Annotated in this window: 23 protein-coding genes and 8 pseudogenes; 16 read left to right on the forward strand and 15 right to left on the reverse strand. The window is 65.2% G+C overall.

Annotated features, from left to right (window positions below; translation table 11 throughout):
- Positions 1 to 397: pseudogene (locus BLQ75_RS22315) on the reverse strand (MAB_1171c family putative transporter); the annotation flags it as partial.
- A 42-nt stretch (positions 398 to 439) separates the two neighbouring features.
- Positions 440 to 1,304, reverse strand: a pseudogene (locus tag BLQ75_RS22320) (IS5 family transposase).
- Between the two features lie 259 nt (positions 1,305 to 1,563).
- Between BLQ75_RS22320 and BLQ75_RS24560 the strand changes: the two are divergent.
- The 3 genes and pseudogenes from BLQ75_RS24560 to BLQ75_RS24830 all read left to right on the forward strand — a co-directional run bounded on the left by BLQ75_RS24560 (position 1,564) and on the right by BLQ75_RS24830 (position 3,463).
- Positions 1,564 to 2,196 carry a S8 family serine peptidase gene (locus BLQ75_RS24560; protein ID WP_170837634.1) on the forward strand — a complete coding sequence of 211 codons (633 nt, stop codon included), beginning with the start codon at positions 1,564 to 1,566 and terminating at the stop codon, positions 2,194 to 2,196.
- Positions 2,197 to 2,213: 17 nt separating this feature from the next.
- A pseudogene (locus tag BLQ75_RS24825) lies at positions 2,214 to 3,074 on the forward strand (S8 family serine peptidase); the annotation flags it as partial.
- 74 nt (positions 3,075 to 3,148) lie between these two features.
- On the forward strand, positions 3,149 to 3,463 hold the full coding sequence (locus BLQ75_RS24830; RefSeq protein WP_425286483.1) for a hypothetical protein: 315 nt from the start codon (positions 3,149 to 3,151) through the stop codon (positions 3,461 to 3,463).
- 1,181 nt (positions 3,464 to 4,644) lie between these two features.
- On the opposite strand, the gene BLQ75_RS22335 is transcribed toward BLQ75_RS24830, so the two are convergent.
- Both BLQ75_RS22335 and BLQ75_RS22340 read right to left on the reverse strand, forming a co-directional pair.
- Positions 4,645 to 5,502, reverse strand: a complete 858-nt coding sequence (locus BLQ75_RS22335; protein ID WP_092604648.1) for a hypothetical protein — start codon at positions 5,500 to 5,502, stop codon at positions 4,645 to 4,647.
- A gap of 29 nt (positions 5,503 to 5,531) precedes the next feature.
- Positions 5,532 to 6,185 (reverse strand): sigma factor-like helix-turn-helix DNA-binding protein, encoded by a 654-nt coding sequence (locus BLQ75_RS22340; RefSeq protein WP_092604649.1) that lies wholly within the window; start codon positions 6,183 to 6,185, stop codon positions 5,532 to 5,534.
- A 286-nt stretch (positions 6,186 to 6,471) separates the two neighbouring features.
- Between BLQ75_RS22340 and BLQ75_RS22345 the strand changes: the two genes are divergently transcribed.
- The 10 genes and pseudogenes from BLQ75_RS22345 (at position 6,472) to BLQ75_RS22395 (ending at position 24,537) form a co-directional block, all read left to right on the forward strand.
- Positions 6,472 to 10,878 carry a DUF6603 domain-containing protein gene (locus BLQ75_RS22345; RefSeq protein WP_092604650.1) on the forward strand — a complete coding sequence of 1,469 codons (4,407 nt, stop codon included), beginning with the start codon at positions 6,472 to 6,474 and terminating at the stop codon, positions 10,876 to 10,878.
- Positions 10,879 to 10,885: 7 nt separating this feature from the next.
- On the forward strand, positions 10,886 to 13,162 hold the full coding sequence (locus BLQ75_RS22350) for a hypothetical protein (protein WP_092604651.1): 2,277 nt from the start codon (positions 10,886 to 10,888) through the stop codon (positions 13,160 to 13,162).
- A 22-nt stretch (positions 13,163 to 13,184) separates the two neighbouring features.
- Positions 13,185 to 16,928 carry a hypothetical protein gene (locus BLQ75_RS22355; RefSeq protein ID WP_092604652.1) on the forward strand — a complete coding sequence of 1,248 codons (3,744 nt, stop codon included), beginning with the start codon at positions 13,185 to 13,187 and terminating at the stop codon, positions 16,926 to 16,928.
- On the forward strand, positions 16,925 to 18,022 hold the full coding sequence (locus BLQ75_RS22360) for a hypothetical protein (RefSeq protein WP_092604653.1): 1,098 nt from the start codon (positions 16,925 to 16,927) through the stop codon (positions 18,020 to 18,022). The genes BLQ75_RS22355 and BLQ75_RS22360 overlap by 4 nt, the downstream gene beginning before the upstream one ends.
- Entirely contained in the window at positions 18,022 to 19,164 is a 1,143-nt protein-coding gene (locus BLQ75_RS22365) for a hypothetical protein (RefSeq protein WP_092604654.1), read from the forward strand. Before BLQ75_RS22360 ends, BLQ75_RS22365 begins: the two co-directional genes overlap by 1 nt.
- A 14-nt stretch (positions 19,165 to 19,178) precedes the next feature.
- Positions 19,179 to 19,859 carry a hypothetical protein gene (locus tag BLQ75_RS22370; protein ID WP_092604655.1) on the forward strand — a complete coding sequence of 227 codons (681 nt, stop codon included), beginning with the start codon at positions 19,179 to 19,181 and terminating at the stop codon, positions 19,857 to 19,859.
- Between the two features lie 40 nt (positions 19,860 to 19,899).
- Positions 19,900 to 20,571, forward strand: a complete 672-nt coding sequence (locus BLQ75_RS22375) for a hypothetical protein (RefSeq protein ID WP_092604656.1) — start codon at positions 19,900 to 19,902, stop codon at positions 20,569 to 20,571.
- A gap of 37 nt (positions 20,572 to 20,608) precedes the next feature.
- Positions 20,609 to 21,148 (forward strand): RICIN domain-containing protein, encoded by a 540-nt coding sequence (locus BLQ75_RS22380; RefSeq protein WP_170837635.1) that lies wholly within the window; start codon positions 20,609 to 20,611, stop codon positions 21,146 to 21,148.
- A 1,070-nt stretch (positions 21,149 to 22,218) separates the two neighbouring features.
- A pseudogene (locus tag BLQ75_RS22390) lies at positions 22,219 to 23,510 on the forward strand (IS256 family transposase).
- Positions 23,511 to 23,653: 143 nt separating this feature from the next.
- A pseudogene (locus BLQ75_RS22395) lies at positions 23,654 to 24,537 on the forward strand (IS5 family transposase).
- 242 nt (positions 24,538 to 24,779) lie between these two features.
- Here the strand turns inward: BLQ75_RS22395 and BLQ75_RS22400 are convergent.
- From BLQ75_RS22400 to BLQ75_RS22445, 10 genes are all read right to left on the reverse strand, one after another.
- Positions 24,780 to 25,988 (reverse strand): ATP-grasp domain-containing protein, encoded by a 1,209-nt coding sequence (locus BLQ75_RS22400; RefSeq protein WP_092604658.1) that lies wholly within the window; start codon positions 25,986 to 25,988, stop codon positions 24,780 to 24,782.
- Between the two features lie 257 nt (positions 25,989 to 26,245).
- Positions 26,246 to 27,604, reverse strand: coding sequence for an MATE family efflux transporter (locus BLQ75_RS22405; RefSeq protein ID WP_170837636.1), 1,359 nt, complete (start codon positions 27,602 to 27,604; stop codon positions 26,246 to 26,248).
- Positions 27,605 to 27,691: 87 nt separating this feature from the next.
- Positions 27,692 to 28,966, reverse strand: a complete 1,275-nt coding sequence (locus BLQ75_RS22410; protein WP_092604660.1) for a hypothetical protein — start codon at positions 28,964 to 28,966, stop codon at positions 27,692 to 27,694.
- 3 nt (positions 28,967 to 28,969) lie between these two features.
- On the reverse strand, positions 28,970 to 30,223 hold the full coding sequence (locus BLQ75_RS22415; protein WP_170837637.1) for an FAD-binding oxidoreductase: 1,254 nt from the start codon (positions 30,221 to 30,223) through the stop codon (positions 28,970 to 28,972).
- Between the two features lie 98 nt (positions 30,224 to 30,321).
- Positions 30,322 to 31,281, reverse strand: coding sequence for a D-isomer specific 2-hydroxyacid dehydrogenase family protein (locus BLQ75_RS22420; RefSeq protein ID WP_092604662.1), 960 nt, complete (start codon positions 31,279 to 31,281; stop codon positions 30,322 to 30,324).
- Positions 31,278 to 32,435, reverse strand: a complete 1,158-nt coding sequence (locus tag BLQ75_RS22425; RefSeq protein ID WP_170837638.1) for a pyridoxal phosphate-dependent aminotransferase — start codon at positions 32,433 to 32,435, stop codon at positions 31,278 to 31,280. Before BLQ75_RS22425 ends, BLQ75_RS22420 begins: the two co-directional genes overlap by 4 nt.
- An 11-nt stretch (positions 32,436 to 32,446) precedes the next feature.
- Complete coding sequence (locus tag BLQ75_RS22430; protein ID WP_092604669.1) at positions 32,447 to 33,787, reverse strand: serine hydroxymethyltransferase; 1,341 nt, start codon at positions 33,785 to 33,787, stop codon at positions 32,447 to 32,449.
- 2 nt (positions 33,788 to 33,789) lie between these two features.
- On the reverse strand, positions 33,790 to 34,752 hold the full coding sequence (locus tag BLQ75_RS22435; RefSeq protein WP_092604664.1) for a dipeptide epimerase: 963 nt from the start codon (positions 34,750 to 34,752) through the stop codon (positions 33,790 to 33,792).
- Complete coding sequence (locus BLQ75_RS22440) at positions 34,749 to 36,191, reverse strand: phenylacetate--CoA ligase family protein (RefSeq protein WP_092604665.1); 1,443 nt, start codon at positions 36,189 to 36,191, stop codon at positions 34,749 to 34,751. Before BLQ75_RS22440 ends, BLQ75_RS22435 begins: the two co-directional genes overlap by 4 nt.
- Before the next feature lie 86 nt (positions 36,192 to 36,277).
- A complete protein-coding gene (locus tag BLQ75_RS22445) occupies positions 36,278 to 37,552 on the reverse strand; it encodes an ATP-grasp domain-containing protein (protein ID WP_092604666.1) in 1,275 nt (424 codons plus the stop codon).
- Between the two features lie 385 nt (positions 37,553 to 37,937).
- On the opposite strand from BLQ75_RS22445, the pseudogene BLQ75_RS24350 reads away from it, so the two are divergent.
- Positions 37,938 to 38,890, forward strand: a pseudogene (locus BLQ75_RS24350) (IS3 family transposase); the annotation flags it as partial.
- Here the strand turns inward: BLQ75_RS24350 and BLQ75_RS24000 are convergent.
- Positions 38,826 to 39,110: pseudogene (locus BLQ75_RS24000) on the reverse strand (IS30 family transposase); the annotation flags it as partial. The pseudogenes BLQ75_RS24350 and BLQ75_RS24000 sit on opposite strands and share 65 nt — an antisense overlap.
- A gap of 205 nt (positions 39,111 to 39,315) precedes the next feature.
- Between BLQ75_RS24000 and BLQ75_RS22465 the strand changes: the two are divergent.
- Both BLQ75_RS22465 and BLQ75_RS24835 read left to right on the forward strand, forming a co-directional pair.
- Positions 39,316 to 40,425: an ABC transporter substrate-binding protein gene (locus BLQ75_RS22465; RefSeq protein ID WP_092604668.1), complete on the forward strand. Its 1,110-nt coding sequence runs from the start codon at positions 39,316 to 39,318 to the stop codon at positions 40,423 to 40,425.
- Positions 40,426 to 40,925: 500 nt separating this feature from the next.
- Positions 40,926 to 41,634, forward strand: a pseudogene (locus BLQ75_RS24835) (IS5 family transposase); the annotation flags it as partial.
- Between the last annotated feature and the right edge of the window lie 54 nt (positions 41,635 to 41,688).

Raw genomic sequence — 41,688 nt, forward strand, 5'->3', positions numbered from 1 at the left:
ACAGGCGGGCTTTGATGATGCCGGTGCGCAGTCCGGGGTAGCCGATGCCGAGGAAGAAGAGACCGCTTCCGATGGCCAGCAGGGGTGGTGTCCAGTGTGCTGTTCCGGGAACGGGATCGGTGCCCAACAGTAGTCGGCCGGTGGTCGACAGCACGCGCGGCAGGTGCGTTCCCAGCAAACACACGATGAGCCCGAGAGCGGCCACGGTCAGGCTCTGACGGGCACCGGAGTAGGTCTGCCTCGCCGAGGCTCGGCACAGCCAGGCACCGTGAGCGGTGGCGTAGCTCATGTAGAGATTGCCGATGAGATAGAAAGCCAGCACACCGGGATGCTGACCCGCTTCGGGATAACTAGCCCCGCGCCACTCCACGCTGGTGGCGGCGAAGGATAGCGTCAAACCGAAGCTGGTCAGGGACGCTAGGGTCTGTGTCGAAGTCGGTCAGAGCCATTCGTTGATGGCGGCGAGGTGGACGGTGGCCTCGTAGTGGATGGTGAGTTTGTCGAACCGCGTGGCCACCGCGCGATTGCGCTTGAGCCGGTTGATCCCGCATTCCACAGCGTGTCGTTGCTGGTAGATCACGGGGTCGCAGGCTGGCGGCCGACCACCGTGGGTGCCTTTGGCTCGGCGGTGGGCGTCCTGATCGGCCTTGGTGGGGATGGTGGCCTTGATGTCCCGGCGGTGCAGGTAGGCACGATTGGCCTTCGAGGTGTAGGCCTTGTCGGCCAGCACTCTGTCCGGCTGGGTTCGAGGGTGACCCTGGCTGAGGCGGGAAACCCGGATAGTGGCCACGATCGGGATGAGCTGCGGGCTGTCTCCGCGTTGTCCGGCGGTGGCCACGGTTTCTGTCCCTGCTCGCAGCCCAGATGCAGTGTCGTGGTCAGTCCACCGCGGGAACGGCCCAGTGCGTGATCGTCCGGCTCGTCGTGCATGCCGCCGGGCGGTTCGGTCGGCCGATCCCCGTTCGTGCGCGCACCGGCAGCGTGCTGGTGCGCCCGGGCACTGGTGGAGTCGACACTGACGTCCCAGGTGATCCTGCCGGCTGCATCGGCCAGGGCCTGCAACGCGCTCAGGATCCGCTGCCAGGTGCCATCACGCTGCCAGCGCGAAACAGCGCGTAAACCGCTGACCAGGAACCGTAGTGCGCAGGAACATCGCGCCACGGCGCGCCACCCCGAACACGCCACCGCATCCCGTTGATCAACCGACGCCTAGTCCACACCGGTGGTCGCCCTGCCCGCTTGCCCGCTGGCAACAATGGTTTCACCCGCGCCCACTGCGCGTCGGTGAGGTCAAACCGTCTTATCGCCGCTACCCTGTCCACGAGGTCTCCGTGCTGATGGTTGTCTTGGTCGATAAACCATCTACCGGAGACCTCACCTACTTTCGATCTCCGACACACGACCAGCACGTCACCCCACGTCACACCCCAGCCGACTTCGACACACGCCCTAGCGATCTTGCTACCCCGCCGGGTGAAATTCCCTTCCGAGGACGGCGTACCGCGCGGGTATCGGCCAGGGTGAACAGTGACCTCGCAACGCTGGCCGTCCGTGGAGGACTCCGTGGAATATCGGAAGATTTCACCGTCGCTGGTCCGCGCGTACGACACGTACCTGGAGTCCGGGTGGGAAGGGCTGTCGTCCCGCGCCGACAGACAGGGCCTGGCTGGTTTCATCGCACCGCCCGACGCCGCGCAGTCGGCCCGCGTCGTGGTGAACCTGCTGTGCAGCGAGAACGCTGACCTCACTGACCTCATCGACGTCGATATCGACGAAGGCGGGCAGCGCGTGCGTACGGCGACGCTCCCGCTGGACGCGTTGGAACGGCTCTCCGAACACCCCCACGTGGAGTGGATCAGCCAGGACGAGCACGTCGAGCTGCACCTGGACGTCGCCGCGGGCAAGGTCGGGCTTCCCGACTACCGCACGCGCACGAACATCAGCGGCAAGGGTGTGATCATCGGGATCGTCGACACCGGGATCGACGCCACGCACGCCGACTTCACCGGCCGGGTGCAACGGATCTGGGACCAGACCGTCTCGGGCAACGGTGTCCCGGAAGGCAAGTACGGCCGGGAGTACACCGGTTCGGACGTGACGAAGTCGCAGGACACCGATGGCCACGGCACCCAGGTAGCCGGAGTCGCCGCCGGTGCCGCGCTACCTACCGCGGTGTTGCCCACGAGGCGGACCTGATCGTGGTCAAGTTCAACATGAAGCTCTCGGGGGTCATCGCCGGGATCCGCTACCTCGCCAGGATCGCCCGGGAGGCGAAGAAGCCGCTCGTGATCAACGTCAGCCTCGGCCACCAGCAGCACCCGCACAACGGCACCGCCCTGGTGTCGAAGGCCGTGGACGAGGTGTCCGGTCCGGGTGTGGTGGTGTGCTGCTCCGCGGGCAACGAAGGGTCCACTCTCATCCGTGCGGGAGCCGATGTGAGCAGGGCAGAAACGACGATCCCGTGCAACTACGGCTTCTACCGCAACTACGACGCCTTCAATGTCTACGGGTGGTACTCAGGCGAGGGCGAGATCGAGATCGCGTTCGAGGCTCCGAGCGGGAAGCGCACGCAGTTCCTGGGGCCGGTCAGCAACGACAAGCCCTTCCTCAGCGAGGAGCTGGACGGCTGGGACAGCGACCTTTACCACATGGTCGACCCCAGGAACGGAGACCACTACATTGGAGTCCGCGCCACTCCGCCGCAGAACGTCGAGAAGAAGCGGTGGTTCTGGAAACTCGTCCTGCGCGGCAAGCAGGACAGCGTCCTATCGGTCACCCGTGTCGACGTGTGGTGCATCGGCGACGTCTACCTGGTGGGCCCGGGAGCACGCACGACGATGACGGTCTGCGCTCCTGCCGATGCCGACAGCGCGATCGCCGCCGGTGCCTACATCACGCGGAAGAAGTGGACCGACATCAACCGGCTGGATTGGCAGTACAGCTCCTACACCGAGAACGGGATGGCGCCGTTCAGCAGCCAGGGGCCGCGTCGCGATCACGTCGCCAAGCCCGACGTGGTCGCCCCCGGAGCGGTCATCGTGTCCTGCCTGTCGAGCACGGTCGCGGAGAAACCCGACAGCGAGGACACCCTGACGCCACCCACGTCATCGGCAGCGGCACGAGCTTCTCCGCCCCGTTCGTCTCCGGGATCGCGGCCCTGCTGCTGCAGACGGACCCCATCCTCGACGCGGCCAAGATCCGGGGCAAGCTCGCCTATCGAGAGAGAAGCGCTATCAAGTACCACCAGAATGTCTGGGGATCAGGGCTCGTCGACCTCGGCCAGATGCGACCGTACCGCCGATTTTCGGAAAGGAACGACGATGAAGATCCACTGGCTTTCCGGTTCTGCTCTCACCCCGGGCTATCTGGACGGGAGCGATACGATCAGGATCGCCTCCGCCGATCTGGGGTCCTCCGCGTCACCGACACCCACGACTTACCAGAAGGAGAGCGGTTATCCTAGCTGGGGGCACCCCACAGTCGCCATGAACATCCCGGTGTACGACTCGGAGTACAATCGCGTGTACTGCGGCGACTTCAACAATCCGGGGGTTCGCGAGTTCAACCCGTCCGACGCCAAGTACCTCGGTAACGTGCTGATCCCACATCAGGGCTTTTACTACTCGGTGTCGTGCGTGGCGATGGCTTTCGGCGCGAACCAGCCGTCGGACCTCAAGGGACGGCTGTACGCGGCACGGTCGGACGTGAGTCGCCCGGCATGGGATATGGAGGAGAAGCTCATCCTCATGATCGCGAAACCGGACAACAAGGAGAATCTGCGGTCGAAGAACAAGACGGCGCCGGCGACGTGGCGAATCAGGATCGGCAAGGAGACTTACATCCCCGACATGGCGCTGACCTCCGACGGAAAAATGCTGTACCTGCTGATCTACAATGCACAGTGGACGGGCACGGAGGCCATTGCCCGTTGCGAGGTTCCCTCCAACAAGCGCAGCACCGAGGAGGGCGATCTCGACAGGGGAGTGGAAGCTCCGGAGCTGCTGACCGGGGTGGTGCGTTACAGCTCCGTCGACAACCCGTGCTGGATCACCATCAGCGGTGACGACAAGTACGCCATGGTGACCCGGTCCAAACCGACGAAGGGCACCGAGTCGCAGACGGCGACCCTGCTCAATCTCAGCAAGGGAGAACAGCGGACGGTGACGTTGCCGTCCGGTGCCATGTCGTTCGGCAAACCGGTGTTCGCCGGGAAGATGTGCTACTTTTTCCTGAACGAGAACAACGAGCAGAACAACCTCGGACACTTCCGGAAAATCGCGGCTGTCGACGTCACGAAACCTACGGCGACCCCTGTGGTGCTCAGTAACACGGCCAAGGAAGAGTCGGTGCTCGGATACGGGGTGAATGCCAAGGGCGACAAGCTCTACGTGCTGCGGATGACGTACGTCGACGAGAACAACTGGCCCCGGCTGCAGATCTACACCGACGAGTACGACGCGCTGAATCCGTCGACCACGCCGACGAAGACGTGGACGCACTCGCCGGGCCCGAAGGCGTCGAAATTCGGCGAAGGCTTCTTGTGCGATTGGTTCGGTAAGTTCTACATGCCGTACTTCCAGTGATCCGCCGACAGGGTGGCTCGGCGGGCGCCGTCGAGCCACCCCGTCAGACGCCGTCGAGGAGTCAGATGTCGTCGAGCGGCGACTGCGGCCGCCCGAACGGGTAGCGGGGCTGCTTCTCGGCGCCGTGGGCGTCCCAGTACTCCGATTCGCCGCTCCATTCCGACGACGGCGGTTCCTGGTATCCCGGCTCGCCCGGGCTGGGCAGAGCGCCGTAGCCGATGAGTCCATCGTAACCGTCCACGCCGAACGGGTTGTGGACGTTGGTGGGTTTGAACCTGGCGTTCTTCCTGGTCTCCTGGTGCTCCACGCGCACGTGCGCCCCTGCGTCGACGCCGCCTTTGCTGTTCAGCTGGAACGACAGGACGATCTTCTCCGCGGACTCGATCGCGGCCGTGGGAATCCTGCGGGGAGCCATCCATTCGCCCTGGGTCCGGGCGTAGTAGCGGACCTCGCTGGTAGCGTAGTGCGCGCGGTCTGCGGCCAGGATGTTGTCGGCCGAGTTGAGGTAGTATCGTGTCGGCGCGATCCGGTAGATCCACATCTGTTTGCCGCAGCGTTTCCCGTTCTCCATTTTCTGGTACCCCAGATCCTTGATCGCTTGGTCGACGCGTTTCTTGTCGGCTCCCGTCAACAGGTTGATGACGCGTCGAATGGTGCGCAGGTAGATTGACATCGCCCGCACGACCGAGTCGCCGGTGCTGACGAAACCGCTGGACGTGGCGAGGAAGTCCTTGCCGTCGACGTGGCGGACGATGTCGTAGGCAGTGCCGCGGGAGGCGAACCCCGCCTCGAAGATGTTCTCGGGGGCGCGGCCGTCGAAGCGGATCACCCGGTGCGGCAGGGGAGTGCGGCGCAGGAACGGGAAGACGTTCTTGGTCTGGTCCGGGGCGGCGACGTGCTCGAGCGCCGGTGCGGACATGGGGCCTCCTGTGGTGGTGCGGAAGTGTTCTACGACCAGCTTCGGTTTTGCCGCGCGCTGCGGCGGAGCCGGTAGAGCAGCATCTCCACCGCCTTGGGACTGGTCCCCAGCTCGACGGCGATGGCAGCGTGCGAATGCCCGTTGGCGTGCAGGAGCAGCGCTCTGCGGTCCCGTGCGCCCGCGGTGCCGGGCAGTGCGGACGCCAGGTCCGAGCGGGAGAGCACGACCTGCTCCGGGTCGTGCAGCGGGCGCGGGTCGGGGACGTCGACCGCCTCGTCGAGGGCCTCGGTGGCCGGGGCGGACCCGGCCCGGTGCTCGCGCAGCCAGCGCCGGTACTCGTTGGGGAACCGCAGCAGACACTGCCCGAGGAAGTACGTGTGGAAGCTGCCGCCGCCCTGCGGGCTCCAGGAGTTCGTCGAGGATTCCAGGTGGCGCAGCGCCACGGCGACGGTGATCCCGGCCAGTTCCTCGGCCGCGTCCGGCGCGGCCAGTTCCGGCGTCCACGGCAGCCGCGCGGCGGTCATCTGTCGGACGCGGGCGAACACCACGCCGGTGACGATCCACGAGGTCATGATCCGCAGCGTGTAGTCGACCACGGCCAGGGAGTCGTCGCGCCCCTCGACTGCCGTCCGACGCCGGGACAGCTTTCGGACGTGCGGGGAAACCGTCCCTGACTGGTGCACCGAGGAACCCTCCTTGACGGCGAAAACTCTTCGTGCGGAATCGGATTGCGCGCCTCCGCGCTTCTCAGTGTCTCGGTGCGGCCGTGCGCAGGGCGACAGCAGCGGGCGGTGTTTCGCCCGATGGTGCCTCGATCTCACCCCGATCCCTCTCCTCCTTGCCCCCGATCAGGTGAAGACGCCGTTGTCGCGGAGGGCGCGGCCACCGTCGCGCACTAGAACGAGGGTGAGGAGCGCGGCGTCCGCCGCACGACTCCCGGAACCAACCCCGCGCCCGAGGGGAAGGCCCATGCTGACCGTCAGCCAGCTGAAGACCCGCGCCGAAACCGCACAGCAGAACAGCAAGCCGTTGGAGGTGCTTGCCGCGGAGTGGGACGGCACTCCGCTCACGACTCTGTTCAACCAGCACTTCGCGAATGGAAAGCTGGTGTTGGGAAACGTGCGGGTCACCACCACCAACGCGGCGATCACCGTCACCGGCGCGGTCTCGCTGCCGAAGATGACCGCCTCGCTGACCGCGGAGGCGGTGTTTACCCGCAACGGCGAGCAGATTAAGGGCATAAACCTGGCGGTGACCCTGAACGCGGGGAACTGGTCGATCGACAGCGGCGGGTTCGTGGCGTCCCTCGACTTCCTGCGCAAGGCTGGTGGCACCGGAGCCGCTGCCTTCTGTGACAAGGCGTTCCTGCTGTTGTGGGCGGGCACCGGGAAGGCCGAGTCCGACGCCGCGATCGCGTGGGCGCAGGTCGAACTCAGCGTGTTCGGGAAGTCGGTACGGCTGGACCTGGTGCGTGTGGGTGCGCTCTATGCGCTGACCGCGACGTCCTCGCAGCTTGGCGTTCCGCTCAACGACGGCCTGAAGTCGTTGCGGAGACTGCCTTTCGTCGGCACTCCCGAGAACGGTGAGACCGCGTGGCAGCTTCCCTCGGGCCTGACCCCGTCGGGGCCGAAGATCCAGGACATCCGCATCGTCGTGGACAGCACGAAGAAGACCGTGCGCAGTGCCGTCGTGACCGTGTCGCTCGGAGTGGGGTGGAAGGTCGTCGACGGGCACCTGGAGATCAGCCAGGCGAACGCGTCGGTGTCGGTCCTCCCCAAGGCCCTCGGCAAGTCCGTCATCTCCCTGTCGCTTACCGGAACCGCCGTCCTCCCGAGCTTGGGCCACCTGGCGGTCGACGTCGCGGTGTCCCTACCGGACCTGAGGCTGTCGGGGAAGTTCCGGGCCAACACGCCGCAGCCCATCAGCGGGGAGGCGGCCGCCCGGCTGACCGAACTCGGCATCGCTCAACCGAAGTCCGCATCCGGCGCGCTGTGGGCCGACCTCAAGCGCGATCGCACCTCGTTTGGCCTCTGGCTGGCCCTGGCAGGAACCTGGCAGCTCGATCTGGGCGGCGGCAAGAAGATCACGATCTCCGACTCCGGGGTCGAGTTCCACCGCCGAGGCGGCACATGGGCGTTGGCCGTACGCGGGGTGGCGGCGATCGACGACAAGTCTCTGCACTTCGACGCCTCGGCGCAGGCCGACAAGACCGTGCCCTGGCGGCTGCGGGGCGAGGTCCATGGACTGGCCTTCAGCGGCTTCGCGACGTGGCTGAAGAACCAGCTCGACGTCGACGTCCCCGACGCGATCAGCCGGCTCGCGCTGCGCGAGGTGGCGTTGGTCGTCGAGGTCACCCAGCAGACCCGCAGGGCCGCTTTCGCCTGCGCCGCGGAATTCCCGGTCGGTTCGGCGATGGGCGAGCTCGCCGTCACCATCGGAGTCGGCGCGAGCAAGCGGAGTGGTGCGTTCAATGCCGGGGCCGTGCTCACCGTGGAACGGCCCGACGGCGAACGCTCCATGCGGTTGCGCGGCCGCGTCGTGAAGGAGAACGACGAGGTGCGCTTCCGCGTTGACTGGACGGTCAGCCGCTCGGGTTTCTCGTTGGCCGAACTGGCCAAGCTCCTCGGCGTCGAGCTTCCCGCGGAACTCGCCCAGTTGGTTCCTGTGATCAACTCGGCGTGCCTGGTGCACCGGCGCGACACCAAGCGGAAGAAGTCGTCCCTGGCCTTCGTGCTGAAAACCTCGAAGACCGAGACCGTGTTCGCGTCGGTGACCCACGACACCAAGAGCGCGTCCGCGCTGGTCGCCCAGGCGGCCGTGGACCTGTCGATGTCGGCGCTGCCCGTCGTGGGGCCGCAGATCCCGCCCGGGGCGGCCCGGCTCAGGGGGATCGGTGCGGTGCGGGTCTCGGACCTGCTCAAGCCGAACGATCCGCTGCGCAAGGCGTTGACAGCGGTGCTGGTGAACTCGAGGGTGACGCTGCCCGAGGCGGCGTGGCAGGCGGAGGTGACGGTCGGCCTCGACGTCGAACTCGCCGGGAAGTTGCAGTCCTTCCTGATCCCGTTCAAGAGCCATCCGCGGGAGCTGTCCGGCGGGCAGGTCGAGGAGTACACCAGCGACGGCCTCGAACCTGCCGACGTCGTGCTGGCACCCCGCGACGTCCCGGAGCGGACGGACATGCCTCCGACGACGGTCGTGTGGACGAAGGTCGACCGCACGATCGGGCCGCTGCGCATGGCGCGCGTTGGCCTGGGGTATTCAACCGGGACCGTCTGGTTGCTGATCGACGCCGCGGTCAGCCTCGGGGGTGTGACCTTCCAGGCGCACGGCCTGGGGCTCGGTGTCGGCATCAAGGAGCCGCACCCGGTCACCGGTGCGTTGGACGGACTCGGCCTGGCCTGGTCCCAAGGCCCCGTCCAGGTCTCGGGAGCCGTGCTGCGCCGAGCGGCCCCCAAACCCTACACCCTGATGCTCGCCGGTGGCTTCACCGTGCGCACGCCCCGCATCGCGGTCGCCGCGGCGGGCGCGTACTTCGACGGGCCCCGCGGCGTGTCGTTCTTCCTGTTCGGAGAGGGAACGGGGCTCAAGATCGGCACGCCGCCGGTGTTCGTCGAGGGATTGTGCGGCGGGTTCGGCTACAACAGCGCGGTCGCGGTGCCGGCGGTCGACCAGATCGGTGATCACCCCATGGTCGCTGGGCTCACCGATCCGTCGAAGTTCCCCGTCAAGGACGGGCCGCTGAAGATCCTGGAGTCACTCGGCCGCGTCGTGCGACCCCAGCCCGGGGAGATCTGGTTGGCGGCGGGGATCGACCTCACCGCCTTCGAGTTCGTCAAGGCCCGCATTCTGCTGGCGCTGCAGTTCGGGTCCGACTTCACGCTGATGATGCTCGGACTCGCCACCGCGCGTTTCCCGAAGGACCCGCGTGGCGGGAGCGGCGCCGTGGTCAAACCCATCGCCCAGCTCGGGTTGGCGGTGCGGGCGCTGTACCGATCGTCGACCGGCGAGCTGTCGCTGTCCGGTGGGTTCACCCGCGACTCGTACCTGCTGCACCCCGACTGCCGGGTGGAAGGCGACTTCGCGCTGTGCACGTGGGTCGGTCCGTCCCCGCACACCGGTGACTTCGTCGTTACGTTCGGCGGATACCACCCGAAGTACCGCGCACCGAAACACTACCCCGTCGCACGCCGGATCGGCGTGCGCTGGGCGGTCAACGCGGAGACCCAGATCCGTGCCGCGTGGTACGCCGCGCTCACCCCGGCGGCGTTCATGTTCGGCGGTGAGCTGCACGTTGATTTCAACGCCTCCATCGCGCACGCCTGGCTGGACGCGAAACTGGACGCGCTGATCCAGTGGCAACCGTTCAGCTTCGAGGTCGCCCTCGGCCTGCGGGCGGGAGCGGAGCTGCGCAAGGGATTCAACCCGCGGGTCGAGGTGGGCGTCGACCTCACCGTCTGGGGCCCGCCCACCGGCGGCGTCGCCGTGGTGCACCCTCCGATCGGGCCGGACTTCCACATCCGGTTCGGCGCCTCCGACCGCCCGGCGAGAGCCCGGTGGCTGGGGTGGGCCGACTTCCACGACAAGGCGCTGGCGAAGCAGCAGGTGCGTCTGGTACCGACGCACGGGCTGCTGTCCGAGCAGCGCAGCACGCCCGGCACTCAACCGGAGAAGTGGTCACTTGCCCAAGGCGGTTTCACGCTCGAACTGCGTGCTCCGACACCTATCACCGACGCGAAGGTGTCCACATCGGTCTCACAGACCACTTCTCTCGGGCTGTCGAACGGGGGCAAGGCCCACATCCGGCCCATGGGCAGCACGCAACTCTCGGCTACGCACACCATCACGCTCCACCGCAAGACCAACGGCCAGGACGAGGTCGTCAACCCGGTCCCCGTGGGAGGGTCGAAGTGGACTTTCGAAGCGATCAAGCTGGCGGTACCCGCGAGCCTGTGGGGCGAGCCGCTGGACAAGCCCAGCGCAGTCCCCGATGTCGGTCCCGGCAAGGAACTGCTGTTGAGCCGACTCGTCGGGGTGCGGATGATCGCACCGCCGCCGAAGTTCGGCGGGACGCGGGGGACGGTGTCACCGGAGGACTTCGGCATCAAGGAGATCACCGGCGACAAACCGGCCCTGCCGGTCAAGTCCGGGGCCGCACAGAAGGGACCGAAGCCGACCCGACCCGGCACCGTACGCACGACCCTCTCGACGGGCCTGGCGGGCACCCTGAACGACCGGTCCGCTCTGCACGGCGTGCTGAAGGCGCACGGCCTGCTCCCGACCGGGCTCGCCGACACCGCCGCCGCGCTGCCGGACTGCGCCGCCCGCGCGTGGTCCTACCTCGCCGCCGACCCCATGATCGTGCAGACCGGACAGTGAGGACGCCGTGACCGACGCATCGACGACCGTCGAACACCACACCGCACTCCACGAGAATCTGTCGGACGGCGAGTTCGTCACGACCACGCGGTACCAGATCTCCTTGCACGACAATTACGTCCCGGTCGTGACCGCGGGCGAGTACACCGTCAAGGTCGACCACCGGGTGACGACCGACAAGGCCGGTCCGCAGCAGGGGCAGCTCGACACGACCCTGAACGGGGAGAAGTCGTTCTCGGTAACCGCACCGCGGTTCGGCATCGACCCGGGCGAGGTCTTCGCCGCGTACCCGCCTCCCGCCGCCCGGGGCAACTTCGAGACGGCCGTGCCGCACCTGACCCTCAGCCGGGCGAGTCTGCCGTGGGAGCGGACGTTCACCACCCAGGACCGCACGATCCCGTGGGTCGCGTTGCTGCTGCTCAAGCCGGACGAGGTGGCGACGGTCCCGCCGTCCGGGGATCTGGTGGTGTCGCGTCCGGTCAAGGAGCTCACCGGGGTCAATGACAATGTGGAACTCCCCGAGCTCGGCACGATCCCGCCCCCGATCGTCGACGGCACGTGCCGCACGCTCGACCTGGACAAGGACGCGGTGGGCCGCCTGCTGCCGACGAAGACCGAGCTGCCGTACCTGGTGCACGCGCGCGATGTCGGGGTCGTCGGCCAGCGTTCCCGCGACGAGAGGTGGGCCAAGGGGCGCTACTGCGTGTTGCTGGGTAACCGGCTCGCCCGCCGCAATACCCGCTACACCGCCGCACTCGTCTCGTTGGAAGGACACAGCCGGTGGAAGGTCCTCGGCGGGGACAAGGAACCGTCGAAGCCGGTGCGCTTCGTGGTGCTGTGGTCGTGGTCGTTCGAGACCGACACCAGCGCCGAACCGCACTTCGGCGCCCTGGCCGCTGCGTTGGCGAAGGACGCCAAGGACCACGGCGCGACGCTGCGGCTGCGCACCTCGATCCCGTCGGGCGGACACGGCACCGAAGCCCGCGAGCGCATCGAGTGCGGCTATGTCCCGGTCCTGCACCGGCTGCCGGGCGGGGAGGACGCCCTCGGCTGGTACCGCGGACCGCTGACCCCCGAACCGGCGCGAACGCTTCCGACGTCCGCACCACCCGCGACCGCTTCGGAAGCGCTGATCTATTCCCAGAAGTACGGCACGTTCGACGTCAGCTACGCGAGCGCGTTCACCCTCGGACGGCTCATGGCGGTCGCCGACCAGCAACTTTCCCGCTCACTGGTCCGGTTCCGGGCCGACGCGCTTCGGGCGGTGCAGCGAGCCACCGCGCGGACGCTGGGGCAGGCAGAGGACGGCACCGAACACGCGGTCGACCGCTTCACCGGACTCGTCGAGAACGGTCTCGGCAAGCGTCTCACCGACGAACTGAAGAAGCTGTCCAACAAGCCGACCGAGAATGTCGTGGAAAGCACCTCCGAGCAACCTCCCACGACGACCCCGGTGGGGCAGCTCATCGCCGATGCCCTCACGGGCGCGGGCGGAGCCGCCCTGGTGGACGCCTGCGCCCGGGCGCTGGACGAGGTCGTCGACAGCCACCTGCCGACCCTTGGCGAAGCCGGGCTGGACGCCAAGAAGTTGTTCGACTCGCTGCCGTTTCACCACTTGGTCCCAGATGCCGCACTACTTCCCCCGGAAGCGCTGCGCTTCTGCTATGTCGACAACCAGTGGATGGCGCACGTGGTCGCCGGGGTCGCGAACCTCGGTGTGAGCGGCGACGTCGACGCCGCGGCATCCAGCGCGCTCCTGGACGCCACCACCAGAGGGCTCGGGGCGGCGTGCGGGATGCTGTTGCGTTCCCGCATGGTGCAGCACTGGCCCGCCCTGATCGTCGAAGCCAGCGAATCCGGGAAGACGGTGGGAATGCGTCCACGACGACCCGCGCCGGACGTGCTGCTGGTGCTGTTCGAATCCACACCGGACAAAGTCGTGATCAGGGAACCGGCCCACGCCCTCAACTTCGGACTCGACATCCCCGTCGGCGCCGACAACGGCAAGCTCTACCTGCGCAATATCGCCAACGACGACCCCGTGCCGGGAAAGAAGCTCGCCCAGCCCAACGACAGGACCCTCGCCGACATCCGCGTACTGCTGCGCACCGAGGACTCCGACGTCCTCAACCTCACCAACGGAGGCAAGGACAAGGCGCTCGTTCCGGCCATGGCTGCGGCGCTGAAGAAGACCGAGCAGCACCCCGCACCGAAGATCACCTCGGCCCTGCTGGCGCTGCAACTCGCCAACAGCCCCAAACAGTTGACTCTGACCGCCCAGTGAGCCGCGCACCGGAAGGAAGACGATGACCGCGCACCCGGACCCGCTCCTGGTACCCACCCAGGTGGACGCGCTCGCGCTCACCGAGAAAGTCAAGGACAACGACCCCTTCTACCGCTGGAGTCTGGACTTCAGGCCGGGGAAGCGGCGGAATCCCGAGGGCGAGCCGTTCACCTCCAAGCCTCCGAAGAAGGAAGACGTGGGGGTGTTCCTCCAGTGGCGCATCCCGGAGGCGCTGAGTCGGGGCCGCATCGACCTCAGCGGTTCCGGAGATGGGGACTCGATCACGTACCCGCCGGCGCCGAACCGGTGGCTCGTCGTGCGTTACGCCCGCATGACCCGGACCAGCGCACCCAGTGCGACGGGGTGGATCGTGCAGAGCGACCACGTGGGCAAGACCAGGAAAGAGGGCACCTCGCCGTACCTGCGCGACGGCAAGGTCATCTACATCGGACGCAAGCACAAGCTCGACGCCGGAAGCCCGTGGAAGGAGCCCGGATCCAACGACGACGTGCTCCGGCCGTTGACCGCGGTGGGGCCGGACCTGCCGACCTTCGCGGCGTTCCAGCCGTACAACCAGAACGTCTTCTCCTTCCACGACCCGGCCACCGGGCTTCCCGACACCGGTGTGCTCAGCTACCTGGTCGTCGGCTGGCACTCGCGGACCGGCGACGACGTGCTGCACGCCGACAACCTCGGCAAGCTCCTCGCCTTCTACGCCCGGACCGGGAAGACGGAGGCGCAGAAGTTCGTCGAGGCGCTGGAGGTCCTGAACTGGGAGGTATCCGCCCCGCAGCCGGTCACCCGGCGCATGCTGTGTGTGGGGACCGTGCTCGGGATGGAGTGGGACCGCACGAACGGCCGGCCGAAGTCGAAACGTCCCGGCATGGCCTCGTCCCTGGTCAATATTGGGGTCGGGCACAGCGCCACGGACGCCTTGGACGCGCTCGTCAAGGACTGCACGCTCGCTCCTGGCCGGTCGGAGTCCGAAGCCGATCGCAAGAACCTGTTCACCGCGTTCCACTCCGGCAAGCTCGACGAGCTGGACACCGTGCTGGACGGTTCGGACTCCACGCTGCGTTCCGCGCTGCACGCCGGCTGGTTCCGCAGGTCGTCCGGCGGCCACGTCTGGCAGGTCGTGGAGCGGGACGCACCGAAAGCCGAGCCGGTGACGCTCACCGATGAGGAGGCCACCACCGAACGGGAACTGCTGCGCAAGCTCAACGATGCGCAAGCGCATCGCGACCAGGCGGCCCGCGAGGCCGGTTCGCTCCAGGGACGACTGGCCGACCTGTGGTGGGCGTGGGGACTGGCGGCCGAGAAATCGCAGTTCCGCACCAAGGCGCAGCCCCACTTCAGCACCACTCAGGAGACCTCGCTGCGTAAGCGGGTCGCGAACGCGGCCAACGCGCTCGCCGGATGGGACGACAAGGTCGCCAAACAGGCCGCGGAGCTGCGGCAGAAGCTCAGGCCCGGCCGAGCGCTCACACTCCTGCCCCTGGACCCGTTCCACGAACCTGACGATCCGACGGTGCTGCTGTACGGCGACGGCGTCGACTCGGGTACCGAGGTAAGCTCGGTCGCGCCGCTGCGGGTTCGGCGGCCCGGCGAGCTGGTCACCTCTGGGACGTTCGACGGCAAGCAGTTCTCCCCGCCGTCAACACTGCCGAAACCGGGGTCCTTCGACGCGCTCAAGGACGTCGTGGAGACCACGACTACCGCGTTGCCCTGGACCGTGTTCGGCAAAGTCCTGGGCGAGTTCGCGACCCTGGAGGCAGCCGCCGCGCACGCCCTGGGCCTGCCCGAGGGAGACGAGCGGCGGACGAAGTTCGCCGAGAAATTCGCGCCCGCGACGGGCCAACGGCTCCCGGAAAGCACCCGCCTGTGGGAACAGGCGTGGGAGCCGCTGTTCCTCCTCTGGAAGGCCGATGTCCACGCACTGCCGTACGCCCCGGACGGCACTCAGTACTGGGAGTTCGCACGCGGCCACCTGAAGCTGAAGAACCACGGCGACCTGGCGAAGATTCCCGCATTGTCCGCGTCGGGCCGCTGCTGCATCGCCCCGCTGCCGACATTCGCCGTGCAGCGGCGGGTAGACAGCCACATCGAGACCTTCGGCGACACCGCCGGGCAGGACTTCGCGGAGCTGCGCACGAGGGCGGGCTCGTGGCCGATGGTCGCCCAGCGCCTGGACGGGCTGAACGCCTGGCTCACCCGGCGCGCACCTGGGTTCCTGGACCCGGGCGCCGGACCCGAGGGCATGACCTGCGGGCGCCGGCCGGTCGTGCCGCGCCCCGACTGGGGTGCCACGACCTCGGTGTACCAGGCTGTGCGGGCCGCCCAGCTGGCGTTCTCCCACGTCGTCCTCGTCGACCGCTTCGGGCGGGCGGCGCCGGTGGTGCTCAACGCCGAGCCGGAGAAGTTCCGGCCGCGCTCGTCGTCGAGCATGTCCTCGGATGTGATCGCCCCGACCACGAACAAGTACCGGTATGTGCACCTGCCACCGCGCCTGCCGCAACCGGCCAGGCTCCGGTTCGACCTGATCTCGCACCGCACCGTCGACGTCGTCGACCCGAACACCGACCCCGACTTCACCGGCGACACGGCGATCTGCGGGTGGGTGATGTCGACCGGTGGTGGCTCCACCGACCGCCGCGACCTGGTCGTCTACGACCCGCAGGGACGGGGGCTCGGCCAGGCACACCTCATCGGACCACCCGACCACCGGGCCGTGACCTGGGTGCCGTTGCCGGGATCGCCCTGGCAGCAACCGGCCGACCTGTTCGACAACCCCGCGTTCGCCGAGTCCTACCCCAACCTCGCTGCCTTCCTGCACGAACTGGTCGACAAGGACGCCGACAAGCGGGCGAGCGGACAGGTCGGCACGACGACCGCGAAACCCCAGCGGTTGCGGGAACTGCTCATGGCCGTCAACCACAGCCTGCTCACCACCGCGCCGCCGCGTGACGACGACGAAGCGCTGCCGTCCCTGCTGGTCGGCAGGCCGCTGGTGCTCCTGCGGGCCCGGCTGCGACTGGAGCTGGACGCGACACCGCTGCCGGACGCCACGTGGGACTCGCTGCTCGCCGCGGCCCAGCACGACCACAAGCCCCAGAACCACCCGCTGTGGAACGTCAATTGGCGGGTGCACCTGGGCAACGAGGTTGACCCGCGCGACGGGCTGGTCGGCTACTACACGGCGGCGACGCTCGGAACGCCGCGCACCGACTACACCCGACTGCACGTCGGCAGCACCCACGGATTCACCTCGCCCGAGTACCTCAAGCCCGGCGTCGACGGCAGCGCGCTGGCCCTGCCCGCGCGTCCCACGACCACGGACCGCAACGAGTCGTCCGCGGTCTCCCGCTACGTCACGTTGCTGGTCGACCCCTGGTCCGCCGTCCACGCCTACACCGACATCCTCCCGGCCAGCGCGCTGAAACTACCCGAGCAGACCGTGCGGGCCGTGCTGAAACGCATGCGCATCGGGATCCCGGCGGGCCCGGTACTCGCCGGGAACAGGCGCATCAGCGAGCCCGAGTCCGCCAGGGACACCGTCGTGATCCCGTTGTCCGCGCGTCTGGGGGAGACCGGCATGTCCGGCGTCTGGTGCGAGCGCCGGGCACAGGGAGCCTGGGGCGTTTCCGGGGTCACCGGAGCCGACGCCTTGGCGCACCTCGCGGATCCGAGCCCAGCGGCGCGCAACGGTTTTCTCACGGTGGTGCCGCATGACGAGCAGCTGACGAGCACGACGGAGGAAGACACATGACCGACGCACCGGCACCCGTGTGGTGCACTCTCGAACAGCCCGACGGGCCGGCCGTCACCAGTGGTGAGGCCGCGTTGCGCGCTGTGGTCAGCAACGTGCTCGACCGGCCCTTCACCTGCCGTCGGATCACGATCGACCTACCGGTCGGGCCCGACGGCGGTGCGTTGACCGACTCGCCCCATCGCATCCGCGTCGTGGCATTGGACGAGGGATGGACGATCGAGCCGGGACAACGGCCGGGGAGCCTCACCGCTGTTCCATCCTCTTCCCCGGTGACCCTTGCCCCGGGGGAGTCGATCGGCATCGTGCTGGCGGGCATCGCGACCAACGAGGTGGCCGGGGCTGCCGAGGTGGTCACCACCGTCGTCGGCGGGGTCGACGGCGAGACCGTCGAGCACTCCCGCACTCACGAGGTCGGGAAGATCAAACCCGAGGTCCGCATCGACCACTTCGCGGCGAACCCGCAGAGCGTGGAATACAAGGGGAAGATCCAACTCAGCTGGGAGGGAGCGGCCACCGCGCCGAGCTTCTACCTGCAGGTCGGCCAGAAGGTGCCCTTCGAGCTGACCGAGCGCAACGGCCTCAAGAACAACAACGGCAGCTACACCTTCCCGTTGAACCAGGAACTGACGACCAACACGCCGATCCGTCTGCGCGCGGTCAAAGGCGAGGCGGAGAACGGGGCGATCACGCTCGTCACCGTCAACAAGGGCGATGTCACCGCCGGTGACCTCACCGTGAACGGCGTCGCCACCCTGCTGCGGGGTCCGAGCACGTTGACGCTCGACAAGAAGGTGTGGTCCAGCAAGGAGGTACCAACGGACGGGATGATCGCGGCGGCCGCGCGGACCGGCGACGCGAACAAGAACGCCGTCTTGCAGATCTCGGTGTTGCGCAAGGGGAAGCTCCGGGACGACACCGAACTCCACCGCATGACGGCGACGAGCACACACGTCGACCGGACCGAGAACGTGCTGGTGCCGGTGCCCAAGGGGACCGCGGTGCGCATCACCAAGGTCAAGGAACCGGACAGCTCCGTGTTCACCGCCACCTGGTTCCCCATCGGATCCGGCGACTTCGAGGTGAACACCTGATGTCCACTCCAGCCCGACACGACACCGAACGGCACAAGTGTCCGCTCACGCTCACGTGCAAAGTGACCAGCAACCCGCATCCCACGAACAACGGCAAACCTGCCGACCTGCGGGTGGAGCTGTCGAACTCGGGCAGTGACTACAAGACGGACAAGGTCACAGTCGCGATTCCGGTGGGGGCCGGTACGGATCACCTCACCAACGATCCGAACTCCGGGGAACTGGAGGAGACGGACGTGCCCCCGGGGTGGAGCGTGAGTCCGGAGGAGAACAAGACGCGTTACGTCGTTGAACCGGAGAACGGCACGTTCGGTACGGGGCAGCGGGTGGTGTTCACGGTCAAGGGCCTGAAGGTGAACCGTGAGTACGGGACTTCCTACGTCCCCGTCATCGAGAGCTCCGAAGGCGATCCGCAACCGTGCTCGTGGGCGGTTGCCAAAGGACCGCAGAAGTTCTTCTTCCGCGGCTTCGAACCCCGGAATATCGTCGTCCGAGCAGGGATGGCCACGGACCTGGTGTGGTCCAAGTCGAACCGGCCACCCGAGGGGTGCACGGTGTCCTACCGGTTGCACTACGACCTGGAACCGGAGGGTGTCGACGTCACCGACAGCCAGGCCCACAAGGTGAGGCCGCACCACGACACCAGCTACCGGCTCGTCGCGACCATCGACAAGAACGGGACGAAGACCCGTCCGGTGTTGAGTACGTTCGTGATCGTCTCCCACCCCGACGTCATCACGACCAACCTCACCGTCGAACGCGGAGTCGGCTGGTTCGGACACCGCAATCAGAACACAGTGGACATAGTCCCGGAGAGCAGCGCGGAGAAAGTGAGCCCACCCGCGCCGACGGACGGACTCCTCATGGTCTCCATAGACGCCGAGGTGGGAGCGTCCTCGCTGCCGACGGTCGGCGTGAGCCTGCTCCCGAAAACATCGGAGGAGCCATTGCACTCCACCACCATCGAGGCCAAGGAGGACCAGATCGACAACGGGTTCATGCGCGCACCCCGGCTCGTGCTGCCCATCCCGAACGGGCACCGGGTGCGGTTCCGGCACGACAAATCCGTCACCGGGGTCAAGCCGTATCGGATCCGCCTGGATTGGCAGCCGATCGGGATCGGTTCGCTGGCGGGAGCATGACGAGGGAGCGGGAAATGAGCAGTACCAAGCTGATCGACGCCTTCATCATTCGCGGAAACGCGGAACCGGACACGGCCCACCTCGTCGACGCCGACTACCACGTCATCAGGCGGTGGGTGCGCGACGACAAGCTCGAACGGTGCTATGACAACGGTGGCGAGCAAGAGTGCTACCCGCCCGGTGGCACCGCGTACGGAAGTCTGTGGCGGGACTTCAACGGCAAGTTCGCCAGTCCACACGTCCTGCACGCGACCTACATGAACAACAACAGGCCGCAGTTCGTCACCTGGAACTCGTCGGCGAAGTGCTGGCAGGTGACATACCCCCACACCAACGCCGACCCCTGGTACAACAACAAGAACAACCAGGCCAAACCGACCCCCCAGGTCAGCGACCTGACGAGTGTCTTCGAGGGGTTCCCAGGGAAGGACGCCAACGCGGGGGTCACCGCGGCCGTGGAAGTGCCGCCGGGGTGGGTCATCTTCTTTTTCGGAGTGAAATACCGGGCGTTCAAGGCCAACGACAAGGACGCGGGCAAGCCGCGCCAACTCGACGGCATCAGCACGGTGCAGGCGGCGTTCCGGGGCACGTGGAGCAACACCAAGAAGGTCGTCCACCTGCACGACGGTACGGAGTGGAAGTGCTTCACGGTCGTCAACACCGGCACGAAGGCGGTCGAACTCAAGAAGGCGTGAACCGCGGCGGCGATGCCGCGCCGACCAGAACGGGTACGCGATGGCTGTGTGGATCCAGAGCCGTACTTGGCCGCAGGCGGAGGACTCGGGCTTCGGCGGTTCGTTGACCGAGGCCGACCAGAAACTCAACAAGGAGGTCCTGGACGAGGTTCGTAAACTCCTCGGCGCGTGGTCCGCTGCGAAGAAGAAGACATTGGTGCACCTCGGGATCGGCGCTGGTAACCCCGGCGACGGATGGGGAAACCCTTCCCACGACTACCGCCCGGAGGTGCTCGAACGGCAGAAGTGGCCGCCATTCCTCGACGACGCGGTCGAGCAAGGCTACAGCGTCATCTCCCTGGTGCACAATGTGATCGGTCAGAACTGGGCGCAGGTCACCAAGGGGGAAGGTGCGGTCCAGCTCGAGGTCAACGCCCGCTTCCCGCTCAAGGGCAGTGCGGGCGGCGTCCTGGATAAGCAGGTGTGGACCGAGATCGAGACCGTGGTGAAGCAGGCCGATCGGGTCGTCGTCGCGAATTGCGTGACCAACCAGCACCACCGTGGCGTGGTGGAACTGGCTCAATCGCGGAACAGGGCCCACTGTTACCTGCTCTCCTACGCGCAGACCGGGACCGAGGAAGTGTGGTGGCGCATGTCGGCGAAGTTCGTCTTCCACAACCAGGAGACTGATCTGTCTACGTTGGGCGAGCTGTTCTACGACCTGCAGGCATGACGTCGTTGTTCCGTCGAGAACGAAGGGAAGTCCGATGATGATGATCCGTGATGGCCTGGCTGCTGTAGCCGTGCTCGCCGGGCTGGCCGTGGCATGCCCGGCGTCGGCCCAACCGGCCGCCCCGGAGATCTACCTGATCAAGAGCGTGGGTATCCCGGGCAAGTGCCTCCGCGACGAGGGCAAGGACCCGCAGGTGAACATGCGACTGCGAACCTGCGACTCGTCCGACAAGCTCCAGCAGTTCGAGCGTCGCCCCGCTGGCGGGGACTATTACTACTACATCAACGTCGGCTCCGGGCAGTGCCTGGACCATAACGGGAAGACGGCGCTGTACGGGAAGAAGTGCAACTGGGGCGAATACCAGAAGTGGACCGACAGGGACAAGTCCGGGAGCGTGTTCCACCTGGCGGGTAAGACCGGCAAGTGCATCGAGGGCGGCGGCGACCAGGACAGCTGGGGATTCGTACGCACCTGCAAGACCGGTGAGACGAAGCAGCGGTGGCAGCGCGAGCCGGTCAAGACCGGGGCTTCCGAGTCCGAGGGGTCCTGGAACCCGGTACTGGAGCGAATCGAATGACCCGCAACCACGTTCGGGAACATACTTGGCACCGCTCCCCGTTCGTGCGCCGACCGCTCCGATGAGATCACAGCGGGGGAAATCCCGTCTTACCCCCTTCCCGTGCCGCACCCGGACAGGAACGGAACGGTGATGTGGGCATAGGTGGGAATGTGGTGGTCACGGGGGGGGGCAGCGGTGGTCCGGCCGCGGCGATCTGTCCGCGTCGTGTCGGCTGGGAGACGACAGTCGTCGAGCGGGCTGCGGTGCTCGCCGATGTCGGCGTGGTACTACCGTAGCGGTAGCACGCGCACCCCCGGTGGCCGCTGGCTTACCCTGATGGGCAGCATCGCGCTGGAACGCCACACGGGCACACCGCGTCAGGATCTTCCGCGCGGCGTTGCATCGGCTACTGCACGACGCTCTGCCGCCGGAGTCCTGCTGATCGGCGTGGAGGCGACGGGTGTCGACACCAATGGACGTCCGCGAGTGTTCTGTGGCGATGTTGGCCCGGGGTGGTGCGGAACGGTGACCTCGCACCCGGGCGGCGGTCGCACGCTCTGCCCGGCAGGCGGCCTGGCTGGGGAACCAGTTGGACCCCCCGCTCGCCGTCGCCGCGCGCATTTCGCCTGGCCATACCCGCGTTACGTTCCGTTTTGCTGCGGCACGTTGGCTGGAGCTGACGGGGCTTGAACCCATGCCCCTCTGAGTACCAGTCAAGTGCGGTACCAACTGCGCCACAGTCCTTTTCATGCGGATGCTGGCCGCGTCCACGATTGCCCGGGAGGCCAAGCCAGTTGGCCGGAACCGTCCGGCTCGTCCAGCACCGCTCGGTGCAACCTGCCCTAGAGTCATTGGCGTATCCAGCGTTGAAACCAACGATGCGTTCCCCGGTGTACTTATCCAGAAACTGGGCGGCAGATGATGTCAAGCACAGTCGTTGGTGACCACGAACACGATCGCGGTGAACACTGCCCGTGCTTCAGCTCCGGGGGCTGGCCATCACCACTACGGGGAGTGTCGATCTGGTGGTGTAACTGTGGTGCCTGCAAGGCTCGGCCTGGTCGGGTCGGGTTAGGAAGGGAGCGTTGATGAGTACAACCGAACAACCAGCGCAGGAGCCGCAGCAGTCGGTCGTTGTGCAGCCGCCGGTGGATCCGGAGTTGGTGCGCCAGTTGGCCCAGCGAGCTGCCGGTGAGGGCGTGGAACTGGCCGGGCCTGGCGGGCTGCCGCAGCGGTTGACCAAGCAAGTCCTCGAGACCGGCCTCGAGGTCGAGAGGAGCGAACATCTCGGCTATGACAAGCACGAACCGGCCAGCCGTGACGGCGAGAACTTCCGCAACGGCACTCGAGCGAAAACGGTCACGATCGAGGTCGGCCCGGTCGAGCTCGAGGTACCGCGTGACCGCGAGGGCTCGTTCGCACCCAAGACCGTGCGCAAACGGCAACGCCGGCTGCGGGGAGTGGATGAGAGGGTGCTGTCGCTGGCAGTCAAGGGCCTGACCACCGGAGAGATCTCAGCACACCTGGCCGACGGTTACGGTGCCGAGGTCTCCACAGATACGATCTCGACCATCACCGACACCGTGATCGAGGAGATGAGTACCTGGCAGGACCGTCCAGGGAGCCGCGTGTATCCGGTCATCTTCATCGACGCCCTCGTGGTCAAGGTCCGCAACGGGCAGGTCACCAACCGGCCCGTTTGCACCGCTGTGGGCGTGACCGTCGACGGTGAACGGGACATTCTCGGGCTTGTGGATCGGGCAAGGCGGTGAACGCGAAGTTCTGGCTCCAAGTGCTCATCGAGATCAAAAACCGCGGGGTCGAGGATGTGTGCTTCGTGGTCTGTGACGGGCTCAAAGGGGCTGTCACAGGCCCTCGAGCAGACGTGGTCGTTGGGCGATCGTGCAGACCTGCGTGATCCACCTGATCCGCAACACCTTGCGGCTGGCCAGCCGCAAGTACTGGGACGCGATGGCCAGGGACCTGCGGCCGGTCTACACGGCCGCGACCGAAGCCGCTGCCAAGGACCGTTTCGGCGAGTTCGCCGACAAGTGGGGCGAGCGCTGTCCGGCGATTGTCCGTCTTTGGGACAACAGCTGGTCTCCAGTTCGTCTCCTTTCTGGACTACAGCCCGGAGATCCGGCGGGTGCCCTACAGCACCAACGCCATCGAGTCGCTCAACGCCCGGCTACGTCGGTCGGTCAAAGCCCGTGGTCACTTTCCGACTGAGCAGGCCGCTCTCCAGTGCCTGTACTTGGCGATCCGATCGCTGGACCCCACTGGCAATGGCCGTCGCGCGTGGATGATCCGCCGGAAATCAGCGTTGAACGCGTTCGCCATCACCGTCGAAGGCCGTATCATCCCCACCATGGATCAGTAACCACCCGCACCGCGGTCACACCGCTCTCCTGACACTCCCCTCCGAGCTCTCCGGAGGGTCTGTCTGGTAGCTCTTGATTGTGGGGTGCTGGTAGGCCTGCGGGTGTGGTCAAACGGCATGAGTTGACGGATGCGGAGTGGGCGATGTTGGAGCCGTTGATGTTGGCCAATCCGGTTCACGGGCATCAGTGGAACGATCACCGCAGGACGATCAACGGAACCTTGTGGCGCGTACGGACCGGAACCCCATGGCGGGACCTGCCGAAGCGCTACGGCAACTGGAAGTCCGTCTACGATCGGCATCGTCGCTGGTCGGTCGATGGGATGTGGGACCGTATCGCCGAGGCGTTGCGCATCGATGCCGACACCGGCGAGGCGTTGGATGTGCCCACGATCGGGGTGGATTCCAGCAGCGTGCGGGCGCATCAGCACGCGGCGGGAGCCCGGCACGAGCCTCCGGCCGAGTCAGATCAAAACGGGGGCTGGCTGACCCGGACCGACCGCGACGGGCGCGAAGCCCTGGGGCGGTCCCGCGGTGGGCTGACCACCACGATCCATGTGGCCGCCGATCTGCGGTACCGCCCCCCTCGTGACGACCACGAGCCCGGGCCAGCGGGCCGATTCGGTCATGTTCACCACGGTGGTGCGTGGGATCCGTTTTCCGACATCCGAGCCCGGGCAGACCCCGGACTCGACCCGGGCGGATCCTGGCCGATAAGGCCTACTCCAGCCGCGCCATCCGCATCGAACCGCGCCGGCGTCGCATCGTCGCCGTCATCAGCGAACACCGGGACCAGCGAGCCAACCGCACCCGCAAGGGCTCGACCGGAGGACGCCCACCGGCCTTCGACCGTGAAACCTACCGACAGTGCAACACCGCCGAACGCTGCTTCAACAAACTCAAACAACACCGCACCGTGACCACCCACTACGACAACCGCGGCTCCATCTACCAGGACACCCTCACCGTCGCCAGCATCCGCACCTGGATCCACGACCTCACCGCAAGATCACCAGACACCGCCTAGCGCTGTTTCGGTTAGCCGGGACAGGATGCCCTCCGTGCCGCGCACCCGCGCAGGTTGTCGGCAAGCTCGCGTTCGGTCTTGCGGTCTGCTTTCCTGTTGATCTTGTGTGCCAGGATGACCAGCAAATCGATCAGTGTGTCAGTGATTTCGATTTGGCGCATCTAGCACAATGCGGCCAATAGCGTCAGCCGCGCCTTGCGGGGGGCTCATGACAACTGGACGACCGGCCGATCATGGATGCTTCATGGTTTGATTATTTGCTGTGCACAGGAGCGTAGGCGGGTCGATACTGACAGCAGATCATCGTGGGAGGCGCAGTTGACGACAGCATAGGCCAGCCGGTCCTCTGAGGACACGGGTGGGCCCACGAGGGATCCTGGCTCTTGAAGAGCGTAACTTCGGATTACCTCCGGGAAGGTCGACCAGTCCTGGAGGTCCAGTGACTCCAGTGTTCCCGACTGGTCCGCAGCCAGGTAGACCGTGCCAGCTGTGCGTCGGGGAGCGGTGTCCGGCAGATTTGGTTTTCCTCCGAGTGCCAGACACAGAATCGCAGCGTAGAGGTCGCTTTCGACGGCCAGAGAAGCAACCTCGAGTATATGATCGCCTGGTGTGCGGACGGCCACCTCCATGATGACCGAGTTCTGTTCGTCCGAGGCGCGAAACTCCAGATGGACAATGCCGGTCTGGATACGGAGGGCGTTGACCACGTCCGTGCATAGCTTCCGCGCTGTTTCGGCAAGAGCCGGGGCCGTTTTGGCATAGCCGGCCTCGTGGAGAGTCTCGACAAAGTTCGGCGCCTCCGTCGTCTCCTTTCGGGTGAGATTTGTGAACAAGACTTCACCCGCGTGTACCAACGCCTCGACACTGTATTCTGCCCCGTCCACGTAGCGCTCGACCAAGAGGACTCCCTCGGCCGCGCGGTCAGTGGCAGCCTGGGTCCACGCCGCTGCGGTGTCGATGCGCTCGACGCCTCGGCTTCCCTGGTGAGATAGGGGTTTGATAACGACAGGGAGATTGGGCAGTACCCAATCGGTCACTTCACTGAGGCGGGGAGCGAGGAGGTAGTCGGGGTGCGGGATCCCCGCACGTGCGAACTCGGCCCGTTGCAGCGCCTTGTTTCGTGAGACCACCACCGCGTCGAGTCCGGGCCCGGGCACACCGAGGCGGTGCTGCACCATCGCCGCGGCCAGTATATGCGGTTCGGCAAAGCCCAGGACGCCGTCCGGGCGTAACCGCTCGGCCAACGTCATGGCTGGCGCGAGCCACGTCTCGTCGCGCCCGGCCGGGCCGTCGATTGACTCTGTGTCGATGACGCAGGAGTACTTGTCGGCCAGTTCCTTGCATCGCGTGAGCGAGTCGACAACACCCATCCTGACCCCCGCCGCGTCGGCGGCGCGCAGGTAGCCCTCGGTCATCGCGCCGCCACCTACGAGCAGGACCGTCTCGGTCATGATTGTTTCCTTCCGGTTGTGGAGCGGTATGTGTGTAGGACGGCTAATGGGCCGATGACCGGGCTTGTGGTCGAGAGGGTGGCAGTACGGTAAGCGAGCGGGAGCCGTACCTGGTCCGCCCTCGGGGCGAACGGTGTTCGAAAGTGAACCGGAGTTGTTCCCAAACACGAGGGCCAGTTGAACGTCCACTCAGCCGAACCCACGGTATCCCTGTCAAACCACTTCGATTCGAGTGGGCATGTCCACTGTTCTCCGGATCAAGCGGCGTCCAGGTGTGCAGTCCGAAGTATCTTGATTTGATAAGTCACGCGGACGAAGTTGAACAGCGCGACCGGCGCCGCGCCCAGAGCCATCCCCACCCACAGCCCGTAGAAACCCATTCCGGCTGGTCCGGACAACAATAGGCCTGTTCCCAAACCAACTCCCCAAAAACTGATCATTACCACGATCATCGGCACGAGCGTATCGAGCAGCCCGACGAGGTATCCGCCCAAAACTGTACCCAACGTGTCCAGCAGAAAATAGGTGAGCACCAATGGTAGAAGTGCGCGCAGTGTGGATTCGGCCGAATGGTCATCGAGAGCAAACAACACGTCGACGACGAAATCGAACGCTATCGTGGTCACGGCGGCGAGTACGACGGCGTAGCTGCCGCTCACCAGCAGCAGAGCCGAGCGTAGCGCATGCAGCGCTCTGGGGTTGCCGTCGACACGTGCCCAAGCGGCCATGGTCGTCGCCGCGCTGGAGAATCCGAGGGCGATCACCGCGATCAGAGAGACCAGGCGTAATCCGAGCGCGTGTGCGGTGGTCGCGTCGGATCCGAAACGGGCCACGAAGAACGCCAACACCGGCAGGAAACCCTCGCCAAGTAGAATTCGTACACCGATGGGTGTGCCGTCGCGTACTACCTCCAGTATCAGCTTAGGGCGTGGCCGTAGCGACGCGTTGCCCAGGGCCAGGTTGCGAAAAGCCCGACCGCGGTGCATCAGGACGATGGCGGCCACGATGACCAGCATCCGCACAATCGTGCTTGACCACCCCGCCCCGACCACGCCGAACCCGGGGAACGGGCCGAGGCCGAAGATCGCCAGGTAGCCCACGACGAGATTTACCGGGACTGCAGTAAGCATGATCCAGCCCAGTGCCTTGGGCTGGCCGACGGCCGACATGGTGCTGCGGGCATTGACGTAGAGCAGGAACAAGGGCAAGCCCAACGCCGCCCCGGAATTGTACTCCTGGGCGACCGATGCGAGCTCCTGACTCTGCCCCATCAGCGTCAAGATTCCGCCGGTGTTGAGCAGGATGACAGACCCGACGAGTCCGATTCCGACCGCGATCCACGACCCTTGGACGTACCAGTTACGGAGCTCGTCGCCAGCTCCTTCGCGGAAGCTGCCCGCCAGCTTTGGCGAGACCGCAGTCACGATGCCCAAGCCCAGTAGCATGACGATGCTGAACACGCTCAGCGCCAGAGTGGTACCCGCCATCTCCACCGCTCCGAGCCTGGTGACGAGCGCGGCGTCGGTGAACGAGATTGCCATCTGCGACACGAAGCCGATCGCTAGCGGGATACCGAGAGACAGGAGCTTACTGCTGGTCTTGCGCAGTGTGGTCATTTCGGCAGCGTCCGTCTGGCTTGTTTGCCGCGTGTCTGTCATCGAGTCCTCATAATCTCCGCTGATCCTCCTGTTCGTACAGTGTCGTCAACCACACAACTTGGCCCACAGTTCATCGCAGGTGAACGCGCTCAGATCATCGCTGAGATCGACGATCGATGTGTTGGGCAACCAAGCCGGGAGGCGTGCACCCGCAACGTCCGCACCGACCAGATTGCGGCTGATCAGGTTGTGTCCCCATGCGACGAGTGAAGCCCGTCTCAGTTCCTGCTGCAGTGCCTGTTCGTCTGCTTTGTTCTCGTCGAGCACGGTAGCCACGGCTGAAGTGAAGACCTCATGGTAAACCGCCTGATACGCGCCACCGACCGTGCGGATCAGCGGTAGGATCGATGACAGGCAGAAAACCAGAAATAGGTTCGGCACCAGCACTCTGGCCCGCAGCGCAGCGGCGATGGATTCCACGTCGAACGGTACTGTCGTTGCGTGTCTTGGTGAGCGTAGCGCCCCGTCGTCGATGTGCAGCGGGCGGATCTTGCCGGCGGCGTTGAGCCAGAAAAGCTCCGTGGAGTTGGGTACGAACCGACGCACTGACGACATGGGCTGGGCGTGCAGCAGCCGCACCGCGCGTAGAATCCGCCCGTCAGCGAACAGCCGCGCCAGCAAGGAGTCCGATTCCAGGGAGTCGGCCAGTAGGTCGGCGAAAAACCAATCATCCAGCACTGCTGTCGACACACCGTTAGCTTCGCTAAAGCGGTCGAATACCTGCTGGTTGAACATGGAAATGTGCTCGCGCACCGTTTGTCTGCCCGCTAACATGTCCAGGTCGATTCCCAGACCTGTGAGTTCGGAGAGCGCGCCGACGCGCTCGACCAATTCGTCGGCCAACTTGACCGGCTCATCATAGAGCAGCACGCTGCGCTTGGCCATCGTCCGCCTCGGTACGGCGAAAGCCCTGGTCGGTTCCCCGTCGACGCGTAGCCACGCCGGGCCACGGCGTACCTGCTCCTCCAGTGTGATGGTGGCACAGTTATAAAAGACGTTCTGTCGTTGCCCGGCCGCCGCACAGCCCAACACCGAAAAGGCCAGGCTGGAGAAGTAGTCGTCATCGAGGGCGAAGCGGTAGTGCGGCCCCGTTTGTATGACTGATAGCGCCGCGGTCTGGTCGACACCTGGCTCCTGCCGCACTGCGGTTTCGAACCGATCGCGAGCGTCGGCCGACAGTGGGTTTGCAGGCCGAGCATCCGGAGTGTAGACGCGGCGAGCGTAGTCGGCCAACGGCTCGCGGATGTCGCGCAGCAACGCCGACGAACTGGGGCAACGAGCGGTGATCTCATCGAGCACGACCTGGGTGTTGATGCGCACGTCCTACCCCCGGTCCACTGTGGCGGAGTCACCGAGCGCTGCTCGGTGGCCTTTTGCGAACAGGCGGTCCGGGTCGTACGCGGCTTCCAGCGCGCGGAACGACGCCAATGTTTCTGGTGCGAAGCTGGACCGTACCTGGTGCTCGGTGTCCTGGGAGTAGTTCGAATACGCACCGGCCCCACCGCCTATTCTCATCGACCATTTTCGGGCCCAGTGCATGTGCACGTCATCGTGGGCCGGATCCGGCCAGCGTGCGGAGAACAGTACGCCCATCCGCGAGTCGCGTAGGGGAAAAGCGGAGCCCTCCGCGTGTGCGCGCAGCGTTTCCACATTGTAGTACTCGACAAGAATGGAGCACCGGTTGTCCGGAGCGCCGCGTATGGCCTCAGCCAGCAGCTCTGGGTCAATGTCGAGACGGTCGAAGTGGACGGATTTCCAGTACCCGCGCATCGGCGGCTGGAATGATCGATCTAATATAGACTGCCACTGTGGATAGTGACGATCATACACATCAGACCAGTCGCCGCCGAGCATCGTCCTGATCCGGTCGAGGTCGCGCTCGTCGTCGCTGTGGCAGCACACATCGACCGAGAGCCCTGGCGTGGATCCCCGAAAATCGAGCACCGGTGCGAGGGTGACTGTCTCCGGAGTATCTTCGGCAAGCAGCTTTTGCAGGGCTCCGAGCACGCGCGTCGCGTCGGACAGCGGGTAGCGCACTGATCCTGCCTTAATCCTGGGGAGCGGCACTGTGTGGAAGCACAGCTTCAGGACCACGCCGAACGCGCCGACTCCACCCCCGCGTAACGCCGTAAACAGATCGGCGTGCGCCTGCCTAGACACTTCGACGACCCTACCGTCCGCCAGCAGTACCTCTGCGGAATGCAGGTGGTCACAGGTCAGACCGTAGCCCGCTACCAGCCAGCCGATGCCACCACCGAGTGTTAGTCCGGTGATGCCTGTGTCGCTGACCGTTCCCGTTGGTACGCAACGGCCGTGCGCGGCCAGTACGGTGTCCAGGTCTCCGAGCCGGGCGCCAGGGCGCACCTGCACCAGGCCGGACTCCGGATCGAACACGACGTTGCGGAACGGGGAAAAATCGAGGACCAGCCCGTCCTCGACTGTGGAGAACCCACCGATGTGGTGACCGCCGCTGCGCACCGCGATCGGGACCCCGAGACTCGTAGCCGTTTTCGTCGCCGAGTGTAGAACCGACGGGTCCAGGCTGCGCACAAGAGCGGCAGGGCGGATGTCGTGCATACGGTTGTAGATTAGCCTGGCCTGCTCGTACTCCGGGGTGGACGGCGAGACCAGGCACATCTCTGGCACAACTCGACGTAGCGCGCTGACTAGATCACTCATCGCCGTGCCTGCGCGGTCGACTGCTCTATGGTCATGATGAGATTGTCGACAGCCATGTCCTCCATCCGGCTCCAGGCGTTCTCCGAGGACGCGGCTATGTGGCTGGTGGCGAACACCGTGTCGAGCGCCAGCAGGCCGTGTTCGTCCTCGGCAGGCACGGGCAGCGGCTCTGTGTAATAGCCGTCCATCGTCGCCCCGGACAGCGCGCCGGACTCCAGTGCCATGCGCAAAGCCGCCGGGTCAACGACTTTAGGGTCAGCGGTGCTTACTAGGAAGTCCGGTCCGGACTCACCGAGCTGTGCCTCGCCTACGAGGCCGGTCGTCTCCGGGGTGAGTGAGGCACAGACGAACACCGTGGTGCACCGTGTGAACAACTCGTCGAGATCGACCGCTGTGACACCCAGCTCGGCCTCGACGTCAGGTTTACGGGTGCGCGAATGGTAGAGGACCTCGCAGGAGAACCCGCCCGTCAGAAGGCGCGCTAATGCGGTACCGGTCGCGCCGAGGCCCAGTACACCGACAGTTGAGCCGGTTAGCTCAGTTGACGCGCGCGAGGTCTTTCCCCGGCCCTGTAGGTCAGCGAAGATGCGTCGCTGCAATCCCAGTGCTAGGCCGACGGCGAACTCCGCCACCGAGGCGCTGTTGACCCCGGGAGTGGTCAGCACCTGCACCGAGCGCTCCCGCGCGGCGTCGAGGTCGACGAACGAACCTGCGCCCGTACCGAGGAACGACACCGCCTTGAGTGACGGCGCGGCGTCCAGAACTTCGGCCGAGAGCCGTTCGTCGCCGCCGTGCAGGTAGAAGTCGGCGCCGGAGACCCGGCGACGCAGCTCGTCGTCTGGCGGAACTGATTCCAAATGATCGATCTCGATCTCGTTGTGTTTACAGTAGTCGATCAGCTGTGTAGGCATTGATCCGCCGGACACGATCAACTTCCATGTCTTTGTTGTTGTCATCGGTGCGTCACCTCCGCAAAATAGTTGGCCAGGATCTCCAGGCCACGCTCGAATTCGGGTTCTGGCTTCATAAGGCTCATCCGAATGTTACTGACCCCCGCTTCTTCGTCAGCGCGATTCCAGAAGAACCCACGCCCTGGCAAAACCCCCACCCCACGCTCGTGTAACTCGGCCGTGACGGTCTTGTCGGATTGTCCGATATTCGAAGTGGAAATCCACTCAACGCTGATCCGGCTGTCGCGTGCTGTCGGGTCGATTACTTCTTCCCCTAACATTTCACGGGCCCTCGATCGTCGCTGCGCGACGAGCGAGTGCACCGACTGGTCCAGTCCCTCACGGCGGGCGTTGTCGAAAAAATCACCCAACACGGCGAGCGTGAACTTCGAAACGCATAGATAGATCTCATTGTAGATCTCGTGTAGCGCGGCGCGATTATCAGGTGAGCATGTGAACAGGCTTGCCTTCATGTCCTGTGTAGGAAACACCTTGCCGGTGTCCTCGAAGAGGATGAACGAAACGCCGCTTTCGTGGAGGATCTGGTAATCATCCCAGTTTTGAGGGTAGAATAATCGGAAGCTGGTGTCGATCACAAGCATGACGTCGTGGCGCAGACAGGCGTGCACGATTTCCTCGAATCGTTCCTTGCTGAGGTTGGTCCCTGTGGGGTTATTGGGGTTCACCAGGAACAGGACGTCGGTCTCGGCCAGTTTCGGGGCCAGTGGCAGCGCGCCCGCCACCTCAGGCTCAGTCACCGGATACAGATCGACGCCACGGCGCCGTAGGATAAGGGCCAGGTTATCAAAGGTGGGATGAGTGAGCAGGACCCGGCTATGACGCAGCTTCAGATAGGCGGCGACCAGGTCGATCGAGTTCGACGCAGTCGGTAGAATTAGGTGAGTAGAGGCATCCGGCAGATATGCCGATCCGATCAGATCTGCGTAACGATCCACGTAGATTTGCGTGGACTCCGGAATGGACTGAGCCTCTGAGTATGCCCACAGGTCGCTCATTCGCTCTACGATCTCTGCCTGGCTGTGGCTCAGGCCTTGATAGGCGTGGCCGTCGGCAAGGTTAGCTTCGACGCTGAAACCGATTTGTTCGTAGTCCGTCAGCGTCTTGCGCTGCGCGGGGTCGGCGGTGCGCGCCACGGTCATCCGTACTGTGTTCATGATTCGGTGCTTTCTCGATTCTTTGTCCCCACATGGTTTATCTCGCCTGAATCAGGCGACAGTGCTTGTGAGAGTGACCAGTCGAGTTGGCTGGTGCGACGCACGTCGAGTGGCCGCTCACGGCTTATGAGGTCATGCACCGCCCGAGCGCACTTTTCGGGATCCGTGCCGCGCAAAACGGCCGTGATGACGTCTGCGAGAGGCTCGGTGTCCTGCTCGTCGTAACCGCAGGACGCCAACCAGGCGGTGCCAATGCGCAGTCCGCCCGCGTCCTTAAGCCGATCGGTGTCATTAGTCGGCAGCGATTGGCGGTTGCTGAGCACGCCGACACTCTCAAGTGCTACCTCGGCGGCGTGACCGTCGAGGCCGAAGGCTCGCTTGGTGTCCAGCAGCAGATAGTGCTTGTCGCCGCCGCCAATGACCGAGTCGGGGTCGATGGCGCGGAATTGCTCGGCCAGGTGACGCGACAGTGCTAAGCAGCGGCTGGTGTACTCGGTAAAGGCGGCGGTCTGGCTCTCCAAGAGGGCTGCGGCTGCGTCGGTGACCCGACGCAATGGGAAGCTGGACTGGGTGCCCGGATGCACAGCGGAATCCATCCGCTCGGCGAGTTCTGCCCGGCACAACACGGCCGCGCCATGAGGGCCGCGCAGCGTCTTGTCCAGCGACATAGTCACGACGTCGGCCATCCCCAGGTCGCAGTCGAACGCTCCGCCCGCGATTAGTCCAGCCTCGTGTGACAGATCCAGCATCAGTGCTGCGCCGACTTCATCGCAGACTGCCCGCAGTCGGGCGATGTCGTAACGCCACGGGTAGGACGACGAGCCACAGATAACCAGTTTTGGCTGGAAGCGCAGCGCATGCTCACGTAGCGCGTCGTAGTCTATGCCCCCGAACTGGTCGACGCCGTAGAACTCGAATTCGTAGGCGCGACCGGAGAAATTGGTCCGCATGCCGTGGGTCAGGTGTCCACCGGCGCGGAACCGCAAGGCCAGCACGCGGTCACCTGGCCGCAGCAATGCGTGGTAGACGGCCTGGTTGGCCTGGCTGCACGAGTGCGACTGCAGGATGGCGTGGTCGACGCCGAAAACCTTGCAGGCGATTTCACCTGCCAGCAGCTCGAGTTCGTCGTGGATCCCGGCGCCAGCGAACGGACGCTTGCGCACGATGCCCTCCTGGACCATGTCACCGAGGTAGGGCAGGTTATTCGCGCGCCAGCCCGGCACGATGTTGTCACTGGCGATCAAGTTGACCACTGAGCGCTCGTAGGTCTGCTGTCGCGCGCCGCTGGCGAACAGTTCGTCACGCAGCAGCGGCCACGGCGAGTTCCGATCCGGCATGATCACCCCCACAGGCGTACGTCGGGACGCGAGATCGCCCCGACGGTCCAGGTCATCGCGTTGTCCATGTCCTCGGCGAGCAGTGTCGGACCATCGAGGTCGATAAAACGGGCACGTTGGGCCAGCCACCAGGCGGGGGCGGCGGACAGGGAGGTCCCCATCATGCAGCCGACCATCGTGCCCAACCCCATCCCACGGGCGACTGCCTCGGCACCCACCGCCGCGGTGAGCCCGCCGATCTTGTCCAGTTTGATGTTCACCAGGTCGTAGCGGCCCGCGCAATCATGCAGATCCCGCGCGGTCTGGAAGCTTTCGTCAGCGCAGAGCAATACCTCGGACTTCACGTCGATCAACCCGTCATCGCAGCCGCGAGGCATCGGTTGTTCCAGCACGCTGACGCCATGCTCAACCAGGTGTGGGAGCCACTGTCGTAGTCCGTCCTCATCGAGGCTGCCGTTCGCGTCGACCAGCACTGTCGCCGTCGGGGCGACCCGGCGCAGTTCGGCAAGCACCGACGGGTCAGATGCGTCGTCAATTTTGATCTTCACTACCGGAAGGTCGACGGCCCCGGCCGCGTTCGCGCCGATGTCCAGGGTCATCGCCGAGACCACCGGACCGGTGGCGTCGATGCCGAATATCTCGCCAGCCGTCTGGCCGAGGGTTCGACACTCCAGGTCAACCAGCGCGCAATCAAGCGCATTGCGCGCTGGCCCAGGCGGGACGAGGTCCAGCAGCGCCACCCGGTCCGCACCCACTGCCAGCGCCGGACGCACTCGCTCGATCTCGGCAAGAACCCGATCCTTGGTCCAACCGAGTACCGAGTAGGGGTTGCACTCGCCGCGCCCTGTGTGTCCGTCCTCGGTAATGGACACGGTCACGGTCGTGACGTCGAAATGCTCCTCGCCCGCGATCCGGAATGGCTTCTTAAGCAGCCGATCTGCACTGCTGACTTCGACGGCCCTCATGCGCGTGCCCCAGGTTCAACGTAGATCAGCCGCCTCTTGCCGGAGACGAGGGTGTCAAAGTCCTCGGTCTCGACGACCTCGACGCGCACCCACGCGTATTCAAACAGCGTAGGCAGGCCCTCGGTGAATCCGCGGATCAGCGGGTTGTCCGTACCATGCGTCGGGTCGGACAACTGAACCCGTAGCTGCACCAAGTCGGGGGCAACCTGAACAATCTGGTATTGCCGCACGTTGGACTCGGCGACGACCAGAGTGCTATCGCACAGACCGAGCACTACGTCGGATGGAACTGTCCTGTTCGGACCGTCTTGCAGACCCTCGTCCTCCCGACCTCGGAAGGAGTCGATGGTGCGGAAGGTCGTCCCGCACTCGCAAGCGTTCGTGCCCCTGTCCTCCAGCCGTACCACGTCGCCTTGCTCGTAGCGGATAAACGGCATGACGAAGTTGCCGAGCGAGGTTCCTACCAGCCGCCCGAACCCCTGATCGTCCGGGTTGGCGACCTCCAGGTAGGCGCTGTCCTCCACCAAATGATAACGGCGATCGCGGCACTCGTGAGCGATCAACGACAGCTCCTCGGAAGAGTACTCGTCGAGCACCGGCACGCCGAAGACCTCAGAATAGCGTTGCCGCTCCTCGCGGCTGCTGCGCTCAGAGTTGGTTCCGACCGCCACGACGCCGAACTGGTCAAGTGCCACGTTTTCGGCAGCGAGCCGCTGCAGGTAACTCGGGAAAGAAAGCACCAAGCGTGGGCGCACCTCCGACAAGTGCTGAAGCAACAAGTCGGTCGGGGTCTCCTGAGAAACGGTTACAAAGGGATATTCCCCCAGCAGGGAAGTGAAACGCTCAGCGGCGAAATAGACACCGTACCGCCAATCATCACTGGCTAACTCATCGCCAAGATACAATTCACAGTGGCGCATGTAGAGCATCGCACGGTAATCGACGCTGGCGTCGTCTTGATATATGGTCAGATTCAGGCCGCTGGATCCCGAGGTACGCGCCGAATGCAGCCTGTGAGCTCTCGTGGGATCAGCGCTCAACTGCGGGCCGACCTCGGCCTCGACGAGCATCTGCTTGGAGACCACGGGCAGTTGCTCGAAGTCCGACCAAGACACTACCGCACCCGGTTCGAACCCTGCGGCCGAGTACAGGTCACGGTAAAAGGGTATGGTGGCGTAAGCGAAGTCAACTAGTTTCCGGACCCACTCCAGCTGCCACTCCGAGATCTGCTCGGGGTCCGCGCCGACACGGGCGTGGAGCCGTTGCCGATCATGCTTCCACTTGCGCAGTAGCCGCAATTGAGTGGCCGGAGTTTCACGGACCGCGCGGTCGTTGCGGCGTAAATACGGTCCGATCCGATCGTTTGTCGTCGCCTCGGCCTCGACATCCCGGACTACGGTGTCACCCAGGAGCGAACCGGACGTTCGTGAGAGAATCATCGTATTCCTTCGTATTTGGCAGTTGCCGCGCTAAAGGTCCGAGCACCCGTAGCGACGGCAGCACAGTAAAGAGTGATGCGCCGGGCTCAGACGTGCGCGGACACAGGGCCGAATCCGGCTGACGTATCCAGGCTGTCAAACCGCAGCCGATGCAGCCCGATGCCGACAGCCTGCTCGAACATTTCAACCTTGGCGTTGGCTCTGGCCACGAATTCCTCGGCGGTCGGTGCTGTCAACACCGCGAACCCGAGCCGGACGAAGAAGTCGTCCGGCGTGGTGAGCACGACTTTGCCCGGCCCGCACTCGATGAAGCTTTCCCCCAACTCGGCCCGCAGTTCTGCAGGGGGGAACGCTTCGGGAACCATGCCCGGCTCGCGGGGGACGAAGAACACAATTCCCACTCCGGGATCCGACGTGCGTGGGTATGACACAGGGCGGCCCAGATACTCTAGTAGCAGGCTGCGCCCGGTCGCGCGGCGGTGCAGATACGGAATCTTGTCCCCGCCCATCCTGGCCCCGAGCTCGATTGGCGTCAGGCTTGCGTTGTCGGCCATGAACTCGAAGTGGAAAATCGATGAGTCCAGCCCGACCGCGCGCACAGCCGCAGTGAACAGCTCCCGCTGCGCTTCGGTAACGTCGACCCCTCGAGCACAGAACTGGCCCAGCTCTTCGAAGAAGGGGGGTTCCGTCTTGAACTTCGTGGTTAGCCCCGTAGCAACCGTCTTACCGTCGTGGGTATAGCCTTCGACGCTGTACTCGACGCCGCGAACGACCTGCTCAACGACATAGCGGTCGGCCTTGGCGTTGTTGTCCCTGCCAAAGTATTCAGTCAGTTGTTCGTGCGACCCGATCATTTCGACGCCGATGCTGGAATGCCCTTGCTCCGGCTTGATGATTAGAGGAAAGGTAAGGTCGGTCGCGAGTAACTCGGCAGGTTCCCCGACTTGGTTATTTGGAGTAGCCAGCCCGGCATCGGCAAACGCCCGCCGCATAAGATACTTGCTACGCACCGCGCGCATCCGCTCCGGATCCGAGAACGCGATCCCCAGGAACTGCGAGAACTCCGCGGTCCATGACAAGAGACTCTCGATATAGCACAGACTCCTGTCGAACTGCGTGTCCGCGATCTGGTCAGCCAACCGTTCGGCCTCCTGCTCCGGCGGCCGTTCGAAGTCGACATACAGCATGCGTTCGATGAGATTTGCCTCTCCAGGTTCCAGCTCCTCGTCGTCGCACAGATACACCCGAACTCCGGCGTCCCGCAACTCTTCGAGAGCGTAGCCGCGGTAGGCGCTATAGCCCTTGCCTACTACGAGAATGGCTAAATCGTCATCTTTCAAAGCTTGACTTGTCTCGCCCATCAATCCTTGCCTAGCTGATTCTGTTGCTTGGGCACTTTGTCACGGCATATGCGCACCAAAAAGACAAATCGACGATTTGTTATTTATGTCACAAGTTATTGTGAGGGTGCAACATGGCAGTATGGATATTGCTTGTTATTAAATTGTTTTATCGCGTTTTTCCCAGTTGGGCCTTCAGGGTGGGGCGCGAGATGGACGCAGCCGCACGCCCGATCTCTTGCGACAGCAGCTGGGTATGGTTCGGCAAGTTCGTGGCCCACGAAGCGGCGTACTATGAAGTCGCCCCCATGTGTCTGGAGGCTTCAGTCCTTGGGAAGGATGAGGTCTCATGTCGTGAAACACGTCGCGGAGATATCCGCCGGAGCCGCGTGAGCGCGCGGTTCGCATGTTCGGTGAGGTGCGGGGCAGCACGAGTCGGAGTGGGCGGCGATGGCCGAGGTGCTCGGGGCAAGCCAGTAGGCGGGCTCGGTTTTCTATGCGGCCGAGCTCGACCGGTCGTCTCGGTGATCGTGGCGTTTCTCCGCGAGCATCGCAGGTCATCGCGACGGCGATGGCCTGCGATGGGGTGTCGAGTCGATCTGCACCGTGCTGTCCGAACACGGGTGTGCGATCGCCCCATCGAGCTACTATGACCAGCTGGCCCGCACGCTCTCGGCTCGGGACCGCCATGACGAACAGCTCACAACCGAGATCACCGGGTGCACGAGGTCCACTTCAGTGTTTACGGGGTCAGAAAGGTCTGGGTGCAACTCAACCGGGAGGGCATCCGCGTGGCCCGTTGCATGGTGGAGCGGTTCATGCGCGAGCTCGGCTTGCACGGGGCGACACGTGGGAAGGCCACAAGTGCACCACGATCAGCGATCCTGCCGCCGAGGGGGCGGCTGACCTGGTGCAGCGTCGGTTCAACCCGCCCGCACTCAACGTGTTGTGGGGAGCGGACTTCACCTACGTCTCCACATGGTCGGGGTGGGTCTACGCCGCGTTCGTCATCGATGCCTACCTCGCCGCATCCTCGGCTGGCGCACCAGCACGAACATGACCACAGATCTGGTGCTGGAGACGATCGAGCAGGCCATCTGGACCAGAAACCGGAACGGCCGGGCGGATCTGGCTGGACTCGTGCAATACACCGACGCCGGCAGTCAGTACACATCGATCACCTACACCGACCGCCTCGCCGCCGCCAGCATCGACGCGTCGATCGACACCGTCGGTGACAGCTACGACAACGCACTCGCCGAGACGATCAACGGCCTCTACAAGACCGAGTTGATCAAACCCCGCAAGCCCTGGCGCACCGTCGAGCAGGTCGAGCTCGCCACGGCCGAATGGGTCGACGGCTGGTGTTGAGTTTGGTGGCGACGTGGTCGAGGTCGGTTTGGGTGAGGTTGGTGCGTTTGGGTAGGTATTGGCGAAGGAGTCCGTTGGTGTTTTCGTTGCTGCCCCGCAGCCAGGGAGTGCCGGGTGGGCAGAAGTAGACGGGGATGCCTGAGTCGATGGTGAATTGGGCATGTTGGGCCATTTCTTTGCCTTGACCCCAGGTGAGGGTTTTCCACAGGTCGGGGTGGGGGCAGTCACCGATCCGGCGTGCATCAACCTTCGGTAACCGAAGGAAGCACACCGGCTCCCCGCGCCCGCATTCTTACCCGACGGAGTGATCCCCTACCCGGACCTTGACCGCTACGCTGAAATTCCCAATTGGAAACACTGGCCGAACACAGCTGACTCTTTCCGCAGAGCACGATCAGAGGAGACACCATCCGATGAACGCGCCACTCTCTCTGGTCGGAGCGGAGCGCGCGGACGGAGCGTCCGTCCGGTTGGGGGTTCTCGTCCCGTTGACGCGGCCCGGCTGGGTCGAGGCGGGCCGACACCTGCTTGCGGGAATCGAGCTGGCCGTTCGCGAGGTCAACAACAGCGGTGGGATCGACGACAGACCACTGGAACTGGTGGTCCGGGACACTGCGGCCGATCCTGGTCGGGCCGCGGCGGCCGTGGACGAACTGGTGGACTCAGGAGTGACCGCTGTAGTTGGCGAGTACCACAGCGTCGTCGCTCAGAGCGTCGCCGCGAGGGCTCACACCCTCGGTGTGCCGTACCTCTGCTCGTCGGCGGTGCTCGACGCGCTCACCGACGAGTCGACGGAGTGGGTCGCGCGGTTGGCCCCGGCTCAGTCCCACGGATGGCGGATCTACGCGGATTTCCTCCGCCGCGTGGGCCGGGAACGGATCGCCGTGGCGACCCAGCCGAGCGTCTACTGGGCATTCGGCACCCGCATACTGCGCGAGCACCTAGCTCCCGACGGCACCGTCATCGAGCTCGACACGAGTGCGCTCACCACGAATGCCTTGTGCGATGCCATCGTCGAGCACGGTGCGACAGCGCTCCTTCTGCTGGTCGGTCACCCGGAGCCGGCGGTGCCGATCGTCCGGGCCGTCCGGGGCGACCGGAGACTCACGGAGATCTTGCTCGGCGCTCCAGCTGGACAACCTGAGTTCGGTGAATGGGCGGCGATACTGGGGGAGGAAGGTGCCGGGATACCGTTCCTGCGCTACCTGCCCGAGTGCCTCGGCCCGCTCGGTGACCGTGTCGGGAAGAAGCTCCGCGAGCGGTTGGGCGAAGCACCGTCCTTCGTCGCCTTCGAAGGCTGGGACACCGTCACCGTCCTCGCCGCGGTGCTGCGTTCCTACGGCACCGATCCGGCGACCATCGCGGAGTCGTGGCCGCTTGTGGAGGTCGAGGGTACGCGCGGGCCGATCCGGTTCTCCCGTACGTCGGGCATCACGACTTGGCAGTGGGCCTGGCCACCGGTCCAGGTCGTTGATCGGGCTCCGGCAGAACCCGACCGGTTACGAATCCTCCACATCGGCTGAGTTCGTTACTCAACTTCACCAGTCTGCTACGAAGCGATAGTGCTGGTCACAGCGATGAGTGGCCCTGACCGGACCGTTCGGAACTCGCCCGATCAGACTGCGTATCGCCAGCTTCCCTTCTCCGGACGAACATGCGACGCGATGTGGGGTGGAAGCATATGACGCGGTGCGTCAGGGTCTTCCTCTGGATCATCAAATGAGGTCTACAACGGAAGTACACCACTCAAGACTTCAAGATCTCTGTCTGGACTGTTGGCATCAGTGGGTGATCCATTTCGGATCTTGACAGATGCCTCGTCGATTCGTTCAGCCGACAGTCGAGTGGCAGCGAGTTCCTTTTGGCGTCTTGCGTGCGTGCTCCCACTGGCCAGGTCGGCACTGCTCCGCTGTGTCCTGGTGTCCCTTCAATCTTCCTTCTTCGTCGACTATATCTTTCGGAGGTCCCAGTAAGAGCCCTTAACACGTTGGTGGTGCCGGGCTGGGGTGATCGTGGGGGGTGGCTGTGCTGTGGGGGCTCGGATGGGTTGTGGGGGCGGGTCGAGCCGTTGGTGCCGGTGTGTCCGGCGAGTCGGGCGGGGCCGAAGCTGTTGCCGGATCGGCAGGTGGTGCAGCCCATCCTGGTCGTGCTGGTCACCGGTGTCGGGTGGGAGGACCTGCCGCAGGGGGTTGGGGTTCGGCTCGGGGATGACGTGCTGGCGGTGCCTGCGGGAGTGGCAGGAGGCAGGGGGTGTCGAGTGGCTCCACGAGGTGCTGCTGGCCGAACTCGACGCGGCCGGGCAGATCGAGTGGTCGCGGGCGTGTGTGGACGCCTCGCACGTTCGCGCCAAAAAAGGGGGGCGCGGCCGCGGGGCCGAGCCTCGTTGATCGGGGCACAACCGGCTCGACGCGCCACCTGATCTGCGAGGGCGGCGGTGTTCCGCTGGCCACCCTCTCCTCACTGGTGGCAACCGGCACGACATCACCCCACTGCTGTCGTTGGTCGAGAAGGTCCCGCCGGTACGCGGGCGACGCGGGCGACCGCGCCGCACACTCGACGTGCTCGTCGCGGACCGCGGCTACGACCACGACACCTATCGTGCCCACCTGCGAAATCGAGGTATACAACCGTTCATCAGTCGACGTACAACCCGTGACACCAACCAGCCCGTTCGCTGGGTCGTCGAACACACCCCGGCACTGCGACACCAGTTCCGACGCCCGGCAACCCGATGACAACGCCGCACCGACCTCCACCACGACTTCCACACCCTGCCCACCAGCCTC

Origin of the sequence: Actinopolyspora xinjiangensis (assembly GCF_900104475.1) — a bacterium.
GTDB lineage: Bacteria > Actinomycetota > Actinomycetes > Mycobacteriales > Pseudonocardiaceae > Actinopolyspora > Actinopolyspora xinjiangensis.

Coding starts and splice junctions, on each gene's coding strand:
- BLQ75_RS22370 (WP_092604655.1), top strand. CDS start 19,179: ATGAGCAGTACCAAGCTGATCGACGCCTTCATCATTCGCGGAAACGCG.
- BLQ75_RS22420 (WP_092604662.1), bottom strand. CDS start 31,281: ATGACAACAACAAAGACATGGAAGTTGATCGTGTCCGGCGGATCAATG.
- BLQ75_RS22345 (WP_092604650.1), top strand. CDS start 6,472: ATGCTGACCGTCAGCCAGCTGAAGACCCGCGCCGAAACCGCACAGCAG.
- BLQ75_RS22400 (WP_092604658.1), bottom strand. CDS start 25,988: ATGACCGAGACGGTCCTGCTCGTAGGTGGCGGCGCGATGACCGAGGGC.
- BLQ75_RS22375 (WP_092604656.1), top strand. CDS start 19,900: ATGGCTGTGTGGATCCAGAGCCGTACTTGGCCGCAGGCGGAGGACTCG.
- BLQ75_RS22360 (WP_092604653.1), top strand. CDS start 16,925: ATGACCGACGCACCGGCACCCGTGTGGTGCACTCTCGAACAGCCCGAC.
- BLQ75_RS22465 (WP_092604668.1), top strand. CDS start 39,316: ATGAACGCGCCACTCTCTCTGGTCGGAGCGGAGCGCGCGGACGGAGCG.
- BLQ75_RS22365 (WP_092604654.1), top strand. CDS start 18,022: ATGTCCACTCCAGCCCGACACGACACCGAACGGCACAAGTGTCCGCTC.
- BLQ75_RS22380 (WP_170837635.1), top strand. CDS start 20,609: ATGATGATCCGTGATGGCCTGGCTGCTGTAGCCGTGCTCGCCGGGCTG.
- BLQ75_RS22435 (WP_092604664.1), bottom strand. CDS start 34,752: ATGAGGGCCGTCGAAGTCAGCAGTGCAGATCGGCTGCTTAAGAAGCCA.
- BLQ75_RS22440 (WP_092604665.1), bottom strand. CDS start 36,191: ATGATTCTCTCACGAACGTCCGGTTCGCTCCTGGGTGACACCGTAGTC.
- BLQ75_RS22415 (WP_170837637.1), bottom strand. CDS start 30,223: ATGCACGACATCCGCCCTGCCGCTCTTGTGCGCAGCCTGGACCCGTCG.
- BLQ75_RS22445 (WP_092604666.1), bottom strand. CDS start 37,552: ATGGGCGAGACAAGTCAAGCTTTGAAAGATGACGATTTAGCCATTCTC.
- BLQ75_RS22430 (WP_092604669.1), bottom strand. CDS start 33,787: ATGCCGGATCGGAACTCGCCGTGGCCGCTGCTGCGTGACGAACTGTTC.
- BLQ75_RS22425 (WP_170837638.1), bottom strand. CDS start 32,435: ATGACCGTGGCGCGCACCGCCGACCCCGCGCAGCGCAAGACGCTGACG.
- BLQ75_RS22405 (WP_170837636.1), bottom strand. CDS start 27,604: ATGACCACACTGCGCAAGACCAGCAGTAAGCTCCTGTCTCTCGGTATC.
- BLQ75_RS22335 (WP_092604648.1), bottom strand. CDS start 5,502: ATGTCCGCACCGGCGCTCGAGCACGTCGCCGCCCCGGACCAGACCAAG.
- BLQ75_RS22355 (WP_092604652.1), top strand. CDS start 13,185: ATGACCGCGCACCCGGACCCGCTCCTGGTACCCACCCAGGTGGACGCG.